General features: G+C 59.7%; 54 protein-coding genes and 5 tRNA genes (2 of these 59 only partly in view). 43 read left to right on the top strand and 16 right to left on the bottom strand.

Annotated features, from left to right (window positions below; translation table 11 throughout):
- From pyrG to CPH57_RS00270, 5 genes are all read left to right on the top strand, one after another.
- Positions 1-1018: the 3' portion of a glutamine hydrolyzing CTP synthase gene (gene pyrG, locus CPH57_RS00250; RefSeq protein ID WP_004932674.1), read on the top strand. The gene continues 620 nt to the left of window position 1, outside the view; only the last 1018 of its 1638 coding nucleotides appear in the window; its start codon lies off the left edge, out of view; the stop codon is at positions 1016-1018.
- Between the two features lie 81 nt (positions 1019-1099).
- Complete coding sequence (gene eno, locus CPH57_RS00255) at positions 1100-2395, top strand: phosphopyruvate hydratase (protein WP_004932670.1); 1296 nt, start codon at positions 1100-1102, stop codon at positions 2393-2395.
- Positions 2396-2679: 284 nt separating this feature from the next.
- Positions 2680-3870, top strand: a complete 1191-nt coding sequence (locus CPH57_RS00260; protein ID WP_096241898.1) for an FAD/NAD(P)-binding oxidoreductase — start codon at positions 2680-2682, stop codon at positions 3868-3870.
- Positions 3867-4271, top strand: a complete 405-nt coding sequence (locus CPH57_RS00265) for a hypothetical protein (protein ID WP_080376448.1) — start codon at positions 3867-3869, stop codon at positions 4269-4271. The genes CPH57_RS00260 and CPH57_RS00265 overlap by 4 nt, the downstream gene beginning before the upstream one ends.
- 30 nt (positions 4272-4301) lie before the next feature.
- Positions 4302-5498, top strand: a complete 1197-nt coding sequence (locus CPH57_RS00270) for a methionine gamma-lyase (RefSeq protein WP_096241899.1) — start codon at positions 4302-4304, stop codon at positions 5496-5498.
- 36 nt (positions 5499-5534) lie between these two features.
- Here the strand turns inward: CPH57_RS00270 and CPH57_RS00275 are convergent, their stop codons facing one another.
- From CPH57_RS00275 to CPH57_RS00290, 4 genes are all read right to left on the bottom strand, one after another.
- Positions 5535-6929, bottom strand: coding sequence for an amino acid permease (locus CPH57_RS00275; protein WP_033651653.1), 1395 nt, complete (start codon positions 6927-6929; stop codon positions 5535-5537).
- A 102-nt stretch (positions 6930-7031) separates the two neighbouring features.
- Positions 7032-8567, bottom strand: a complete 1536-nt coding sequence (gene hutH / locus CPH57_RS00280; RefSeq protein WP_025301604.1) for a histidine ammonia-lyase — start codon at positions 8565-8567, stop codon at positions 7032-7034.
- Complete coding sequence (gene hutU, locus CPH57_RS00285; protein ID WP_025159649.1) at positions 8564-10255, bottom strand: urocanate hydratase; 1692 nt, start codon at positions 10253-10255, stop codon at positions 8564-8566. The genes hutH and hutU overlap by 4 nt, the downstream gene beginning before the upstream one ends.
- Before the next feature lie 375 nt (positions 10256-10630).
- Complete coding sequence (locus CPH57_RS00290; protein WP_089191193.1) at positions 10631-11971, bottom strand: aromatic acid/H+ symport family MFS transporter; 1341 nt, start codon at positions 11969-11971, stop codon at positions 10631-10633.
- A gap of 327 nt (positions 11972-12298) precedes the next feature.
- Between CPH57_RS00290 and queE the strand changes: the two genes are divergently transcribed.
- Together queE and CPH57_RS00300 are read left to right on the top strand one after the other, a co-directional pair.
- Positions 12299-12970, top strand: coding sequence for a 7-carboxy-7-deazaguanine synthase QueE (gene queE, locus CPH57_RS00295; protein ID WP_033641878.1), 672 nt, complete (start codon positions 12299-12301; stop codon positions 12968-12970).
- Between the two features lie 43 nt (positions 12971-13013).
- The gene (locus CPH57_RS00300) at positions 13014-13523 is read left to right on the top strand and encodes a GNAT family N-acetyltransferase (protein ID WP_049866645.1); all 510 of its coding nucleotides are present in this window, start codon (positions 13014-13016) and stop codon (positions 13521-13523) included.
- 26 nt (positions 13524-13549) lie between these two features.
- Here CPH57_RS00300 and queD read toward each other — a convergent pair whose 3' ends face one another.
- The gene (gene queD / locus CPH57_RS00305) at positions 13550-13909 is read right to left on the bottom strand and encodes a 6-carboxytetrahydropterin synthase QueD (RefSeq protein ID WP_004932638.1); all 360 of its coding nucleotides are present in this window, start codon (positions 13907-13909) and stop codon (positions 13550-13552) included.
- Between the two features lie 436 nt (positions 13910-14345).
- Between queD and cysJ the strand changes: the two genes are divergently transcribed.
- From cysJ to CPH57_RS00320, 3 genes are all read left to right on the top strand, one after another.
- Positions 14346-16145 (top strand): NADPH-dependent assimilatory sulfite reductase flavoprotein subunit, encoded by a 1800-nt coding sequence (gene cysJ, locus CPH57_RS00310; RefSeq protein WP_033651649.1) that lies wholly within the window; start codon positions 14346-14348, stop codon positions 16143-16145.
- A complete protein-coding gene (gene cysI, locus CPH57_RS00315; protein ID WP_033641880.1) occupies positions 16145-17860 on the top strand; it encodes an assimilatory sulfite reductase (NADPH) hemoprotein subunit in 1716 nt (571 codons plus the stop codon). Before cysJ ends, cysI begins: the two co-directional genes overlap by 1 nt.
- A gap of 61 nt (positions 17861-17921) precedes the next feature.
- On the top strand, positions 17922-18656 hold the full coding sequence (locus CPH57_RS00320) for a phosphoadenylyl-sulfate reductase (RefSeq protein ID WP_033641881.1): 735 nt from the start codon (positions 17922-17924) through the stop codon (positions 18654-18656).
- Positions 18657-18711: 55 nt separating this feature from the next.
- On the opposite strand, the gene CPH57_RS00325 is transcribed toward CPH57_RS00320, so the two are convergent.
- Positions 18712-19782: an aminopeptidase gene (locus CPH57_RS00325; protein ID WP_042785639.1), complete on the bottom strand. Its 1071-nt coding sequence runs from the start codon at positions 19780-19782 to the stop codon at positions 18712-18714.
- Positions 19783-20043: 261 nt separating this feature from the next.
- Here CPH57_RS00325 and cysG point away from each other — a divergent pair, with 261 nt between their 5' ends.
- The 5 genes from cysG to CPH57_RS00350 all read left to right on the top strand — a co-directional run bounded on the left by cysG (position 20044) and on the right by CPH57_RS00350 (position 24883).
- Positions 20044-21474, top strand: a complete 1431-nt coding sequence (gene cysG, locus CPH57_RS00330; protein ID WP_096241900.1) for a siroheme synthase CysG — start codon at positions 20044-20046, stop codon at positions 21472-21474.
- 22 nt (positions 21475-21496) lie between these two features.
- Entirely contained in the window at positions 21497-22405 is a 909-nt protein-coding gene (gene cysD / locus CPH57_RS00335) for a sulfate adenylyltransferase subunit CysD (protein WP_033641883.1), read from the top strand.
- Between the two features lie 11 nt (positions 22406-22416).
- The gene (cysN, locus tag CPH57_RS00340) at positions 22417-23844 is read left to right on the top strand and encodes a sulfate adenylyltransferase subunit CysN (protein ID WP_033641884.1); all 1428 of its coding nucleotides are present in this window, start codon (positions 22417-22419) and stop codon (positions 23842-23844) included.
- Complete coding sequence (gene cysC / locus CPH57_RS00345; RefSeq protein ID WP_079656228.1) at positions 23783-24472, top strand: adenylyl-sulfate kinase; 690 nt, start codon at positions 23783-23785, stop codon at positions 24470-24472. Before cysN ends, cysC begins: the two co-directional genes overlap by 62 nt.
- An 84-nt stretch (positions 24473-24556) precedes the next feature.
- On the top strand, positions 24557-24883 hold the full coding sequence (locus CPH57_RS00350) for a DUF3561 family protein (protein ID WP_016929047.1): 327 nt from the start codon (positions 24557-24559) through the stop codon (positions 24881-24883).
- 52 nt (positions 24884-24935) lie between these two features.
- Here CPH57_RS00350 and CPH57_RS00355 read toward each other — a convergent pair whose 3' ends face one another.
- From CPH57_RS00355 to CPH57_RS00365, 3 genes are all read right to left on the bottom strand, one after another.
- A complete protein-coding gene (locus CPH57_RS00355; RefSeq protein WP_089196591.1) occupies positions 24936-25658 on the bottom strand; it encodes an amino acid ABC transporter ATP-binding protein in 723 nt (240 codons plus the stop codon).
- Positions 25642-26361 (bottom strand): amino acid ABC transporter permease, encoded by a 720-nt coding sequence (locus CPH57_RS00360; RefSeq protein ID WP_042706788.1) that lies wholly within the window; start codon positions 26359-26361, stop codon positions 25642-25644. Before CPH57_RS00360 ends, CPH57_RS00355 begins: the two co-directional genes overlap by 17 nt.
- Positions 26362-26475: 114 nt before the next feature.
- Entirely contained in the window at positions 26476-27246 is a 771-nt protein-coding gene (locus tag CPH57_RS00365) for a basic amino acid ABC transporter substrate-binding protein (protein WP_033651644.1), read from the bottom strand.
- 403 nt (positions 27247-27649) lie between these two features.
- On the opposite strand from CPH57_RS00365, the gene ftsB reads away from it, so the two are divergent.
- The 8 genes from ftsB (at position 27650) to rpoS (ending at position 33955) form a co-directional block, all read left to right on the top strand.
- Positions 27650-27970 (top strand): cell division protein FtsB, encoded by a 321-nt coding sequence (gene ftsB / locus CPH57_RS00370; RefSeq protein ID WP_016929043.1) that lies wholly within the window; start codon positions 27650-27652, stop codon positions 27968-27970.
- A 3-nt stretch (positions 27971-27973) separates the two neighbouring features.
- Entirely contained in the window at positions 27974-28681 is a 708-nt protein-coding gene (gene ispD, locus CPH57_RS00375; RefSeq protein ID WP_004932598.1) for a 2-C-methyl-D-erythritol 4-phosphate cytidylyltransferase, read from the top strand.
- Between the two features lie 10 nt (positions 28682-28691).
- Positions 28692-29165 (top strand): 2-C-methyl-D-erythritol 2,4-cyclodiphosphate synthase, encoded by a 474-nt coding sequence (ispF, locus tag CPH57_RS00380; RefSeq protein ID WP_004932594.1) that lies wholly within the window; start codon positions 28692-28694, stop codon positions 29163-29165.
- Between the two features lie 4 nt (positions 29166-29169).
- Positions 29170-30216 carry a tRNA pseudouridine(13) synthase TruD gene (gene truD, locus CPH57_RS00385; RefSeq protein ID WP_089196592.1) on the top strand — a complete coding sequence of 349 codons (1047 nt, stop codon included), beginning with the start codon at positions 29170-29172 and terminating at the stop codon, positions 30214-30216.
- Positions 30197-30958, top strand: a complete 762-nt coding sequence (surE, locus tag CPH57_RS00390; protein ID WP_033641889.1) for a 5'/3'-nucleotidase SurE — start codon at positions 30197-30199, stop codon at positions 30956-30958. The genes truD and surE overlap by 20 nt, the downstream gene beginning before the upstream one ends.
- The gene (locus CPH57_RS00395; RefSeq protein ID WP_033641890.1) at positions 30952-31578 is read left to right on the top strand and encodes a protein-L-isoaspartate(D-aspartate) O-methyltransferase; all 627 of its coding nucleotides are present in this window, start codon (positions 30952-30954) and stop codon (positions 31576-31578) included. The genes surE and CPH57_RS00395 overlap by 7 nt, the downstream gene beginning before the upstream one ends.
- Before the next feature lie 325 nt (positions 31579-31903).
- Positions 31904-32902, top strand: a complete 999-nt coding sequence (gene nlpD, locus CPH57_RS00400; RefSeq protein WP_170853020.1) for a murein hydrolase activator NlpD — start codon at positions 31904-31906, stop codon at positions 32900-32902.
- Between the two features lie 54 nt (positions 32903-32956).
- Positions 32957-33955, top strand: a complete 999-nt coding sequence (gene rpoS, locus CPH57_RS00405) for an RNA polymerase sigma factor RpoS (RefSeq protein WP_019455119.1) — start codon at positions 32957-32959, stop codon at positions 33953-33955.
- Positions 33956-34034: 79 nt separating this feature from the next.
- Here the strand turns inward: rpoS and mutS are convergent, their stop codons facing one another.
- Positions 34035-36590, bottom strand: a complete 2556-nt coding sequence (gene mutS / locus CPH57_RS00410; protein WP_033644194.1) for a DNA mismatch repair protein MutS — start codon at positions 36588-36590, stop codon at positions 34035-34037.
- A gap of 394 nt (positions 36591-36984) precedes the next feature.
- On the opposite strand from mutS, the gene CPH57_RS24510 reads away from it, so the two are divergent.
- On the top strand, positions 36985-37152 hold the full coding sequence (locus tag CPH57_RS24510; RefSeq protein ID WP_162882342.1) for a hypothetical protein: 168 nt from the start codon (positions 36985-36987) through the stop codon (positions 37150-37152).
- Here CPH57_RS24510 and CPH57_RS00420 read toward each other — a convergent pair.
- The 4 genes from CPH57_RS00420 to CPH57_RS00435 form a co-directional block, all read right to left on the bottom strand.
- Positions 37149-37766 carry a Fic family protein gene (locus CPH57_RS00420; RefSeq protein WP_089191196.1) on the bottom strand — a complete coding sequence of 206 codons (618 nt, stop codon included), beginning with the start codon at positions 37764-37766 and terminating at the stop codon, positions 37149-37151. The genes CPH57_RS24510 and CPH57_RS00420 overlap by 4 nt on opposite strands.
- Positions 37767-37960: 194 nt before the next feature.
- Positions 37961-38953 (bottom strand): hypothetical protein, encoded by a 993-nt coding sequence (locus CPH57_RS00425; RefSeq protein WP_230079616.1) that lies wholly within the window; start codon positions 38951-38953, stop codon positions 37961-37963.
- A 30-nt stretch (positions 38954-38983) separates the two neighbouring features.
- Positions 38984-39955: an aldo/keto reductase gene (locus tag CPH57_RS00430; RefSeq protein WP_033641894.1), complete on the bottom strand. Its 972-nt coding sequence runs from the start codon at positions 39953-39955 to the stop codon at positions 38984-38986.
- A gap of 12 nt (positions 39956-39967) precedes the next feature.
- A complete protein-coding gene (locus tag CPH57_RS00435) occupies positions 39968-40705 on the bottom strand; it encodes an SDR family oxidoreductase (RefSeq protein ID WP_308346994.1) in 738 nt (245 codons plus the stop codon).
- A 169-nt stretch (positions 40706-40874) separates the two neighbouring features.
- Here CPH57_RS00435 and CPH57_RS00440 point away from each other — a divergent pair, with 169 nt between their 5' ends.
- The 6 genes from CPH57_RS00440 to chbG all read left to right on the top strand — a co-directional run bounded on the left by CPH57_RS00440 (position 40875) and on the right by chbG (position 47080).
- Entirely contained in the window at positions 40875-41768 is an 894-nt protein-coding gene (locus CPH57_RS00440) for a LysR family transcriptional regulator (RefSeq protein WP_033641897.1), read from the top strand.
- A gap of 417 nt (positions 41769-42185) precedes the next feature.
- Entirely contained in the window at positions 42186-42503 is a 318-nt protein-coding gene (locus tag CPH57_RS00445; protein WP_004932561.1) for a PTS sugar transporter subunit IIB, read from the top strand.
- A gap of 12 nt (positions 42504-42515) precedes the next feature.
- On the top strand, positions 42516-43877 hold the full coding sequence (gene chbC / locus CPH57_RS00450; RefSeq protein ID WP_033641899.1) for a PTS N,N'-diacetylchitobiose transporter subunit IIC: 1362 nt from the start codon (positions 42516-42518) through the stop codon (positions 43875-43877).
- 43 nt (positions 43878-43920) lie between these two features.
- Positions 43921-45306, top strand: a complete 1386-nt coding sequence (locus CPH57_RS00455; protein WP_089196595.1) for a glycoside hydrolase family 1 protein — start codon at positions 43921-43923, stop codon at positions 45304-45306.
- Positions 45307-45321: 15 nt separating this feature from the next.
- Complete coding sequence (gene chbR / locus CPH57_RS00460) at positions 45322-46170, top strand: transcriptional regulator ChbR (protein ID WP_004932550.1); 849 nt, start codon at positions 45322-45324, stop codon at positions 46168-46170.
- 148 nt (positions 46171-46318) lie between these two features.
- The gene (chbG, locus tag CPH57_RS00465; protein WP_096241901.1) at positions 46319-47080 is read left to right on the top strand and encodes a chitin disaccharide deacetylase; all 762 of its coding nucleotides are present in this window, start codon (positions 46319-46321) and stop codon (positions 47078-47080) included.
- 9 nt (positions 47081-47089) lie between these two features.
- Here the strand turns inward: chbG and CPH57_RS00470 are convergent, their stop codons facing one another.
- Entirely contained in the window at positions 47090-48469 is a 1380-nt protein-coding gene (locus tag CPH57_RS00470) for an MFS transporter (protein WP_033641904.1), read from the bottom strand.
- A 243-nt stretch (positions 48470-48712) separates the two neighbouring features.
- Here CPH57_RS00470 and pncC point away from each other — a divergent pair, with 243 nt between their 5' ends.
- From pncC to recX, 3 genes are all read left to right on the top strand, one after another.
- A complete protein-coding gene (gene pncC / locus CPH57_RS00475) occupies positions 48713-49201 on the top strand; it encodes a nicotinamide-nucleotide amidase (protein WP_033641905.1) in 489 nt (162 codons plus the stop codon).
- Between the two features lie 111 nt (positions 49202-49312).
- A complete protein-coding gene (gene recA, locus CPH57_RS00480) occupies positions 49313-50377 on the top strand; it encodes a recombinase RecA (protein WP_004932541.1) in 1065 nt (354 codons plus the stop codon).
- Between the two features lie 60 nt (positions 50378-50437).
- Positions 50438-50953: a recombination regulator RecX gene (gene recX / locus CPH57_RS00485; RefSeq protein WP_096241902.1), complete on the top strand. Its 516-nt coding sequence runs from the start codon at positions 50438-50440 to the stop codon at positions 50951-50953.
- Positions 50954-50993: 40 nt separating this feature from the next.
- Here the strand turns inward: recX and CPH57_RS24515 are convergent, their stop codons facing one another.
- Positions 50994-51137 (bottom strand): hypothetical protein, encoded by a 144-nt coding sequence (locus tag CPH57_RS24515; RefSeq protein WP_162180460.1) that lies wholly within the window; start codon positions 51135-51137, stop codon positions 50994-50996.
- Here CPH57_RS24515 and alaS point away from each other — a divergent pair.
- The 10 genes from alaS to gshA all read left to right on the top strand — a co-directional run.
- Positions 51087-53714, top strand: a complete 2628-nt coding sequence (alaS, locus tag CPH57_RS00490; protein WP_033641907.1) for an alanine--tRNA ligase — start codon at positions 51087-51089, stop codon at positions 53712-53714. The two genes, CPH57_RS24515 and alaS, sit on opposite strands and share 51 nt — an antisense overlap.
- A gap of 252 nt (positions 53715-53966) precedes the next feature.
- Positions 53967-54152, top strand: coding sequence for a carbon storage regulator CsrA (gene csrA, locus CPH57_RS00495; protein ID WP_004091602.1), 186 nt, complete (start codon positions 53967-53969; stop codon positions 54150-54152).
- Positions 54153-54462: 310 nt separating this feature from the next.
- Positions 54463-54555: transfer RNA gene (locus CPH57_RS00505), tRNA-Ser, on the top strand.
- 3 nt (positions 54556-54558) lie between these two features.
- Positions 54559-54635: transfer RNA gene (locus tag CPH57_RS00510), tRNA-Arg, on the top strand.
- A gap of 61 nt (positions 54636-54696) precedes the next feature.
- Positions 54697-54773 (top strand) — tRNA-Arg (locus CPH57_RS00515).
- 190 nt (positions 54774-54963) lie between these two features.
- Positions 54964-55040 (top strand) — tRNA-Arg (locus CPH57_RS00520).
- 75 nt (positions 55041-55115) lie between these two features.
- Positions 55116-55192 (top strand) — tRNA-Arg (locus tag CPH57_RS00525).
- Between the two features lie 315 nt (positions 55193-55507).
- Positions 55508-56074 (top strand): fructose-1-phosphate/6-phosphogluconate phosphatase, encoded by a 567-nt coding sequence (gene yqaB, locus CPH57_RS00530; RefSeq protein WP_033641908.1) that lies wholly within the window; start codon positions 55508-55510, stop codon positions 56072-56074.
- Entirely contained in the window at positions 56071-56499 is a 429-nt protein-coding gene (locus CPH57_RS00535; protein WP_096241903.1) for a YqaA family protein, read from the top strand. The genes yqaB and CPH57_RS00535 overlap by 4 nt, the downstream gene beginning before the upstream one ends.
- Positions 56500-56581: 82 nt before the next feature.
- Positions 56582-56653, top strand: the 5' portion of a protein-coding gene (gene gshA / locus CPH57_RS00540; protein ID WP_046688257.1) for a glutamate--cysteine ligase. The gene runs 1491 nt beyond the window's last position; the window shows 72 of its 1563 coding nt (coding positions 1-72); it begins with the start codon at positions 56582-56584; its stop codon lies beyond the right edge, outside the window.

The raw sequence follows: 56653 nt of genomic DNA on the forward strand, positions 1-56653 counted from the left end.
GCTGATTTGCCGTTCCGACCGCGCGGTTCCTGCTAACGAACGCGCGAAAATCGCGCTTTTCTGCAACGTGCCGGAAAAAGCGGTTATCTCTCTGAAAGACGTTGATTCTATTTATAAAATCCCAGGCCTATTGAAATCTCAGGGGCTGGACGATTATATTTGTAAACGATTCAGCCTGAACGCGCCGGAAGCCAACCTGGCCGAATGGGAACAGGTGATCTACGAAGAAGCCAATCCGGGCGGCGAAGTGACCATCGGTATGGTCGGCAAATACGTTGAGTTGCCGGACGCCTACAAGTCGGTGATCGAAGCGCTGAAGCACGGCGGGCTGAAAAACCGTCTGACCGTGAACATCAAGCTGATCGACTCGCAGGACGTGGAAACCCGCGGCGTGGAAGTGCTGAAAGGGCTGGACGCGATCCTGATCCCGGGCGGCTTCGGCTACCGCGGCGTGGAAGGCAAAGTGATGACCGCACGCTATGCGCGCGAGAATAACATTCCTTACCTGGGCATTTGCCTGGGCATGCAGGTGGCGTTGATGGAGTTCGCTCGCAACGTGGCGGGGATGGAGAACGCCAACTCCACCGAGTTTATGCCAGACTGTAAGTACCCGGTGGTGGCGTTGATCACCGAATGGCGCGATGAAGACGGCAACGTCGAAGTGCGCAGCGAAGAAAGCGATTTGGGCGGCACGATGCGCGTAGGTGGCCAACAGTGCAACCTGAGCGACAACAGCCTGGTGCGTCAGCTGTATGGCGAACCGACCATTGTCGAGCGTCATCGTCACCGTTACGAAGTTAACAACATGCTGTTGAAGCAGATCGAAGCCGCAGGGCTGCGTGTCGCCGGTCGTTCCGCCGACAACAAGCTGGTCGAGATCATTGAACTGCCGAATCACCCGTGGTTTGTGGCCTGTCAATTCCACCCGGAATTTACATCGACGCCGCGTGATGGGCATCCGCTGTTCGCCGGCTTCGTGAAAGCCGCAGGCGAGCATCAGAAGCGCCAGGTGAAATAAAATATTTGGTAGGCGGCGCGCGGTGAAAACCGCGCGCTGTTTGTCTGGAGTTTTAGTTTAACTTGTACTGAGGAAAACCTAATGTCCAAAATCGTTAAAGTCATCGGTCGTGAAATCATCGACTCCCGCGGTAACCCGACTGTTGAAGCCGAAGTTCATCTGGAAGGCGGTTTCGTCGGCCTGGCTGCTGCGCCGTCAGGTGCTTCTACCGGTTCCCGCGAAGCGCTGGAACTGCGTGACGGTGACAAGTCTCGTTTCCTGGGTAAAGGCGTACTGAAAGCCGTTGCTGCAGTAAACGGTCCGATTGCTCAGGCAGTACTGGGTAAAGATGCCAAAGACCAGGCGAACATCGACAAGATCATGATCGAGCTGGACGGCACCGAAAACAAATCCAACTTCGGCGCCAACGCCATTCTGGCGGTTTCCCTGGCAGCAGCGAAAGCGGCCGCAGCCTCTAAAGGCATGCCGCTGTACGAGCACATCGCTGAACTGAACGGCACCCCAGGCAAATTCTCCATGCCACTGCCGATGATGAACATCATCAACGGCGGCGAGCACGCTGACAACAACGTCGACATTCAGGAATTCATGATTCAGCCGGTTGGCGCGAAGACCCTGAAAGAAGCGGTGCGCATCGGTTCCGAAGTGTTCCACCACCTGGCGAAAGTTCTGAAAGCCAAAGGCATGAACACCGCCGTGGGCGACGAAGGCGGCTATGCGCCAAACCTGGGCTCCAACGCCGAAGCGCTGGCGGTTATCGCTGAAGCGGTAAAAGCGGCGGGCTACGAGCTGGGCAAAGACGTCACTCTGGCGATGGACTGCGCGGCTTCCGAATTCTACAAAGACGGTAAATACGTGCTGGCCGGCGAAGGCAACAAAGCCTTCACTTCCGAAGAGTTCACTCACTTCCTGGAAGAGCTGACCAAACAGTACCCAATCGTGTCTATCGAAGACGGCCTGGATGAATCTGACTGGGCGGGCTTCGCTTACCAGACCAAAGTGCTGGGCGACAAAATTCAGCTGGTGGGCGACGACCTGTTCGTGACCAACACCAAGATCCTGAAAGAAGGCATCGAGAAAGGCATCGCTAACTCCATCCTGATCAAGTTCAACCAGATCGGTTCTCTGACCGAAACGCTGGCGGCTATCAAGATGGCGAAAGACGCCGGCTACACTGCGGTGATCTCTCACCGTTCCGGTGAAACCGAAGACGCAACCATCGCCGACCTGGCGGTAGGGACTGCAGCTGGCCAGATCAAAACCGGTTCCATGAGCCGTTCTGACCGCGTTGCCAAGTACAACCAACTGATCCGCATCGAAGAAGCGCTGGGTGACCGTGCGCCGTTCAACGGCCTGAAAGAAGTTAAAGGCCAGTAAGTTCGACCGATTCGGTTGCTAAATAAAAACCCGCCGCGGCGGGTTTTTTTATGGCTGACGTCCCGATGTTAACCCTGTTTTATTTATTAATAATCGCTGCGTTTAACCTAATAATTTTATTGTGCAGTTTTCTTGCCGGTTTTTATATTCCGTTTTTATTTGCTTTATAATTATTCGTTACTAGAATGCCAATAAGGCGGCGTTATTTTTTTCTTGCCGTTAAATATCGCCATCATCGTAATGCGTTCTTTCATACTGCCGGGTTTCGGCTGGGGGAGGGCCAGATGCGACAGCGAGTCGTCATTGTCGGCGGTGGAACCGGCGGCACCATGCTAGCCAATCTGCTGGCCGTGAAATTGCACAGGGAAATTCTCAATAATAAAGTTGAGTTATTAATGATTTCGGATTCGCCGCTGCATTATTACAAGCCGGCGTTTATGTATGTTGCATTCAATAATTTTTTCAAGCAGGAGCTCACGCGTTCACAGCGGAGTTTATTGCGGCCGGAAATACAGTTTGTCGTCGATAAAGCGGAATCTTTTGATTTAAAACAGCGGTATATCATTACGCAAAGCGGCAAGCATTATCCGTATGACTTCCTGGTTTTCGCCACCGGCTGCGTGCCCTGGCCGGAGCGCATCGAAGGGTTGGCGCAGGCGGGCGATCATTTCTACCAGTATCAGGCCGCGCGGCGGTTGGCGCATAAGCTGGCGACGATCGAGAAAGGCCGCATTTTCATCACCGTGTCCTTCCCTGAAACGCCTAATGTGCCCCATCAGTGCGGCATCGCGCCGATCGAAACCACCCTGATGCTGGACGACTACCTGCGGCGGCGCGGCGTGCGCAAGGCGGTGGAGATCGTTTATACCTATCCAACCATTTCTCAACTGCTGCGCAACTGTCTGTTTTTACAGCGCCCGACCGGCGAGGCGCTACCCGCCATTTTTGCCGCGCGCGACATTCGCCACCAGCGTGGGTTTACCCTCAGCCGGGTGGACGCTCAGCGCAACATCGCCTATTCCGCCGAGGGGGAAGAACAGCCGTTCGACATTCTGATGGCGACGCCGCCCATCCGTGCAGTGGAGGCGGTGCGCAATACCGGGTTGAGCGAGAGCCAAAACGGCGAAGGCTGGCTGCCGACCGATCATCAAACGCTGCAGGTCTACGGACAGCAGGGGGTGTATGTCATAGGCGATACCGTGGATTTGCCGGTCAGCAAGGCCGGCGGCTCTTGCCATAATCAGGCGCCGGTCATTGCCGACAACATCGTGGCGGAAATGCGGCTGGGCCAAACCGTGAGCCATTATGACGGCAAGGTGCAGGCGGTCGCGCAAATGGGGCTGAATGCCGGCATGCCGCTGGTGTACGACTACCGTCACGACGTGCTGCCGACGCCCGCCACCAAGGCGGGCGGCATGCTGCGCAACGGGTTCAACCGCGGCCTTTACTGGGCCACGGTAAGGGGGCTGATATGACGGAAAGCACGGTGCACGCGGCTGACCTGCAATCATTGGCGGCGTTGCTCGAGAAACTGCAGCCGCTGCTGGCGGGCGGCCGTTTGGATAACGTGATCGATCTGTTGTCGCTGCTGTCGGACGCGGTGGACATCGCCGACAACGCGCTGGTAGAGAAACTGGCCGGCGTCTTTGAAGGTTTGGTGACCATCGGTTGGGAAGGCGGAACGGCGCTGCAGATGGCGCACAGCGAGCTGCAATTGAATCCTCCGCCGGCCAGTTTTCGCGCGCTGTATGCCTTGCTGAAGCAGCCGGATACTCTGCTGGGGTTGACGCTGCTGCTGCGTACTTTACAAATCATCGGCCAGCGCACGCGAGACAGCGCATTGCCGCCGGCCCTTTCGGATGAATCAAAAAATTAAGCTTCACCCACTCAGGTAAGGAGTTGTGTTATGTCCGCTACAGCAGTTGGCCACGACTTTGCCACCCGGGCTATTCATTACGGCTACGATCCGCAGCGGTATCAGGGGGCACTGTCTCCGCCGGTGTTTATGAGCTCTACGTTTGCTTTTCCCACTGCAGAATACGGCGGCGCCTGCTTTGCCGGCACCGAGCCGGGGTACTTTTACTCGCGCATCGTCAATCCGACGTTAAACCTGCTCGAGCAACGCATCGCCAACCTGGAGGAGGGGGAGGCGGCGGTGGCGTTCGCTTCCGGCATGGGGGCGATCACCGCCTGTTGCTGGACGCTGCTCAGACCGGGCGATGAGCTGATTGTCGACGAAACCGTGTATGGCTGCACCTTCAGCTACTTTCATCATGGCCTGGCGCGCTTTGGCGTCAAGATAACCCACGTTGATCTGACCCGGCCGGAGCGGCTGGCGGCGGCCATTGGACCGCGTACCCGCCTGGTGTATTGCGAAACGCCGGCCAATCCCAATATGCGTTTGATCGATATCGCCGCCGTGGCGGAGATTGCCCATCGGCATCAGGCGCTGTTGCTGGTGGACAACACCTATTGCACGCCCTATCTGCAGCGGCCTTTGGCGCTAGGCGCCGATATCGTGGTGCACTCGGCGACCAAGTACCTCGGCGGACACGGCGATCTCCTGGCCGGAATAGCGGTGACGCGTCAGGCGTTGGCCGAGGCGATCCGTCTGGAGGGGCTAAAGGACATGACCGGGGCGGTACTGTCGGCGCAGGATGCCGCGCTGGTGCTGCGCGGGATGAAAACCCTGCCGCTGCGCATGGATCGTCATTGCGATAACGCGCAGCGCCTGGCGGAGATGTTGGCGGAGCATCCGGCGGTCGAGCGGGTATATTACCCCGGCCTGGCGAACTTCCCGCAGCATGCGTTGGCGCAGCGGCAAATGGCGCGCCCCGGCGGCATGCTGGCGTTTGAGCTGCGGGGCAGCCTGCGTGCGGGCATTCGTTTCCTCAACGCGCTGCAGCTCATCTTGCGCGCGGTCAGCCTGGGCGATTGCGAAAGCCTGGCGCAGCACCCGGCCAGCATGACGCACTCGGCCTACACGCCGGAAGAGCGGAAACGGCACCACATCAGCGAGGGGCTGGTGCGGTTGTCCGCCGGGCTGGAGGCGTTTGACGATCTGCAGGCGGATATCCTGCAGGCGTTGGCGCAGGCGCAATAAAAAACCCGCCGCAGCGGGTTTTAGCAGAAGCGAGCGTTACATCTGTTGCGTCGCCGCGGTCACCGGCGAACCGCCGCCTTTCTTGCGCACCCACAGCCAGTAAGCCACGGTGAGTAAAGCGATCCACACCAGCCCGACGTACAGCGCGATGCGGCTCTCTTCGAAATAGCCGAGCAGGCCGATGACGAACGCCATAAAGGCGGTCGCCAATGCCGGCGCCACCGGCCACCACGGCACCGGGAAGCTCAACTGACGCGTTTCTTCCGGCGACAGCGTGCGGCGCATGACGATCTGCGACAGCAGGATCATCAGCCACACCCAGACGGTGGCGAAGGTGGCGATCGAAGCGATGATCATGAAGACCTTCTCCGGGATCAGGTAGTTGAGCACCACCGCCAACAGCAGGGCGACTGACATCACCAGCACCGTCATCCACGGCACGCCGCTGGCGGTCAGTTTGGTGAAGCTGCGCGGCGCCTGGCCGTCCTGCGCCATGCCGTACATCATGCGGCCGGCGCCGAAGATATCGCTGTTGATGGCCGAAATGGCGGCGGTGATTACTACCACGTTCAGCACGTTGGCGGCGGAGCTGATGCCGAGGTTGCTGAAGATCTCAACGAACGGGCTGCCGTTCTGGCCGATGCTGTTCCACGGATAGATAGCCATCAGCACCGTCAGCGTCAGCACGTAAAACAGCAGGATGCGCACCGGCACGGCGTTGATCGCCTTCGGCAGCACTTTGGCAGGGTCTTTCGCCTCGCTGGCGGTAATGCCGATGATCTCGATGCCGCCGAAGGCGAACATCACCACCGCCAATGACGCGACCACGCCGCCGATGCCGTTAGGCATAAAGCCGCCGTGTTGCCACAGGTTGCTGATACCGGTGGCGTGCTGGGTTTGCCCGAAACCGAACAGCATCACCGCTGCACCGCCGACGATCATCGCCACGATGGCGGCGACCTTGACCAGCGACAGCCAGAACTCCAGCTCGCCGAAGACCTTGACGCTGCACAGGTTGAGCGCGCCGATAAACAGGATGATGCTGAGCACCCAAACCCACTGAGCGACGTCGGGGAACCACAGCCCCATATAGATACCGAAGGCGGTGACGTCCGCCAGGGCGACGATCACCATTTCGAAGGTGTAGGTCCAGCCGGTGAGGAACCCGGCCAGCGGGCCGAGATAGTGGCTGGCGTAGTGGCCGAACGAGCCGGAAACCGGCTGATGCACCGCCATTTCACCCAGCGCGCGCATCACCATGAATACCGCCGCGCCGCCCACCAGATAGGCCAGCAGCACGGCCGGACCGGCCAGTTGGATGGCGCCGGCGGAGCCGTAGAACAGGCCGGTGCCGATCGCCGAGCCGAGAGCCATGAAACGGATATGCCGCGCGTTTAGTCCGCGTCTGAGTTGTGTCGTTTCGTTACGCATGTTGTTTCCCGTTAAGTGTTTGCCGAACAGGCACGCGCTGCCCGCACCGGGTGGAACGCACCCGGCGGGGCAGAACAAACTGCGTGATTCAGTGTGTGATGATTATGCCTGGCTAGGCAGCAGCGCCGCAGGCAGCAGCGATGTCAGGTGACCGGCCGCCAAGAGTTGGCTGGCGGCTTCAATGTCGGGGGCGAAGAAACGATCCTTGTCGTAGAAACTGACATGCTCGCGCAGCAGACGGCGCGCCTGCTCCAGACCTTCCGAGGTCTTCAGGCCGTTGCGGAAATCCAGGCCCTGGCAGGCGGCCAGCCATTCGACCGCCAGAATGCCGCGCACGTTGTCCGCCATGCTCCACAGGCGGCGACCGGCGGCCGGCGCCATGGAGACGTGGTCTTCCTGGTTGGCGGAGGTCGGGATGCTGTCGACGCTCGACGGATGCGCCAGCGCTTTGTTTTCGCTGGCCAGCGCCGCGGCGGTGACCTGAGCGATCATGAAGCCGGAGTTCACGCCGCCGTTTTCCACCAGGAACGGCGGTAGTTGCGACATGTGTTTGTCCATCATCAGCGAGATGCGGCGCTCGGACAGCGAACCGATTTCGGCGAACGCCAGCGCCAGGTTATCGGCGGCCATCGCCACCGGTTCGGCATGGAAGTTGCCGCCGGACAGCACGTCACCCTGTTCGGCGAACACCAGCGGGTTATCGGAGACGGCGTTGGCTTCTATCTCCAGCACCTCGGCGGCCTGGCGGATCTGCGTCAGGCAGGCGCCCATCACCTGCGGCTGGCAGCGCAGGGAGTAAGGATCCTGCACTTTTTCGCAGTTGCGGTGCGAGTCGGAGACTTCGCTGCGCGCGCCGAGCAGGTGGCGGTAGGCGAGGGCGGCGTCGATCTGGCCGCGCTGGCCGCGCACCTCATGGATACGCGCATCGAACGGGCTGCGGGAGCCCAGCGCCGCTTCCACCGTCAGGCTGCCCGCCACGGTCGCGGCGGCGAACAGGTCTTCCGCGTCGAACAGGCCGCGCAGCGCGAAGGCGGCGGAGACCTGGGTGCCGTTCAGCAGCGCCAGGCCCTCTTTCGCCGCCAGCGTCAGCGGTTTCAGACCGGCCTTGGCCAGCGCTTCGGTCGCCGGCAGCCATTGGCCCTGATGACGCGCCTGGCCTTCGCCCAGCAGCACCAGGCTCATGTGCGCCAGCGGCGCCAGGTCGCCGGAGGCGCCGACCGAGCCCTTCAGCGGGATATGCGGATAAACTTCGGCGTTGACCAGCGCGATCAGCGCCTGGATGACTTCCAGACGAATGCCGGAGAAGCCGCGCGACAGGCTGTTGATTTTCAGCACCATGATCAGGCGCACCAGATTGTCGTCGGTAGGCTCGCCCACGCCGGCGGCGTGTGACAGCACGATCGAACGCTGCAGGTTTTCCAAATCGTCGCGGGCGATGCGGGTCGAAGCCAGCAGGCCAAACCCGGTGTTGATGCCGTAAGTGGTGCGGTTTTCTTCAACGATGCGTTCCACGCAGGCCACGCTCTGCTGGATAGGGCCGTAGGCGTTGTCGTCCAGCGTCAGCGTCACCGGGTGTTGATACACGTCGCGTAGCTGGGCCAGCGTCAGTTTGCCTGGGCGAATAGTCAGCGCTTTCATGCTTTTTCTCCTTGGGTCGCGGCAACCATCGGCAGGTTCAGGCCTTGCTCACGGGCGCAGTCGATAGCGATATCGTAACCGGCGTCGGCGTGACGCATGACCCCGGTAGCCGGGTCATTGTGCAGGACGCGGGCAATGCGCTCGGCGGCTTCGTCGGTGCCGTCGCAGACGATCACCATGCCGGAGTGTTGGGAGAAGCCCATGCCGACGCCGCCGCCGTGGTGCAGGGAAACCCAGGTGGCGCCGCTGGCGGTATTCAGCAGCGCGTTCAGCAGCGGCCAGTCGGAAACGGCATCGGAGCCGTCTTTCATCGCTTCGGTTTCACGGTTCGGGCTGGAAACGGAGCCGGAATCCAGATGGTCGCGGCCGATGACGATCGGGGCGGACAGTTCGCCGCGGCGCACCATCTCGTTGAACGCCAGGCCCAGCTTGGCGCGCTGGCCGAGGCCAACCCAGCAGATGCGCGCCGGCAGGCCCTGGAAGCTGATGCGCTCGCGCGCCATGTCCAGCCAGCGGTGCAGGTGCTCGTCATCCGGGATCAGCTCTTTCACCATGGCGTCGGTTTTGTAGATGTCCTGCGGATCGCCGGACAGCGCCGCCCAGCGGAACGGCCCGATGCCGCGGCAGAACAGCGGACGGATGTAGGCCGGCACGAAGCCCGGGAAGTCGAAGGCGTTGTCGACGCCGGTTTCTTTCGCCATCTGGCGAATATTGTTGCCGTAGTCGAAGGTCGGCACGCCCATCTGCTGGAACGCCAGCATGGCTTTGACGTGATCGGCCATCGATTGCTTGGCGGCGGCGACCACTTTGGCCGGCTCGGTTTGAGCGCGCTGGCGATACTCTTCCCAGCTCCAGCCCTTCGGCAGGTAGCCGTTCAGCGGATCGTGGGCGCTGGTCTGGTCGGTGACCATGTCCGGGCGCACGCCGCGGCGCACCAGCTCAGGCAGGATTTCCGCCGCGTTGCCGCACAGAGCGATGGAGATGGCTTTGCCTTCTGAGGTGTATTTCTTGATGCGGGCCAGCGCGTCGTCCAGATCTTTGGCCTGCTCATCGACGTAGCGGGTTTTCAGACGGAAATCGATGCGGCTCTGCTGACATTCGATGTTCAGCGAGCAGGCGCCCGCCAGCGTCGCGGCCAGCGGCTGCGCGCCGCCCATGCCGCCCAGACCGGCGGTCAGCACCCAGCGCCCCTGCAGGCTGCCGTCGTAGTGCTGGCGGCCCGCTTCGACGAAGGTTTCATAGGTGCCCTGAACGATGCCCTGGCTGCCGATGTAGATCCAGCTGCCGGCGGTCATCTGGCCGTACATCGCCAGGCCTTTGGCGTCCAGCTCGTTGAAGTGTTCCCAGGTTGCCCAGTGCGGCACCAGGTTGGAGTTGGCGATCAGCACGCGCGGCGCGTTGCTGTGGGTTTTGAAGACGCCGACCGGTTTGCCGGACTGCACCAGCAGGGTTTCGTCTTCTTCCAGCGTTTTCAGGGTTTCGACGATCTTGTCGTAGCAATCCCAGTCGCGCGCGGCGCGGCCGATGCCGCCGTACACCACCAGCTCGTGTGGGTTCTCCGCAACTTCAGGATCGAGGTTGTTCATCAGCATGCGTAACGGCGCTTCGGTCAGCCAGCTTTTTGCGTTTAATTGTGTGCCGCGTGGCGCGCGTACATCGACATTGCGAACTTTGTTATTTGTAGTCACAGCATTTTCCTCAAACAGTATCGGTGCAGATTCCATGCCGCGGTGGGGATGAGTACCACGGCATAACAATGCGTAGGGCTTATTAACATATACTTGTATGTACAAGCATATGCAACACTGACCAGTTGCCGCTGAAAAGTGGCATAAGAAAAAGTTATTTTCTTTTTATATCAGGTTGATATGCGATTTTTTATCGCCGGCCTCAGGTACGGAAAGCCGGAGAAAAGTGAGCTGTTCGGCAAAAATGAATTAAAATTGACTCATTTTTGGGCGGCTAGTCACAATATTTTTACAGTCTGATTACAGTTGACGGCGGAGGATAAAAAAGCCCTATCACCGCAGGAAGAAAGCCCGCCGTGGGCGGGCTTGCAAGGGTCAGGCGGCCGGCTGCAGCGTCGGTTTGCGGCTCATCTTGCACACCGTGGCGATGGCGGCGATCAGCGCCGGCACGCACAGGAACATCAGGATGCTCTGCACTTCCCACTGCATAGCCAGCAGTTGGGCGCCCATCATGGTGCCGGCGACGCCGCCGAAGCGGCCGATGCCCTGCATCCAGGCGATGCCGGTGGCGCGGCTGTGGGTCGGGTAGAAGGTCGCCGCCAGCGTTTGCAGCCCGGACTGCGCGCCGTTCATGGTGACGCCCATCAGGAAGATGAAGGCGCCCAGCAGTACGATCTGTTTATCCTCGGTGGCCATCGCCACGATCAGCAGGGCGGTGACGACAAAGCCGCTCGAGACTACTTTGTGCGCATTCCAGCGGTCCATCAACCAGCCGGCCACCAGGATGCCCAGCGTGCCGCCGAAGGTGAACAGCGAGGTGAGCATCGCCGATTGCTCCAACTGATAGCCCAATCCCTGCATCAGGATTGGCATCCAGCTCAGCAACACGTAGTAGATCACCAGCCCCATAAAGTAGGTCAGCCACAGCATCAGCGTGCCGAGCAGGTAAGGGCGGCTGAACAGCAGGCCGACGCTGGTCTTGGTCTGCGCCAGCTTCTCTTCGTACAGGTAAAAACGCGTCACGCCGTCGAGGCTCCGGCTGACGAAGCGCTGCGCGATGCGCTTGATCTTCGCCGCATCCTGGCCGCGGTTAACCATATATTTAACCGACTCCGGCAGCAGCAGGATCAGCAGGACAGTCAAGACCAGCGGCGCGATGGCACCGAGCAGCAGCACGCTGTGCCAGCCGTAGGTCGGGATCAGCCACGATGAAATGGCGCCGCCGCCGGCCGCGCCCAGCGGAAAACCGCAGTACATGGTGTTGATCGCCAGCGAACGGCAGCGCTGCGGCGCGTATTCGGAGATCAAGGTAATGGCGTTGGGCATCGCCGCCCCCAGCCCGAGACCGGTGAGGAAGCGCCACAGCGTCAGGCTGTTGAGCGAACCGGCGTAGGCGGTGGCCAGGCTCGACAGGCCGAAGAACAGGCAGGAAAACACCAGCACGCGCTTGCGGCCGATGCGGTCGGAGATCGGCCCGGCGATCAGCGCGCCGAGCGACAGCCCCAGCAGCGCAGCGCTCAGCACCGGCCCCAGATCCTGCTTCACGATGCCCCAGTCTTTGGCGACCGAGGGGGCGATATAGCCCATGGCGGCGGTATCGAAGCCGTCGATGGCGAGGATCAGAAATCCGAGAATGATCAGTGTCCAGTGAAACAGCGAAAACTTGCTGTCGTCGATGGCCTGTTGAATGTTTAACTCGCTGGTGGAATGAGTCATGGCACCCTCTAAACGCAGATGTAGTCGTGATGGATGGAACGTGGCCGAAACTGGCGCTCGGCTTGTGTTTGCTTGTATATACATCTGCGCGTCGGCGCTTTATGTCAAATATAATTATCTTATTTGTTAACTTTGTGTTGTTTTCTGTGGAGCAGGTTGCACCGCCGATGAAAGGCCAAAGACCGGTTAACAAATTAAATGAACGCCATTGGCGGTGAGATATGCTGACGGCGGCGCGGAGGATAAAATTTAATACAATTTTGGCCGTTTGGTCGCCGGGCCGGAATCTGCGATAATCGCTTTTTACTTTTCCAGATTGAGAAACCGATGCAGTACCCGATCAACGAGATGTTCCAAACCTTGCAGGGCGAAGGCTTTTTCACCGGCGTTCCGGCCATTTTCATCCGCCTGCAGGGCTGCCCGGTAGGGTGCAGCTGGTGCGACACCAAACATACCTGGGAAAAGGAAGCCCATCGGGAAGTCGACCTGCAACGGATCCTGGTCAAAACAGAAGAGAGCGACGCCTGGGGCAATGCCGGCGCCGAGCAGCTGTTGGCGGTGATGCGCCAACAAGGTTACACCGCGCGCCATGTGGTGATCACCGGCGGTGAACCCTGCATCTACGATCTGGCGCCGTTGACCGAGCTGTTCGAGCAGCACGGCTACCGTTGCCAGATTGAAACCAGCGGCACCCACGAAATTCGCTGCTCCGCCAACACCTGGGTGACGGTTTCGCCCAAGGTGAATATGCGCGGCGGCATGAAGGTGCTGGATCAGGCGCTGCGGCGCGCCGACGAGGTGAAGCATCCGGTGGCGCGCGAGCGCGATATCGAGGCGCTGGATGCGCTGCTGGCGACGCTGCAGGACGATAAGGCGCGCATTATCGCGCTGCAGCCGATCAGCCAGAAAGAAGAGGCGACCCGCCTGTGCATCGAAACCTGCATTGCGCGCAATTGGCGGTTGTCGATGCAGACCCACAAATATCTGAATATCGCCTGAGTTTTTTATTGGCCGCAGGCCTTCGAACGGGACGGGAGTTACGGTGAAAATTGTATCGCGTGCATTCGAGGCGGTGACGGAAGCGGAATTGCGGTCGATTCGCTCGCTGTTGTCCGACGCTTTCCCCGAGATAACCGACGGATTTTATCGGCGGCAGGTGCCGGCTTGCCTGGTGACCGCCACGGAAGGCGAGGCGATCGTTGGCCAACTGGCGGTGCATGAGCGGCCGGTGTTGATTGACGGTGAGGCCGAGGTGATCGGCATCATCGGGCTGGTGGCCGTGGCACACACGCATCGGCGCCGCGGCGTGGCCGCAAACATGCTGGTGAAGGCGCATGACTATTTGCGCAGTAAAGGGATCGCGTATTCCATACTGTTTGCGGTAAGCGAAAAGTACTATACCGGCGCCGGCTATCGGGCGATGGAAAACGAGACGGCGTTCATTGAGGATGGCGAGAGCAAAACGTTTGTCTATCGAGGGGGAATGGCGCTGAGCCTGTCGGAAAGGCCCTGGACGGCGCGGCGCTTGGATCTGCAAGGCGAGGTAGTGTGAGGGTATCTGCACATACCCTCACGGCATCAACCTTTATATACGCATCCCGCTGTACAGGTCTCTTTCACCATCACCGCAGTCAGTTCCGGTAACTGGGGCTTGAGCTGCTGCCAAATCCAGGCGGCGAGCACTTCGCTGGTGGGATTTTCCAATCCTGGAATATCGTTCAGATAATGGTGATCCAGCCGCTCCCAGATCGGGGAAAACACAGCCTTGAGCTCGGCGAAATCCATCACCCAACCGGTGTGGGGATCCACTTCACCGGTCACTTCCAGACGCACCATAAACGAATGCCCATGCAGACGGCCGCATTTGTGGCCCTCCGGCACATGCGGCAAACGGTGTGCGGCTTCAAACTGAAAATCTTTAAACAGCGTGGTTGCCATTATTACGGCCTCATTGACTCAAAAACCGCCGCATAGTACCGGAAAGCGCGTCTGCTTGCCATTTATACCGTTATGGTCTACCGCCACGGCAAACGCATCCGGTTAACACTTTTTTTGTTTGGTGTCTGCGGCACCTATCGGCTGGGGTTATGAGCCGAAATGTTGAACGGTGAAAAAATGATGAAAAAAAGTGCTTTATTTTCATCTGGATAAAAAACTTTGTTTAACGGTTTAAGCGTTATCCCTTACCAGAAAAACAGCTTAGTCATTTTGGTTATGATTTATTGCTATCCCTTATTTAATCGTTGCTATTCTGCTCGGTAACCTTACAAACTCTCCTGATCTTTTCCGCACGCCCGACGCAGCGAAGAGACAGCGACTGACACTGGCGCGCGCCTGGCAGGAAAGGCGCTAAGTATAGGAAATAAGTACAGCAATGACGACTCAGGCTCCTCCAACATCTTTGCTCCCGCTGACGCCCGAACAGCTGGCACGCCTGCAGGCGACGATCGGCGACTATTCGCCGACGCAGCTGGCGTGGCTGTCCGGTTATTTTTGGGGCATGGTCAATCAACAGCCAGGAGCCGTGGCCATTGCGCCCGCCGCCCCTGCCGCCGCCGGCATCACCATCATTTCCGCTTCGCAGACCGGCAATGCGCGCCGCCTGGCGGAGCAGCTGCGCGACGATTTGCTGGCCGCCAATCTGAACGCCACGCTGATCAGCGCCGGCGATTACAAGTTCAAGCAGATAGCGCAAGAGCGCCTGCTGGTGATCGTCGCCTCCACGCAAGGGGAAGGCGAGCCGGCGGAAGAAGCGGTGGCGCTGCATAAATACCTGTTCTCGAAAAAGGCGCCGAAGCTGAGTGACACCGCGTTTGCGGTGTTCGGGCTGGGCGACACCTCTTATGAGAATTTCTGTCAGTCCGGTAAAGATTTCGACGCCAAGTTGGCCGAACTGGGCGCCGAGCGCCTGGTGGAGCGCGTGGATGCCGACGTGGAGTATCAGGAACTGGCCGCCGCCTGGCGCAAACAGGTGGTGTCGGTGCTGAAGGCGCGCGCGCCGGCGGAAAGCGCCGCGCCGGGCGCGTTGGCCAGCGGCGCGGTCGACCTGATCGACAGCAGCCCGTACAGCAAGGAACAACCGCTCACCGCCCAACTGGCGGTCAAGCAGAAAATTACCGGCCGCGCGTCCGATAAAGACGTGCGCCATATCGAGATCGATTTGGGCGATTCGGGCCTGCGCTACCAGCCTGGCGATGCGCTCGGCGTATGGTTCGACAACGATCCGGCGCTGGTGGACGAATTGGTGCAGCTATTGTGGCTGAAAGGCGACGAACCGGTCGAGGTGGAAGGGCAAACCCTGCCGCTGGCGCAGGCGCTGCGCAGCCATTTCGAACTGACGCAGAACACCACGCCGATCGTCGATAAATACGCCGCGCTGTCGCGCGACGAAAAGCTGATCGGTCTGTTGGCGGATAAAGCCGCGCTGCAGCAGTATGCGCACAACACGCCGATCGTCGACATGGTGCGCCAGGCGCCGGCGGATCTGAGCGCCGAACAGCTGGTCGGGCTGCTGCGTCCGCTGACGCCGCGCCTGTACTCCATCGCCTCTTCACAGGCGGAAAATGAGAACGAAGTGCACATCACCGTGGGCGTCGTGCGTTACGACATCGACGGGCGCGCTCGCAGCGGCGGCGCCTCCGGTTTCCTGGCGGATCGCCTGGAGGAGGACGGCGACGTGCGGGTGTTTATCGAGCACAACGACAACTTCCGTCTGCCGGCCAACCCGGAAACGCCGGTGATCATGATCGGCCCGGGCACCGGCATCGCGCCGTTCCGCGCCTTTATGCAGCAGCGCGACGCCGACGGCGCCGGCGGCAAAAACTGGCTGTTCTTCGGCAACCCGCACTTTACCGAAGATTTCCTGTACCAGGTTGAATGGCAGCGCTACGTGAAAGACGGCCTGCTGACCCGCATCGATCTGGCCTGGTCCCGCGACCAGCAACATAAAATATACGTACAAGACAAACTGCGCGAACAGGGCGCGGAAGTGTGGCGCTGGATTCAGGAAGGCGCGCACATTTACGTCTGCGGCGATGCCAATCGCATGGCGAAAGACGTGGAACACACATTACTGGAACTGGTGGCCGAGCACGGTGGCATGGATACCGAGCAGGCGGATGAATTTTTAAGTGAGCTGCGCCTTGAGCGCCGTTATCAGCGAGATGTTTACTGATGAGTGATAAACACCCCGGGCCTTTGGTGGTCGAAGGCAAACTGGCCGATGCGGAGCGCATGAAGAAGGAGAGCAACTTCCTGCGCGGCACCATCGCCGAAGATTTGAACGACGGCCTGACCGGCGGCTTCAACGGCGACAACTTCCTGCTGATCCGTTTTCACGGCATGTACCAGCAGGATGATCGTGACATTCGCGCCGAACGCGCCGAGCAGAAGCTGGAGCCGCGCCACGCCATGATGCTACGTTGCCGCCTGCCGGGCGGCGTCATCAGCCCGCAGCAGTGGCTGGGCATCGACAAGTTCGCGCAGGAGAGCACGCTGTACGGCAGCATTCGCATCACCAACCGCCAAACGTTCCAGTTTCACGGCATCCTGAAAGGCAACGTCAAACCGGTGCACCAGTTGCTGAATCGCCTGGGGCTGGACGCGCTGGCGACCGCCAACGACGTGAACCGCAACGTGCTGTGCACCTCCAACCCGGTGGAGTCCGAGCTGCATCAGGAAGCCTACGAGTGGGCGAAGAAGATCTCTGAACACCTGCTGCCGCGCACCCGCGCCTACGCAGAGGTGTGGCTGGATCAGGAGAAGGTGGCCACTACCGACGAAGAGCCGATTCTGGGGCCGACCTACCTGCCGCGCAAATTCAAAACCACGGTGGTGATCCCGCCGCAGAACGACGTCGATCTGCACGCCAACGACATGAACTTCGTGGCGATCGCCGAAAACGGCAAGCTGGTGGGCTTCAACCTGCTGGTGGGCGGCGGGCTGTCCATTGAGCACGGCAACAAGAAAACCTACGCGCGGCAGGCCAGCGAGTTCGGCTACATTCCGCTCGAGCATACGCTGGCGGTGGCGGAAGCGGTGGTCACCACGCAGCGCGACTGGGGCAACCGCACCGATCGCAAGAACGCCAAGACCAAATACACGCTGGAGCGCGTCGGGGTGGACGTTTTCCGCGCCGAAGTGGAAAAGCGCGCCGGCATCACCTTCGCGCCGATCCGCCCATATGAATTCACCGGCCGCGGCGATCGCATCGGTTGGGTGAAGGGCATCGACGATCAGTGGCATCTGACGCTGTTTATCGAGAACGGCCGCCTGCTGGACTATCCGGGGCGCCCGCTGAAGACCGGCATGGCGGAGATCGCCAAGATCCATAAAGGCGACTTCCGTCTGACGGCGAACCAAAACGTGATCATCGCCGGCGTGCCGGAAAGCGAGAAGGCCAAGATCGACGCCTTGGCGCGCGATCATGGCCTGATCGACGACCAGATCAGCGAGCAACGCAAGAACTCGATGGCCTGTGTGTCGTTCCCGACCTGCCCGCTGGCGATGGCGGAGGCCGAGCGCTTCCTGCCGCAGTTCGTCACCAAGGTTGAGGAGATCATGCATCGGCACGGGATGGGCGACGAGCATATCGTGCTGCGCATCACCGGCTGCCCGAACGGCTGCGGCCGCGCGCTGCTGGCGGAGCTGGGGCTGGTGGGCAAGGCGGTCGGCCGCTATAACCTGCATTTGGGCGGCAACCGCGAAGGCACGCGCATTCCGCGCATGTACCGCGAAAACATCAACGAAGACGAGATCCTGAGCGAGATCGACCTGTTGGTGGGGCGCTGGGCGAAGGAGCGTAACGCCGGCGAGGGTTTCGGCGACTTCACCGTGCGCGCGGGCATCGTCAAACCGGTGCTGGATCCGGCGCGAGATTTCTGGGAGTGAGGCCGGGCGGCCCCTGGGCAGAGGGGCCGCACAGGTAATTTCAAGTATCAGGAGAGACAACATGGCTGAATTCGATCTGGCGGCGCTGAACGCGTTGCCCAAATCCGGGCAGGCGCTGGCATTGGCGGTGGTCAACGGCCAGCTGGAGAGCCTCAGCGCCGAACAGCGCGTCGAATGGGCGCTGGAGCATCTGCCCGGCGAGTTCGTACTCTCGTCCAGTTTCGGCATTCAGGCGGCGGTATGTCTGCACCTGGTGACGCGCATCCGGCCGGATATCCCGGTGATCCTGACCGACACCGGTTACCTGTTCCCGGAAACCTACCGCTTTATCGATCAACTGACCGACCAGCTGAAGCTGAATCTGCAGGTGTTCCGCGCCGAACAGTCTCCCGCCTGGCAAGAGGCGCGCTACGGCAAACTGTGGGAGCAGGGCGTGGAAGGGATTGAAAAATACAACCAGATCAACAAGGTCGAGCCGATGAACCGCGCGCTGGAGACGCTGGGCGCGCAGAGCTGGTTCGCCGGCCTGCGGCGCGAACAGTCCGGCAGCCGCGCCAATCTGCCGGTGCTGGCGGTGCAGCGTGGGGTGTTCAAGATCCTGCCGATCATCGACTGGGACAACCGCAAGATTTACCAGTATCTGACCGAACACGGGCTGAGCTACCACCCGTTGTGGGAGCAGGGCTACCTGTCGGTAGGCGATACCCACACCACCCAAAAGTGGGAGCCGGGCATGAGCGAGGAAGAGACGCGCTTCTTTGGCCTGAAGCGCGAGTGCGGTCTGCACGAAGGCTAAACGACGCGAATGACATCACAGGGCTCAGCAATGCTGGGCCCTGTTTTTTTACGGGCTACTTTTTCTTTTGCGCTTTCGGCGGGTGCGCCTGCGCCAGCTCTTTGATCAAGGGCAGCAGGATCTGCACGCTGTCGCGGCTGCGTTTGTCTATCCGCCCCGGCAGGTAGCGATCCAGATATTGCAGGTTGTCGTACTGCGGGCGGTGCCAGGTGATTCCCTGCGGGAAGTGCGGGCTGACGGCGCGCTGCTGGTAACCGTCCTTGTCGCCCAGCGACCAGTTGGTGGCCTCCACTGACAATACCGGGATGCCTGCGGCGTCGAACACCTCTTGATCGGAACAGCAGCCGGTGCCTTGCGGATGCTGCGCGTTGCCTGGGTTGGTGGCGGCGGCGATGCCGTAGCGGTGGGCGATATCCAGCGCGCGATCGCGGGAGCGCTTCGCCATCTGCGGCGGCGTGTTGCGCCCGGCGTTGAAGTACAGACGATCGCCGGTGATCAGGCTGTCGAGGTTGATCACCAGCACGGTGTTGCTTTTCTCTTCCGCGCTCATGCGCTGCAGGTAGTTCTGCGCGCCCAGCGAACCGATCTCTTCAGCGCTGGTGGCGACGAAGCGCAGGCCGTAGGCGGTGGGGATATCCTTCAGGCGTTCCGCCAGCTCCAGCATCACGCCGATGCCGGAAGCGTTGTCGTCGACGCCCTGCAGCGTCAGGCCGCCGAGATTGTTATCCAGATCCTCGTCGCTCTGCGGCGTATAGGTGTCGAAGTGGGCGACGATCACGACCTGTTTCGGGCTGTCGCCGTTGCGGGCGGCGATCACCGAGCTGGCGGTGACGTTATTCCAGTTCTTCTTGCCGTCTTTGCTGGTGTAGAGATAACGCGTGTTGACGCTGCGAATATCGCTTTGGTAACCCATCTTGCCGAACTGCTGCTTGAGATAGTCGGCGGTGAGCAATTCTGCCGGGCTGCCCGCCATGCGGCCGGGGAAGTAAGTGGCGATGTGGCGGGTCTGTTCGGCGGCGAAACGGCCCATTGGCGCGTCTTTTACGGGCTGTGCGGCACAAACGCTGAAGACGCCGCCGAGTGCGAGGGCCAGCAGGCTGGTCTTCAGGTAAAAACGGGAAAACATACCGAAAAATCCTTCTTTGCTATCGGCGCTGCCGATCATTTTTCTTCGGCGCCCAGTATGAGACGACGGGCGGCATTACACAATTTCCCTGTCTCTTAATTTTCGCGCGAACGCGCAAATCGCCGTCGCGATGAGCATGGTTTGCCTCCTGCGTTGCGGCCTATATTCCATAAAGGAACTAATCATTCCTTTTCGTCATTTCAGAGGCTAAATCTCAGCCCGTATAGTCACACTATCTTTCTGTTATATGAAAAGGCTGTTGTGGACTATCTACCAATATTCGCCGACCTGAAACAACGTCCGGTGCTGGTCGTTGGCGGTGGGGACGTGGCGGCGCGCAAAGTCTCCCTGCTTCAGCGCGCCGGGGCTGAAATACGGATAGTTGCGCAGTCGCTCTCACCGGAACTGGAACAACAACGTCAGCAAGGGCGGGTGCTCTGGCTGGGGAAAACCTTTGATCCGCAGCAGCTGGACGACGTGTTTCTGGCGATCGCCGCCACGGACGACAATGCGCTGAACGCCGCGGTGTTCGCCGAGGCGGATAAACGCCGGGTGCTGGCCAACGTGGTGGACGATCAGCCGCGCTGTTCGTTCATCTTCCCGTCGATCATCGATCGCTCGCCGCTGGTGGTGGCCGTATCGTCCAGCGGCCAGGCGCCGGTGCTGGCGCGGTTGCTGCGCGAAAAGCTGGAGGCGTTGTTGCCCGCCAGTTTGGGGCAGATGGCGCAGGTGGCGGGCCGCTGGCGCGGCCAGGTCAAACAGCGGTTGGCTTCGATCGGCGAACGTCGCCGTTTCTGGGAAAACACCTTCGGCGGCCGTTTCGCCACGCTGGTGGCCAACGGCCAGACGGCGCAGGCGGAACGCCAGCTGGAGCAGGATTTACACCGCTTCGCCACAGGCGATGAGGGCACCCAGGGCGAGATAGCGTTGGTGGGCGCCGGGCCGGGCGACGTGGGGCTGTTGACCCTGCGCGGGCTGCAGGTGATGCAGCAGGCGGACGTGGTGCTGTATGACCATCTGGTCAGCGGCGAAATCCTCGATCTGGTGCGCCGCGACGCCGAGCGCATCTGCGTGGGCAAGCGCGCCGGCGCGCACTCGGTGATCCAGGAAGAGACCAATAGGCTGCTGGTGGAACTGGCGCAGCAGGGCAAGCGCGTGGTGCGCCTCAAGGGGGGCGATCCGTTCATCTTCGGCCGCGGCGGCGAAGAGCTGCAGGTGGCCGCCGCCGCCGGCATTCCGTTCCAGGTGGTGCCGGGCGTCACGGCCGCCGCGGGGGCGACCGCCTACGCAGGCATTCCGCTGACGCACCGCGACCACGCGCAGAGCGTGACCTTTATCACCGGCCACTGCCGCCCCGACGGCGATGGCCTGGACTGGGCCGATCTGGCCCGGGCGCGGCAGACGCTGGCTATCTACATGGGCACCATGAAGGCGGCGGACATCAGCCAGCGCCTGATCGCCCACGGTCGCGACGCCTCGACGCCGGTGGCGGTGATCAGCCGCGGCACGCGCGCCGATCAGCAGGTGCAGATCGGCACGCTGGAACAACTGGAATATCTGGCCCAACGGGCGCCGTTGCCGGCGCTGCTGGTGATCGGCGAAGTGGTGGAACTGCACCACCAAATCGCCTGGTTCGGGCATCAATCGCAGACGGAAGGGGCCGCGCGCCCGGCCGTCGTGAATTTGGCATAGGCAAGGCTTTTAAGGACCTGTTATGGACGAAAAACGACTCACTCATTTGCGGCAATTGGAGGCGGAGAGTATCCATATCATCCGTGAAGTCGCCGCTGAATTCGCCAACCCGGTGATGCTGTATTCCATCGGCAAAGACTCTTCCGTGATGCTGCATTTGGCGCGCAAGGCGTTCTTCCCCGGCACGCTGCCGTTCCCGCTGCTGCACGTCGATACCGGCTGGAAATTCCGCGAAATGTACGAATTCCGCGATCGCACCGCGAAAGAGTACGGCTTCGAGCTGCTGGTGCATAAAAATCCGGAAGGGGTGGCGATGGGCATCAACCCGTTCGTGCACGGCAGCGCCAAGCATACCGACATCATGAAAACCGAGGGCCTGAAGCAGGCGTTGAACAAGTACGGTTTCGACGCCGCCTTCGGCGGTGCGCGGCGCGACGAGGAGAAATCGCGCGCCAAAGAGCGCATCTATTCGTTCCGCGATCGCTTCCACCGCTGGGATCCGAAAAACCAGCGGCCGGAGCTGTGGCACAACTACAACGGCCAGATCAACAAAGGGGAGAGCATCCGCGTCTTCCCGCTGTCGAACTGGACCGAGCTGGATATCTGGCAGTACATCTTCCTGGAAAACATCGACATCGTGCCGCTGTATCTGGCGAAACCGCGCCCGGTGGTGGAGCGAGACGGCATGCTGATGATGGTGGACGACGATCGCATCGATCTGCAGCCGGGTGAAGTGATCAGCCAGCGCATGGTGCGTTTCCGCACCCTCGGGTGCTGGCCGCTGACCGGCGCGGTGGACTCGCAGGCGCAAACCCTGCCGGAGATCATCGAAGAAATGTTGGTCTCCACCACCAGTGAACGCCAGGGGCGGATGATCGATCGCGATCAGTCCGGCTCGATGGAGCTGAAAAAGCGTCAAGGGTATTTCTAAGGAGCCGCCGGATGAACAACGCAATTGCACAACAAATCGCTGACCAGGGCGGCGTCGAGTCCTACCTGCACGCGCAGCAGCACAAGAGCCTGCTGCGCTTTCTGACCTGCGGCAGCGTCGACGACGGCAAAAGCACCCTGATTGGCCGCCTGCTGCACGATACCCGCCAGATCTACGAGGATCAGCTGTCGACGCTGCACAGCGACAGCAAACGCATCGGTACTCAGGGCGAAAAGCTCGACCTGGCGCTGCTGGTGGACGGCCTGCAGGCCGAGCGCGAGCAGGGCATCACCATCGACGTGGCCTATCGCTATTTCTCGACCGAAAAACGTAAATTTATCATCGCCGATACCCCGGGGCATGAGCAGTACACCCGCAACATGGCCACCGGCGCCTCGACCTGCGATCTGGCGATCTTGTTGATCGACGCGCGCAAAGGGGTGCTGGATCAGACTCGCCGCCACAGCTTTATCGCGACCCTGCTGGGCATTCGCCATCTGGTGGTCGCGGTAAACAAAATGGATCTGGTGGACTATCAGGAAGCGGTGTTCGAGCAGTTCAAACAGGATTACCTGACCTTCGCCCAGCAGCTGCCAGGCGATCTGGACATCAAGTTTGTGCCGCTGTCGGCGCTGGACGGCGACAACGTGGCGAGCGAAAGCGCCCATATGCCGTGGTACAGCGGCCCGACGCTGCTGGAAGTGCTGGAGAGCGTTGACGTGGTCAGCGAGCGAGAAAACCAGCCGCTGCGCTTCCCGGTGCAGTACGTCAACCGCCCGAACCTCGATTTTCGCGGCTATGCCGGCACGCTGTCCGCCGGCGTGGTGCGTGTGGGGCAACGCATCAAAGTGCTGCCTTCCGGCGTGGAGTCCAGCGTGGCGCGCATCGTGACCTTCGACGGCGATCTGCCAGAGGCGGTGCCGGGCGAAGCGATTACGCTGGTGCTGAAGGATGAAGTGGACATCAGCCGGGGGGATCTGCTGGTCGACGCCGGCGAAAGTCTGCAGGCGGCGCAGAGCGCGCTGGTAGACGTGGTATGGATGGCCGAGCAGCCGCTGGTGCCGGGCCAGAGCTACGACATCAAGATCGCCGGTAAAAAGACCCGCGCGCGCGTGGAGAGCATCCGTCATCAGGTGGAGATCAATACGCTGGCGCAGCATCCGGCCGACACGTTGCCGCTCAACGGCATCGGATTGGTGGAGCTGACCTTCGACGAACCGCTGGTGCTGGACAGCTACCAGAGCAATCACGACACCGGCGGGCTGATCTTCATCGATCGCATGAGCAACGTCACGGTGGGCGCCGGGCTGGTGCGTGAAACGCTGCAGGCCGCATCGGCGGCGCGCGGCGAATTCAGCGCCTTCGAGCTGGAGCTGAATGCGCTGGTGCGCAAGCACTTCCCGCACTGGGGCGCGCGCGATCTGCTCGGTGGCCGATAAGGTGGCCGCTGAACTGAGGGCGACCGGGCCGGACGATGAGAACGTGGTTTGGCATCCGCACGCGGTGACGCGCGCGGATCGCGAAGCGCGCAACGGCCATCGCGGCGCGGTGCTGTGGTTTACCGGGCTGTCCGGTTCGGGCAAATCCACCGTCGCCGGCGCGCTGGAGCAGGCGCTGCATGGGCTCGGCGTCAGCACCTACCTGCTGGACGGCGATAACGTGCGCCACGGCCTGTGCCGCGATCTCGGCTTCTCCGACGAGGATCGGCGCGAGAACATTCGCCGGGTGGGGGAAGTGGCCAAGCTGATGGTGGACGCCGGGCTGGTGGTGCTGACCGCATTCATTTCGCCGCACCGCGCCGAACGGCAGATGGTGCGTGAGATGCTCGGCGACGATCGCTTTATCGAGGTGTTTGTCGATACGCCGTTGGCGATCTGCGAGGCGCGCGATCCGAAGGGATTGTATAAGAAAGCGCGCGCCGGCGAGCTGCGCAATTTCACCGGTATCGACGCGGTTTACGAGGCGCCGCAGCAGCCGGAAATCCACCTTGATGGCCAACAATTGGTAACAAATTTGATTGCGCAATTGTTAGACGTGTTGCGTGGTCAGGCTATTATCAAACCCTGAATTCAAAAAAAGCGTGTGGCGTTTTTCGCCATGCGCTTTTTACTCTAAGCCGCCGCAGAGCGAGCCGAATAACCAGGGATCACTATGCAAAATGTCACGCCTATCTTGATCGACTCCAAGCAGTCAAAACAGGAGAGAGAGGAGCCTTCTTATTCTTTCCTGGGCGGCGTCAGCGGCTTTGTTTTCTACTGGCTGGCGTTCGCGTTGCCGTTTTTGGTTTACGGTTCCAATACGCTGTTTTTCCTGCTTTATACCTGGCCATTCTTCCTGGCGCTAATGCCGCTGTCGGTGCTGATCGGCATCACTCTCAGCATGCTGCTGCGCGGCCGTTTGATCTTGACGCTGCTGCTGACCGGCGCCGTTGTGCTGTGCCTGTTCTGGCTGGTGTTCAGCTTCCTGACCGGGTGGTGAGAGAGTGGGCGCCGAGGCCGGCGCCCGCAGGATTGCAAAGCCGTGCCGAAGGTTACAAAACTTTGCTCAAAAATGCCTGAGTGCGCGGATTGGACGGGTGACTGAAGATCTGCTGCGGCTGCCCCTCTTCCTGAATGATCCCCTGATCGATAAACAGTACCCGGTCGGCCACCTCGCGGGCAAAGCCCATCTCATGCGTGACGACCACCATGGTCATGCCCTCATGGGCCAGCGATTTCATCACCGCCAACACTTCGCCCACCAGCTCCGGATCGAGCGCTGAGGTCGGTTCGTCGAACAGCATGATTTTCGGCTCCATCGCCAGCGCGCGGGCGATCGCTACCCGCTGCTGCTGGCCGCCGGACAGGCTGTTGGGATAGGTGTCGATTTTGTCGAGCAGGCCGACCTTGCGCAGCAGCTGTTCCGCTTGCGCGATGGCTTCGGCGCGCGGCAGTTTTTTCACGCTGACCGGCGCCATGATGATGTTTTCCAACACCGTCATGTGCGGGAACAGGTTAAAGCGCTGGAACACCATGCCCACGCTTTCACGCATCTTGTTCAGGTCGGTTTTCTGATCGTGGACGGCGAAGCCATTCACCTCTATCTCGCCGCCGGAGAGCGTTTCCAGCGCGTTGATGCAGCGCAGGAAGGTGCTTTTACCGGAGCCGGAGGGGCCGATGACGCACACCACTTCGTTGGCGGCGATCCGGCAGGAAATGCCGCGCAGCACGTGGCTTTCACCGAACTGTTTTTGCAGGTTATGTACGCGAATCACTTTTACCGAACCTCTTTTCCATGTGTTGCACCAGCAGCGATAGCAGGAAGGTGATGACCCAATAGACCAGCGAAATGGTCAGGTAGGGCTCCCAATAGGTGGCGTAGGCGCCGGAGACGGTGCGGGCGGCATAGGCCAGATCCGCCAGGCCGATGGCGGAGGCCAGCGACGAATCCTTGACGATGGCGATGGCGTTGTTGCCCAGCGGCGGCAGCATGCGCCGGAAGGCTTGCGGCAAGATAACCTGTCGCATGGTCTTGCCGTAGCTCATGCCCAACGAGCGGGATGCTTCCATCTGGCCGCGGTCGATCGATTGGATCCCGGCGCGGAAGATCTCCGACACATAGGCGCCGGCGTTGAGTGTGATCGCCACCACGCAGGAGAGAAAGGCGCCGTAGTCGGCGCGCAGCGCGCGGGCGAAGTCGACGCTCATCAGGCCGCTGGTGACCAGCAGGCCGTCGCGCGGGTTGATGAACAGCGGCACCAGCGCAAAGTGCACCACCATGATCTGCACGAACAGCGGGGTGCCGCGAAAGGCGCTGATGTAGATACGTACCGGCCACTGAACGCCGTAATGCAGGATGGGTTTCCAGATGCCGTGCGGCGCCTGCGCCAAGCGCCCCAGACCGAGGATCAATCCCCAGGTGGTGCCCAGCAGCACGCAGATAATGGTGCATTTGATGGTCATCCAGGCGCCTTCCATAAACAGCGGCGCGTATTCCTGGATGATCTCCCAGCGGAAGTTCAAAGGGTATTCCTTCTTGGTATGCTGAAACGGTGGCGCGCCGACGGCCTTGCGGGCGCCGGCGGCAGGGCATTATTCCGCCGGCAGCGTCGGTACGTTGCTGTCGAACCAGGCTTGGTAGATCTTGGCGTAGGTGCCGTCGGCGATGATTTTCTTCAGGCCGGCGTTGATTTTGTTGCGCAGCTCATCGTTGCCTTTGGCGACGGCGATGCCGAAATACTGACGTTCGAACTTGGCGTCGGGCACCAGCTTGAAGGCTTTCTCAGGGTGGGTTTTGATATAGAACTTGGCCACGCCGACGTCGCCGACCGCCGCGCCGATACCGTCTTCATACAGCTCTTGCAGCATCAGCGGGGTATTGTCGAAGCGTTTGATGGCGGTGCTGTTTTTGCCCAGCGCGTCGGACACCACGATGTCGCCGGTGCTGGAGTTCACCACGCCGACCTTCAGCGCTTTCAACGCGGCAATGGAGTCTACCTTCGAGTCTTGCGGCACCACGATGGCCTGCTCTGCCGGGAAGTAAGGCGCAGAAAAATCAACCATTTGTTTGCGTTTATCGGTGATGGTGATGCCGGAGATGATGATATCGCGATCGCCGGAATTCAGCGTGGCGAAGATCCCTTCCCACGGCGTATTGATCAGTTTTATCTGGAAACCTTCGGCCTTGGCTACCGCTTTGATAATGTCGATGTCGAAACCTTCCAGCTGCTTTTGGCTGTTTTCAAACTCGAACGGCCGATAGGTGCCGCCGGAGCCGACGACGTAGGTAGGTTCAGCCGCCAACGCGGCGGTGGAGAAGGTGGCGGCCAGGCAGGCGCCGATCAGAACTAAACGTTTTAACATCGCGATCCCCGATAATGAATGGTTATATATTGGAATTATTTATGCACTATGAGTGCATAAAAATAAGCTTCAATGAATGAAAGTGCAACCACTGCATGAGGATTATTCTTTCTATGGTGTTAAATATTCACTTCTTGCTTTGCCTTGGCGTAAGCGACGGGTCAGGATGCGATGGTGCAGTGATTCTTGCTGCATAATGGGGGAAGGGCAGTGTGTGTGTCAGCGGAAAACGCGGCGCGCGCGCCGGACTAAAGCGGCTTTTTTTGCCGCTTTCGCAGCGGAATTAGGCGCTGAACACGGGAATCCTTCATCCGTATTCTGAATTTGGCGTTGAAATGCCGCTCTCAGTGTGGAGTCCAACGAGAAGTTGTGGGATGATTGGTCGGTTTTTCAGGGGGCGGAGATGGGAAAACTTACGCTGCTATTGCTGGCATTGCTCGGTTGGTTACAGTATTCACTGTGGCTGGGCAAAAATGGTATTCACGATTACGTGCGGGTCAATGAAGACGTTGCGGTCCAACAGGGCAACAACGCGAAGTTGAAAGCGCGTAACGATCAGCTGTTTGCCGAAATCGATGATTTGAACGGCGGTCAGGAAGCGATCGAAGAGCGAGCGCGTAATGAGCTGGGCATGATCAAGCCCGGTGAGACTTTCTATCGTCTGGTTCCTGACCAATCCAGACGCAACGCGGCGTCTTCCTCGCAAAATAACGCACAAAAATAACGCATGAATCACTCCGCAGGCACCTTTCCCTCGGTGATTGCCGTCCTGCCCGCTGCCGGTATCGGCAGCCGCATGCAGGCGGAATGCCCGAAGCAATATTTAACCATCGGCCGGCACAGCATCGTCGAACACGCTATCCATGCTCTGTTGCGCCACCCGCGCATTGAACGGGTGATCGTGGCGATCGGCCCGGAAGATCGTCAGTTCGAACGGCTGCCCATCGCTCAGGATCCGCGGGTGACCGTCACCGAGGGCGGCAAACAGCGCGCCGATTCGGTGATGGCCGGGCTGAAGCTCGCGGGTGATGCGGACTGGGTGCTGGTGCACGACGCTGCGCGCCCCTGCCTGCATGCCGACGATCTCGAGCGCCTGTTGGCGATCACCGCACACAGCAAGGTGGGCGGCATTCTCGCCGCGCCGGTGCGCGACACCATGAAGCGCGCCGAACCTGGCCGCGACACCATCGCCCACACCGTTGAACGACAGGATCTGTGGCATGCGCTGACGCCGCAGTTGTTTCCGCTGCCGCTGCTCAAGCAGTGCCTGCAGCGCGCGCTGGATGAAGGCGCAAACGTCACCGACGAAGCCTCGGCGCTGGAGCATTGCGGTTATCATCCGCTGCTGATCGCCGGCCGGGCGGATAACATTAAAGTAACGCGGCCGGAGGATTTGGCGCTGGCGGCGTTCTATTTGACTCAGTTGGACAATTAAGGAGCGCACCATGCGTATCGGTCACGGTTTTGACGTACATAAATTCGGCGGCGAAGGCCCGTTGGTGATCGGCGGTGTTCGCATCCCTTACGACAAAGGCTTGTTGGCCCACTCCGACGGCGACGTTGCGCTGCACGCCGCGACCGACGCCTTGCTGGGCGCGGCGGCGCTGGGCGATATCGGCAAGCTGTTCCCCGATACTGATCCGGCCTTCAAGGGCGCGGACAGCCGCGAGCTGCTGCGCGAAGCCTGGAAGCGCATCCGCGCCAAAGGGTACCGCCTCGGCAACCTCGACATCACGATTATTGCCCAGGCGCCGAAAATGGCGCCGCACATCCCGCAGATGCGCGTCTTCCTGGCGGAAGATCTGCAGTGCCATATGGATGACGTCAACGTGAAGGCCACGACCACCGAGCAGCTCGGCTTCACCGGGCGCGGCGAGGGCATCGCCTGCGAAGCGGTCGCCTTGCTGATCAAGGAATAACCGCATGGATATGGCGAATCTGACCTGGCTGCATGGCCAGCCGCAGAGCACCGGGGTGTTGAAAGCCAATCCGGAAGACTTCGTGGTGGTGGAAGACCTGGGCTTTGCGCCGGACGGCGAAGGCGAGCATGTGCTGGTGAACATCCGTAAAAACGGCTGCAATACCCAGTTCGTGGCCGACTATCTGGCGCGCTTCGCCGGTATTCACGCCCGTTCCGTCAGCTATGCGGGCTTGAAGGATCGCCACGCGGTGACCGAACAGTGGTTCTGCCTGCATATGCCGGGCAAAGACACGCCGGATTTCTCACAGTTTGCGCTGGAAGGCTGCGAGGTGCTCTCGTTCGCCCGCCACCTGCGCAAAATGCGCATCGGCAATCTGAAGGGCAACCACTTTACGCTGGTGCTGCGCCAGATTTCCGATCGTCAGGACGTTGAGCGCCGCCTGCAGGCTATCGCCGCGCAGGGCGTGCCAAACTATTTCGGCAGCCAACGCTTCGGCCGCGGCGGCAACAATCTGGTGATGGCGCGCCGCTGGGCGAACGACGAAATCCGCGTTAAAGAGCGCAGCAAGCGCAGCTTCTACCTTTCCGCCAGCCGCAGTGCGCTGTTCAATCTGATAGCCGGCCGGCGCCTGGCCGACGGCCTGCAGCGCACCGTGCTGGAGGGGGATGCCCTGCAGTTGAGCGGCCGCGGTAGCTGGTTCGTCGCCAAAGCCGATGAGCTGGAGACGTTGCAACAGCGGCTGGATGCCGGCGAGCTGGCGATCACGGCTTCCTTGCCGGGCGACGGAGAGCCAGGCACCGCCGGCCAAGCCTTGGCTTTTGAACAACAATGCTTGGCGAAACAACCGGAATTGCTTACGCTTTTAAAGCGCGAGCGTGTCGAACCCGCTCGCCGGGCCCTGCTGTTGCAGCCGCAAAATTTGCAGTGGAACTGGTGGGATGACGTTACCGTGGAACTGCGCTTCTGGTTGCCGGCAGGCAGCTTTGCTACCAGCGTGGTTCGCGAAATCATGCAGCAGGATAACAGTGATGCGGATATTGCTGAGTAACGATGACGGCGTCAGCGCCCCAGGCATTCAGGTGCTGGCAGCGGCGCTGCGGGAGTTTGCCGAGGTGCAGGTCGTGGCGCCGGATCGTAACCGCAGCGGTTCTTCCAATGCCCTGACGCTGGAGTCGCCGCTGCGCACGCAGACGCTGGCCAACGGCGATATCGCGGTGCTGCAGGGGACGCCGACCGACTGCGTTTATCTTGGCGTCAACGCATTGATGCGCCCTGCGCCGGATATCGTGGTCTCCGGCATTAACGCCGGACCGAATTTAGGCGATGACGTCATCTATTCCGGCACCGTCGCGGCGGCGATGGAGGGCCGGCACCTGGGGCTGCCCGCGCTGGCGGTGTCGCTGAACGGTCACCAACACTACGCGACTGCTGCGGCCATTACCTGCCGCATCTTGCGTGCGCTGCAGCGTGAACCGTTACGCACCGGAAAAATCCTGAATATTAACGTGCCGGATTTGCCGCTGGCGGAGATCAAAGGCCTGCGCGTCACTCGCTGTGGCAGCCGCCATCCCGCCGATAAGGTCTTCTGCCAGCAGGATCCGCGTGGACAAAATCTCTACTGGATCGGGCCGCCTGGTGATAAATTTGATGTCGGGCCGGATACCGACTTTGCGGCGGTGGAACAAGGCTATGTGGCGATCACGCCGCTACAGGTGGATCTGACCGCCTACGCGGCGCAGGAAGTCGTGAAAACATGGTTAACCAAGGCAGAGGTTAGCGGGGAATGGTGAACAAGCGTATGCAAACATTGCTGACGCAGCTGCGTCAGCAAGGGATCCGGGACGAAAAGCTGCTGCGAGCGATCGAAGCGGTGCCGCGCGAGCGTTTTGTCGACGAAGCGCTGGATCACAAAGCCTACGAAAACACTGCATTACCGATCGGTTCCGGTCAGACCATTTCTCAGCCCTATATGGTGGCGCGGATGACCGAGCTGCTGAATCTGAAGCCTACTTCACGGGTGCTTGAGATCGGCACCGGTTCCGGTTATCAAACCGCCATTCTGGCGCATCTGGTGCAACACGTTTGTTCCGTCGAGCGCATCAAGGGGCTGCAGTGGCAGGCCAAGCGCCGCCTGAAGCAGCTCGACCTTCATAATGTTTCCACTCGCCACGGCGACGGCTGGCAGGGCTGGGCGTCGCGCGGCCCGTTCGATGCGATCATCGTCACTGCCGCGCCGCCGGAGATCCCGCAGGCGCTGGTTGAGCAGTTGGACGACGGCGGCATTTTGGTGTTGCCGGTGGGCGAGCATGCCCAAACCCTCAAACGCATTCAGCGCCATGGCAACGATTTCGTGGTCGACGCGGTAGAGGCGGTGCGCTTTGTGCCGCTGGTGAAAGGCGAATTGGCCTAGCGATTGTCTGATTTTTCGACCGTCTGAAAAATCTGTTGCACTTTCATCACGTGCGGATAAGGTTTTCTCGTTCCAATCAGGCTAATTTTCACTAGAATTGGCCTTTCTACGTAGTTGTCTTATGGTGCGGTGACGCCAATGTGGTTAGCATTGGCGCGCGTTTTGATGCTCCGGCGGGAGATGACCTGGCGTTCAGGGATCGGCCGGCGGCGCCTTTACATCGCAGAAACTGGGAAGTGGCAAAAGCTCGGCTACGATGTAAAGGGTATTTTGGATATATCACTGATATTGCTGTCATGGGGGAAGCATGAGCACGGGAAGCCCAATGATTACGTTACGCCGGGTTGCGGTGTGTACGATGGTAAGTTTGTGGTTGGCGGGTTGTACAAACACGGCCTCGACGTCAGCCCCTATCAGCAGCGTGGGCGGCGGCGGCGCCGTTCCATCCGGCAATAATAATGGCGGAGCGCAGCAGGCCAGCCCAGAGGGCCGCATTGTCTATAACCGCAGTTATAACGCTATCCCTAAAGGGAGCTACAGCGGCGGCGACACCTATACGGTCAAGCGCGGTGATACGCTGTTTTACATCGCCTGGATCACCGGCAACGATTTCCGCGACCTGGCGCAGCGCAACAATATTCCCGAGCCTTACAGCCTGAATGTTGGCCAAACCATTCAACTTGGTAATGGTTCTGCCAATGGCGGCGGCGGTATGCTGGCGACGACTGACGCGACCAAAAGCGGTGTTCCGAAGCCACCTTCCAGCACCCAGATCCAGACGGCAACGGTTGATTCTCAATCAACTAACGCGTATTCTGAAAACTCGGGTAAACAGAATGTAGGTAAGATGTTACCTGCAGCGGGCGCCGCAGCGGTTGGGACCGCGACTGCGCCTGTTACCGCACCGGAAGCCGCTCCACCAGTGAGCAGCACCGTCAGCAACAGCGCTCCGGTCAGTACCTGGAGATGGCCGACTGACGGCAAGATTATTGATAACTTTTCCTCATCAGAAGGTGGGAATAAGGGCGTCGATATCGCCGGTTCCCGTGGGCAGCCTATCTTCGCTACCGCCGATGGTCGCGTAGTGTATGCAGGCAACGCTTTACGGGGTTACGGTAATCTAATCATCATCAAACATAATGATGATTACCTGAGCGCCTACGCTCATAACGACACAATGCTGGTCCGGGAACAACAAGAAGTGAAGGCGGGTCAAAAAATAGCCACCATGGGTAGCTCCGGTACCAGTTCAGTACGTTTGCATTTTGAAATTCGTTACAAGGGGAAATCCGTAAACCCGCTGCGTTATCTTCCGCAGCGATAGATTGGGCAGAATACGCTGAGATTCTGCTCGCGGTATCACGGGTAGGAGCAGCATATGAGCCAAAATACGCTGAAAGTTAACGAGTTACATGATGATGCGGATTTCGACGAGAATGGAGCTGAGGCTGAGTCGTTTGATGAAAAAGCGCTGGTAGAAGAAGAGGCCAGCGAGAACGATTTAGCGGAAGAAGAGCTGTTGTCTCAAGGCGTTACGCAACGCGTATTGGATGCGACGCAGCTCTATCTGGGTGAGATCGGTTATTCACCTCTGTTGACCGCAGAGGAAGAGGTCTATTTTGCGCGGCGTGCTCTGCGCGGTGACGTGCCGTCCCGCCGTCGCATGATTGAAAGCAACCTGCGGCTGGTGGTGAAAATCGCCCGCCGCTACAGCAACCGCGGTCTGGCGCTGCTGGATCTGATCGAAGAGGGTAACCTCGGTCTGATCCGCGCGGTGGAAAAATTCGACCCGGAACGCGGTTTCCGTTTCTCCACTTACGCAACCTGGTGGATCCGTCAGACGATTGAACGGGCGATCATGAACCAAACCCGCACCATTCGTTTGCCTATCCATATCGTCAAAGAACTGAATGTTTATCTGCGCACCGCGCGCGAGCTTTCCCATAAACTGGATCATGAACCGAGCGCTGAAGAGATTGCCGAGCAACTCGACAAGCCGGTGGATGACGTCAGCCGCATGCTGCGCCTGAATGAGCGCATCACCTCGGTGGATACGCCGTTGGGCGGGGATTCGGAGAAAGCGCTGCTGGACATTTTGGCCGACGAGAAGGACAACGGGCCTGAAGACACCACGCAAGACGACGATATGAAGCAAAGCATCGTCAAATGGCTGTTCGAACTGAACGCCAAACAGCGTGAAGTGTTGGCGCGTCGTTTCGGCCTGCTGGGCTATGAAGCGGCGACGCTGGAAGACGTGGGCCGGGAGATTGGCCTGACGCGTGAACGCGTCCGTCAGATTCAGGTTGAAGGTCTGCGTCGCCTGCGTGAGATTCTGCAGATGCAGGGCCTGAGCATTGAGGCGCTGTTCCGCGAATAACGCCGGTTGTTGAACCGCATCAAATAAAAACGGTGAGCATGATGCTCACCGTTTTTTTATGCCCGCGTTTGGCGTCTGACTACACCATATTTTTCAGCCGGTAGATCCATTCCAGCGCCTGGCGCGGCGACAGGGAATCCGGATCCAGCGCCTCCAGGGCTTCTACCGCCGGCGAAGTCTCTTCCTGCAACAGCGTCATCTGGGTGGCATCAACGCTGCCCGACGCGGTGTGGCTGGAGATGGATTCCAGCTCGCGAAGCTTTTGGCGGGCGCGCTTGATGACGTCGCGCGGCACGCCGGCCAGCGCGGCGACCGCCAGGCCATAGCTTTTGCTGGCGGCACCGTCCTGCACGCTGTGCATAAAAGCGATGGTGTCGCCGTGCTCAAGCGCGTCCAGATGCACATTGACCACGCCTTCCATTTTTTCCGGCAGCGTCGTCAGCTCGAAGTAGTGGGTGGCGAACAGCGTCATCGCTTTGATGCGGTTGGCCAGGTTCTCGGCGCAGGCCCAGGCCAGCGACAGGCCGTCGTAGGTGGAGGTGCCACGGCCGATCTCATCCATCAACACCAGGCTGTGCTCGGTGGCGTTGTGAAGAATATTGGCGGTTTCGGTCATCTCCACCATGAAGGTGGAACGGCCGGAAGCCAGATCGTCCGCCGCGCCGACGCGGGTGAAGATGCGATCCACCGGGCCGATGGTGGCTTTGGCAGCCGGAACGTAGCTGCCGATGTGCGCCATCAGCACAATCAGCGCCGTTTGCCGCATATAGGTACTTTTACCGCCCATGTTCGGACCGGTGATGATCAGCATGCGGCGCTGTGGCGACAGGGAGAGCGGGTTGGAGATAAACGGTTCGCTCAGCACCTGCTCCACCACCGGGTGGCGGCCTTCGGTAATGCGGATCCCCGGTTGTTCGCTCATGACCGGGCAGGCGTAGTTCAGGGTGTCGGCGCGCTCGGCCAGGTTGGCCAGCACGTCCAGCTCGGCCAGCGCGGCGGCGCTTTGTTGCAGTTCCGCCAGGTGCGGCAGCAGCAGATCGAACAGCTCGTCGTACAGGCTTTTCTCGATCGCCAGCGCTTTGCCCTTGGAGGTGAGTACCTTGTCTTCGTACTCTTTCAATTCCGGGATGATGTAGCGCTCGGCGTTTTTCAGCGTCTGGCGACGTACATAGTGGATCGGCACCAGGTGGCTCTGGCCGCGGCTCACCTGGATGTAGTAGCCGTGTACGCCGTTGAAGCCGACTTTGAGCGTATCCAGCCCCAGCTTTTCACGTTCGCGGATCTCCAGCCGATCGAGGTAGTCGCTGGCGCCGTCGGCCAGCGCGCGCCACTCGTCCAGCTCGCTGTTGTAACCGGGGGCGATCACGCCGCCATCGCGCACCAGCACCGGCGGCGATTCAACGATCGCGCGTTCCAGCAGTTCGCGCAGCTCGTCGAACTGGCCTACCTGAGATAGCAGTTGCTGCACATGCGGCGTATCCACATCTTGCAGCAGCGCGCGGATGTCCGGCAGTTGCTGGAAAGCATGACGCATGCGGGCCAGATCGCGTGGCCGCGCGGTGCGCAGCGCCAGGCGCGCCAAAATTCGCTCCTGATCGCCCACCTGGCGCAGCGAAGGCTGCAGATCGGCGAACCGTTCCTGCAATGCGCCGATCGCCTGCTGGCGGGCGGTCAGCACCTTGATGTCTCGGGTCGGCATGTGCAGCCAGCGTTTCAGCATGCGGCTGCCCATCGGCGTGACTGTGCGATCGAGGATCGCCGCCAGCGTGTTGTCGCTGCCGCCGGACAGGCTCTGCGTCAGCTCCAGGTTGCGGCGGGTGGCGGCGTCCATGATGATGCCGTCCTGCTGACGCTCCATGGTGATGCCGCGAATGTGCGGCAGCGAAGTGCGCTGGGTATCTTTCACGTACTGCAACAGACAGCCGGCGGCGCGCAGCGCCTGATGCGCCTGCTCGACGCCGAAGCCGGTCAAATCGCGGGTGCCGAACTGCAGGTTGAGTTGTTGGCGTGCGGTCTCCAGTTCGAATTCCCACAGCGGACGGCGGCGCAGGCCGTGGCGTTGTTCGATCAGCGCCATTTGTTCGAAGGTTTCCGGGTAGAGCAGCTCGGCCGGATTGGTGCGCTGCAGCTCGGCGGCCATGGTCTCTAGATCCTGCGGCTCGGCGACGCGGAAGCGGCCGGAGCTCACGTCCAGCGTGGCGTAACCGAAGCCGCGCGCATCCTGCCAGATCGCCGCCAGCAGGTTGTCCTGGCGCTCTTGCAGCAGCGCTTCGTCGGTGATGGTGCCGGGGGTGACGATGCGTACCACTTTGCGCTCGACCGGCCCTTTACTGGTGGCCGGATCGCCGATCTGTTCACAGATGGCGACGGATTCGCCGAGTTGAACCAGCTTGGCCAGGTAGTTCTCCACCGCGTGGTGCGGCACGCCGGCCATCGGGATCGGCTCGCCCGCCGAGGCGCCGCGTTTGGTCAACGAGATATCCAGCAGTTGGGAAGCGCGCTTGGCGTCGTCGTAAAACAGCTCGTAGAAGTCACCCATGCGGTAGAACAGCAGGATTTCAGGATGCTGGGCCTTGAGGCGCAGGTACTGCTGCATCATCGGCGTGTGCGAATCGAGTTTATCGGTGCTATTCATGCGATTATTTTTCCAATCCATTGAATGTAAAGGGAACTGTGATTTTCATTGTCGTCATTCGCTATCACATTGTTTCAGCAGGCGTCGCCCCACTCAGCGCTTGGCGGGCGGCGCAAATCAAATCATCAAAACGCCAAACGGCGCACTCAAACCTGAGGTTTGCACAGACGCTTATACTAGCCCAGCGGGCAATCGGCTGTCACAGGTAAAAATGGGAAGCGCTGCGCAAGGCGGGTTTGTAACGCGGTGAGATTGTTGTTCGCCTGCGGGCAACAACGCAAGTGGCCGCCCGGAGTGGTGGTGAAGCTATTGCTCGGGAGTGAGAGGCAAGGGAATGAAGTCCTGTACATTCCTTGATATAATGTCTTCAGCAAATTTGCGAACAGAGGTTGTCATGAGTAACAGCAAAAAAGTGCAGGTGGGTTATGCTAAGCCGTCCCGTACGGACATTGCGCGTTCCGTGGCGACATCAACGGCGGTTGAAACAGGTCAACCCTCAGCCAGAGTTGAAGCTTCTTTAGAAGAAGCGCGTAAAAAATTTGCTCATTTACGCCTTGCCTAATACCTTCTTAGTGCTTGACTGACCCAGTGTTTCATCGGTTCGTAGTTCATGTTCATACCTGAGTGAATCGCTGAGATATATTGGGCTCTGTTTTGTTCCCAGCTTTGATAATCCAACGGTTTATGCCCGCCCTGAACCGCCATCACATCGGCCAACAGCCGTGACAAACGGCCATTCCCTTCTCTGAAGGGATGTATGAGTATCAGTTCAACATGGATTATTGCAATCGCTTCTATCAGCTGTTCTTCGCTCATGGCTGAGCAAGGTGTGTAACGAGCCAGGTATTCCACCTCGAAATCGTCCAGTAGTTTGGGCAATCGCGTCGAAGGGGCAAACATAAAGCCCCCTTTGCTGATATTGACAGTTCTTGCTTGTCCAGCCCATGCATAGATATTGCCTAACCAGCGGCGATGCCAGCCCTTGATCATCTCGACGGTGATTTTCCCTAACGGAAAATGCTGTTCGAAAACGGAATGGTAGAGCTGTTCCAGCAATACCAATTCGGCATCGTCGAGTTCATTGCTATCGGCAATACCCAGCTTGTTGGCTAGAACTTGCTCGCCGGATTCTTTCTCATATTGGCCTTCGCTGCTGGAAACATGGTATCGGCTCATGCTTACGCTCGGTAAATGAGGCGGGAGATAAGGCAAGTATAATCAGCGATACGCGGCGGAACAATTTAATTAAAATCAGGTTGTTAAGTTAGGATTAATCATAAGTATGATTAATGGCATCGAAGTAAATAGTTTCAATTTATTGGATGTTAACGATACAACGCGAGTGGCCGCCCGCTGAGGCGGCGTAGAGGTTATTGCGCGGCGGTGAGAGGCAAGGGCAGTTGATAGATGCGGAAGCTGTCGGGCACTTCGGTTTCATGGCCGGGCAGCAGGCGGTGGCGGATGCGCGACTCGCTGACGAAGGCGCAGCCTTGTGGGGTGATAGTCAGGTTGACCGGCGACTCCATGCCTTCGCGCAAAACCTCAATCCGATGCATGCCGGTCGCTTTTGGCAACGCGATCCGCAGGATCCGCCCTTGGCCGCTCTGGATCCCGTTCTCCAGCACGATCAATGCGCCGTCCGGCGCCAATCCCATTCCGTCCGGGTTTTCAATCAGGCGCGGCAGCTGCATTTCCGTCAGCTGCGGCTTTGGATCGTGATAGCTGAGAGTGTAAAGCTTACCGGTGCCGAAATTGGCGACAGCCATCAGCCGATCGTCGAGCAGCACGATCCCGGCGGCGCCCAGCCCGCTCGGAGCCGCCAACCGCGCATCCTGAAACAGCGTACTGAATGCCGCTTCGCCCGGCCGCAGGCGCAGGATGCCGCCGCCTCGGGTTTCTGTCACGTACACCGTACCGTCTGCGCCGAGCACGATATCGTTGCCCATTTCCCCCGTCGGCAGCGCCAGGCTGCGGTTGAGCGTGCCATCGGCGACGTTCAGCGCATAGATGCGGTTGGCGCGCGATTTGCCGCCGGAAAGGAAGTCCGGCGAATTGCCCCACAGCAACCCGCGCCGTTCGTCCAGCCGCAGCGCGTTTGAGGCGAACACCGTGTCAGCGCCAGGGAAAAAGGTTTCCCACGCTTTACCCGGCCGCTTGCGCAGCACGTTGCCGCTGGTGATCAGGCCGACATACAGCGTGCCGTCCGCCGCGCGGGCGATGCCGTTGGGATAAAGCGCGCCGGGCGGCAGCGTCATGCTGCTTTCGGCGCAGTGGGTATTGGCGGCGGCCTGCGCCGGAGTGGTCAGGGGGAGTGCGGCGGCGAGGGTGAACAACGCTGCTCGCGCGGTAAGCGCATATGACATGTCTTCTCTCCTGGAATGACGGAAAAGGGGCTACCAGCGATCGGGGCGGGCAGCGTGCGCCATCGGCGCCTCCAGCGCGGCCACGTCTTGCGGCGATAAGCTGAGATTAAGCGCCGCTAGCGCATCCTGCAGATGGTGCGGCTTGGACATGCCCACCAGCGGTGACGCCACGCCGGGTTTGGCCAGCAGCCAGGCCAGCGCGATCTGCGCCGGTGGAACGCCGCGCGTGGCCGCCACCTCCGCTACCGCTGCGACGGTGCGTTCTACTTCGTTTCTGCCGCCGTACCAACGGGGCGCCTGTTCGTCGGTGGCGGCGCGCAGCGTGCCGGCGTTGCCGGAACCGGCCAGCACGCCGCGGGCCAGCGGCGACCAGGGCGTCAGGCTGAGCCCCTCCTCCAGACACAGGGGGATCAGCTCCTCTTCATCTTCACGCGTCACCAGGTTGTATTGGCCTTGCAGCGAAATAAACGGCGCCAGGCGGTGCTGACGCTGAAAGGCCAGCATTTTCATCAGGCGCCAGGCGTGCAGCGAGGAGGCGCCGAGATAGCGGATCTTGCCCGCCCGTACCAGGCCGTCGAGGGTGTCGGCGGTTTCTTCGATCGGCGTTTCGGTGTCGAAGCGGTGCAGCACAAACAGATCGAGGTAATCCGTCCCCAACCGCTGCAAAGAGGCGTCGACGCTGTGCAGCAGGTGCTTGCGCGACAGCCCTCGGCTGTTCGGCTGCGCGTCCATCGGAAAGTAGGCCTTGGTGGCGATCACCACGTCTTCGCGGCGTGCGAACGCCTTCAGGGCGCGGCCGAGAATGCGCTCGCTTTCTCCGCCGGAGTAAATGTTGGCGGTATCGAAAAAATTGATGCCCGCTTCCAGCGCTTCGCGGATAAAGGGGCGCGCTTCATCTTCCTTCAGCACCCAGGGGCGCCAGGCCGGATCGCCATAGGTCATGCAGCCCAGGCAGAGACGAGACACTTTCAGGCCGCTGTCGCCAAGCCGAACGTAGTTCATGGCATCGTCTCCTCAGCGCATGCCGGCGATGGTGTAACCGCCGTCCACCAGCAGGCTTTGGCCGGTGATGAAGCGGGCCTCGTCCGTCGCCAACCACAGCGCCACATCGCCGATGTCTTCCGATTCGCCCAGGCGGCCGGCGGGCGTATGGGCGATAAAGGGCGCGAACGCCGCGCTGTCGGCTACGCTGCCGCGCGCCATCGGCGTGTCGATGATGCCGGGGTTGATGTTGTTGACGCGGATGCCCTGGCCGCTGTATTCGAGCGCCACCGCGCGGATCATCGCATCGAGCGCCCCTTTGCTGGCGGAGTAGCTGGATGAGCCGGCCAGCGCGCCGTGGGTCAGCCAGGAGGAGGTGTTGATGATCACGCCGCCCGACCGCTGAGCCAGGAAGGTTTCAATCTCGTATTTCATCGCCAGCCAGACGCCTCTGAGGTTAATGGCAATCACCCGGTCAAAATCCTCGCTGCTCTGTTCGGTGATGGGGGCGAAGTTGCCGATGATGCCGGCGTTGTTGAAAGCGACGTCGAGCCGGCCGTAGTGGGCGGTCACCGCGGCGAGTAGCCGGCGGATATCGTCTTCTTGGGAGACGTCGGTCACGATGGGCAGGGCATCGCCGCCAGCCAGCGCGATATCGCGCGCCGTGGCTTCGATCTCCGCCGCGCGCCGGCCGGCCAGCGCCACGTTGGCGCCTTCGCGGGCATAGGCCAGCGCGGCGGCGCGGCCGATGCCGGTGCCGCCGCCGCTCACCAGTACGACTTTGCCCGCCAGACGGCGCGGCGTTTCATGGGTTGGAGCTGTAGCATTAATCATCGCATCGATACCTGGTAATGGGTTCGATCGCAATGCTATGTTGTTAGATGACGGATAACTATCCGCTAAAAATTCATCTCACTATTAGATAATTTATATCAATAGCATGAAGAAACCCGAACTGTCCGGCCTGGCGGCCTTCGTGGCTATCGCCAGTGAACGCAGCTTCCGCCGCGCCGCCGCCCGATTGGGCGTGACGCCGCCGACGCTGACCCACACCCTGCGCGAACTTGAAGCGCAGGTGGGCATTCGCCTGCTGAACCGCACCACCCGTAACGTCTCGCCGACGGAGGCCGGAGAGCATCTGCTGGCGCAGCTGGTGCCGGCTTTTACCGACATCGACGCCGCGCTGGAGAGCCTGAATGCGTTTCGCGAAGGGCCACGCGGCCTGGTGCGTATCAACGCGCCGCGTTCGGCGATCGATCTCGCCATCGTGCCGCATCTGGGACGGCTGGCCAGCGAATACCCCGGCATTACGCTGGAAGTGGTGGCGGACGAGGGGTTCGCCAACATCGTCGAGCAAGGCTTTGACGCTGGCATCCGGCTCGGCGAGGATCTGCACAACGATATGCGCGCGGTGCGCCTGACGCCGGATCTGCGTTTTGCCATCGTCGCCACGCCGGATTACTTTCAACGGCACGGTGAACCGACGCACCCGCAGGATTTACTGCAGCATCGCTGCATCGGTTGGCGCAAAGCTTCTTCAGGCGAGCGCTACAAATGGGCCTTTCAGCAGGGGGAGCAGCGGTTTTCCGTGGCGGTCAACAGCCCGTTGATACTCGATGACGGCAGGATGATGGTGCAGGCGGCGCTGGCGAACGTCGGCATCGCTTTTGCCATCGAGCAGGAGGCAGAGGAATACCTGGCGAGCGGGCGGCTGCGGCGGGTGCTGGCCGATTGGTGCGCGCCGTTTCCCGGTTTTTACCTCTATTACCCCAACCGCAGAAACCATTCCGTGGCGCTGGCCACGGTGATTGAGTTGCTGCGTCTGCCCACGTAATCCTCTTCGCCTGCCATCGCGTTCGGATGGCAGCAGGCGAATCAAGCTTGAACTATTTTTATTCCCTCGCCGTTTGTTCAGACGTAAATAAACCCTTAAATTCTCAGCGAGTTTATAACTTGCTGTTTATAATTGTTATTTGATTATTTATTACGAATATTCTGAGTTTTTATCGGTTATTTGAGAGCCCGGTCACACTATTTTTTTGTGCGAAATGTGAAGAGGGTCAATCCATCAGGTCAATGAGAGACGGTTCTGTCTCCTTCTGGCTTACCGATCCTTTTTTCATGCTCCGTATACTGTCTGTAACCAGGGCAACGTGACGGAAATTTTCATAAGGAATATGCGTGAAGCAATCGTGATTGCATCTGGCATACAAATAACACCGGGTTTTTTTGATTATCTGAGGTGCTTGGTATGGAAAAGAAAAAAATCTATCTGTTTTGTTCTGCCGGTATGTCCACTTCCCTGTTGGTATCAAAAATGAAGGCGCAGGCCGAAAAATATGAAGTACCGGTGATCATCGCCGCCTATCCGGAAGCGCTGGCCGCGGAGAAGGGGGTTGAAGCGGATCTGATCCTGCTGGGGCCGCAGATCGCCTACACCCTGCCGGAAGTGCAGAAACAGTTGCCCAATAAACCTGTTGAAGTCATCGATCCGCTGCTGTACGGCAAGGTCGATGGGCTGGGCGTGCTGAAGGCCGCGGTGGCCGCCATCAAGAAAGCCAACCAATAACAGGAGGCCGCCGTGAATACCCTCATTGCCTCGCTCGAGAAGGTTATCCTGCCTTTCGCCGTAAAAATCGGTAAGCAGCCCCACGTCAACGCCATCAAAAACGGCTTTATCCGCCTGATGCCGCTGACCTTGACCGGGGCGATGTTCGTGTTGATCAACAACGTGTTCCTGAGCTTTGGCGAGGGATCGTTCTTCTATTCGCTGGGCGTGCGATTGGACGCCTCCACCATCGAGACGCTCAATAGCCTGAAGAGTATTGGCGGCAGCGTTTACAACGGTACGTTGGGGATCATGTCCCTGATGACGCCGTTCTTTATCAGCATGGCGCTGGCCGAAGAGCGCAAGGTCGATCCCCTGGCCTCGGCGTTGCTGGCGGTGGCGGCCTTCATGACCGTCACGCCGTTCAACGTCGGCGAGGCCTATGCGGTGGGCGCCAATTGGCTGGGCGGCGCCAACATCATTTCCGGTATGGTGATCGGGCTGGCGGTGGCTGAGATGTTTGCCTTCATCGTGCGGCGCAACTGGGTGATCAGCCTGCCGGACAGCGTGCCGGCTTCGGTGTCGCGCTCCTTCTCGGCGCTGATCCCCGGCTTCATCATCCTCTCCATCATGGGGCTGGTGGCGTTCGCGCTGGCGCACTGGGGCACCAACTTCCACCAGATCATCATGGACGGCATTTCGGCGCCGCTGGCCAAGATGGGCAGCGTAGTGGGCTGGGTATACGTGCTTTTCTCTTCGCTGCTGTGGTTCTTTGGGGTACACGGTTCCATGGCGCTGGCGGCGCTGGACAGCGGCATCATGACGCCTTTCGCGCTGGAAAACGTGGAGCTGTACAATAAATACGGTTCGGTCGAGGCGGCGGTGGCCGCCGGCAAAGAGTTCCACATGTGGGCGAAACCGTTCGTCGACTCTTATATTTACCTCGGCGGCACCGGTTCGACGCTGGGCCTGATCATCGCCATCTTCATCGCCTCGCGCCGCGAAGATTACCGCCAGGTCGCCAAACTGGCGACGCCATCCGGCATTTTCCAGATCAACGAACCTATCCTGTTCGGTTTGCCGGTGATCATGAACCCGGTGATGTTTATTCCGTTCATCCTGGTGCAGCCGGTGCTGACCCTCATCACCTCGCTGGCTTACTACTCCGGGCTGATCCCGCCGATCACTAACATCGCGCCCTGGACCATGCCGGTCGGCCTGGGAGCGTTCTTCAACACCAACGGCAGCATCATGGCCCTGTTGCTGAGCTTGTTCAACCTGGCGGTCGCCACCGTGATTTATCTGCCGTTCGTGGCGATTTCCAACAAGGCGCAAAGCCAGATCGATGCGGCGACGGAAAGCGAAGAAGACATCGCCAAGGCGCTGAAATTCTAACTGTGGAACGGGGCGGCGCGGTCGCCCCGCGAGGGACGCAAATATGGAATATCAATTTGCCGACGGGTTTTGGTGGGGCAGCGCCACCTCCGCGCCGCAGTCTGAAGGGGCGGCCGCGCGCGATGGCAAGAGCCGCAACATCTTCGACTATTGGTACGAGATCGCGCCCGAGCGCTTTCACGATCGGGTGGGGCCGACCGAGGCCTCGACCTTTTATGACCATTTCCGCACCGATATCGGGCTGCTCAAAACGCTGGGCCACAATACCTTCAGAACCTCGATCTCGTGGTCACGGCTGATCCCGGACGGGGACGGCGAGGTGAACCCGCAGGCGGCGGCATTCTACAACGCGATGATCGACGAGCTGTTGGCGCAGGGCATCACCCCGTTTATCAATCTCTACCACTTCGATATGCCGCTGTGCATGCAGCAGCGCGGCGGCTGGGAAAGCCGGGCGGTGATCGACGCCTATGCGCGTTACGCCGACATCTGCTTCGGCCTGTTTGGCGATCGGGTTACCCACTGGTTCACCTTCAACGAGCCGATCGTGCCGGTAGAGGCCGGTTACCTGAATGACTTGCATTACCCTTGCGTGGTGGACTTCAAACGGGCGGTCACCGTGGCGTATCACAGCGTGCTGGCGCACGCCATGGCGGTGCAACGTTTCAGAGCGCGGGGGCTGCCGGGGAGCATCGGCATCATTTTGAACCTGAGCCCAACCTATCCGCGCTCCGACGCGCCGGAGGATCTGCAGGCCGCACACGACGCCGATCTGTTGCTCAATCGCAGCTTTCTCGACCCGGTCGCCAAAGGGCGTTATCCGGCGGCGTTGCTGCATCTGTTGGCGCAGCATGGGCTGATGCCTTACTGCGAACCGCAGGACGCGCAACTGCTCGAAGGCGGCGTGGTGGATATCCTCGGCGTCAACTACTACCAGCCGCGAAGGGTGCAGGCGAAAGCGGGGCGCCGCGCCGGGGAGCCGATCGCGCTGCCGGAGGACTTGTTCAGTTACTATGCAATGCCGGGCCGCAAAATCAATCCGCATCGCGGCTGGGAGATCTATGAGAAGGGGTTGTACGACATTCTGATGGATCTAAAAGAGAACTACGGCAATCTGCCTTGTTATATTTCCGAAAACGGCATGGGCGTTGAGGGCGAAGAGGCGTTTATCGGCGCCGATGGGCGGGTGGAGGACGATTACCGCATCGAGTTTATTCGCGATCACCTGAAGTGGCTGCACCGCGCGCTGGCGGAAGGCTCGCAGTGCAAGGGCTATCATCTGTGGACCTTTATCGACTGCTGGTCCTGGCTGAACGCCTACAAGAATCGTTATGGGCTGGTGCGGCTGGATCGGGCGGAGCAGCGGCGCACCATCAAAAAAAGCGGCTACTGGTTTGCCGAGGCGGCCAGACGCAACGGATTTGACTAACGGGAGGCCGGGGCCGTGTCCGATAACCGAATTTCGCTGAGTGCGAACGACGTGAAGCTGATTCGCGAGCAGGATTTCTTTAACTGCAAAGACTTTCACCTGTTTATCTATAACAAGGTGGAAAGCGCCACCGGGCTGCATCAGCACGACTATTACGAATTCACCATCGTGCTGAGCGGCAAATGCTATCAGGAGATCAACGGCAAGCGGGTGCTGCTGGAACGCGGGGATTTCGTCTTTATCCCTATCGGCTCCTACCACCAGAGCTTTTACGAGTTCGGCGCGACGAAAATCTTCAACGTGGCGGTCAGCAAAGCGTTCTTTGAAGAGCACTATTTGCAGCAACTGCCGCGCTGCTTTGTCGCCTCGCAGGCCTACAGCCTGAGAAGCGAGTTTTTGGCCTATATCGAATCGGTGGTGAGTTCGCCGCAGTTTCGCGAGGACGATTTCGCCGAATTTCTCGAAACGCTGACCTTCTACGTGATCAGCCGCATTCGTCACTATAAAGAAGACACCGACGGCGGCGATGATATCCCGCAGTGGCTGAAAAACACCCTGGCCGGCATGCATGACAAGGCGATGTTCGGCGAGCGGGCGTTGGCGAACATGGTGGCGCTGTCGGGGAAAACTCAGGAGTACCTGACCCGGGCGATGCGGCGTTATTACCAGAAGACGCCGATGCAGGTGATCAATGAGATCCGCATCAACTTCGCCAAGACGCAGCTGGAGGTCACCAACTATTCGGTCTCCGACATCGCCTTTGATTCCGGCTATGGCGACGTCAGCCTGTTCATTAAAAACTTCAAGCGGCTCACCGACGTGACCCCAGGCAACTACCGAAAAAAGTGTTACGGCCCTCTTTAGGGCCGCTCCCGATCAGTATCAACGCCGATATGCCGATGAGCTTCAGGGCGCCGGTCGGTTAATCATTTGATTTATATCTTAGCGAAGGGGAATGCCGCACCGGTCGGTCGGCCCTCCCTTGCCAAAAATTCATCCCGCGGGAGCCACTATGGAAAAACTACTGATCGTGAATGCCGACGATTTCGGTCTGAGCAAAGGGCAGAACTATGGCGTTATCGAGGCGTATCAGCATGGCGTCGTTTCCTCCACCACGGCGATGGTGAACGGCGGTGGCGCGGAGCATGCTGCAGCGCTCAGCCGACAATATCCCGGATTGCCGATCGGGCTGCACTTCGTTTTGACCCATGGCAGGCCGCTGGGCGCCATGCCTTCGCTGGCCAACGAGCGCGGCGAATTGGGCAAATGGCTGTGGCGCCGCGCCGAGGCCGGCGAGCTGCCGCTGGACGAGATTCAGGAAGAGCTGCAGCGCCAGTTCGCGCGGTTCGTGACGTTGTTCGGCAGGCCGCCGACGCACATAGACAGCCACCACCATGTGCATATGCAGCCGCAGATTTACCCGCTGGTGGAGGCGTTCGCGCTGGCGCATGATCTGCCGCTGCGCATCGATCGCGAAGAGGCGAAACGGCGCGACATTGCGTTGCAGACTCCCTGCAGCACCGACGCGTTTGACGCGGGATTCTACGGTGAAATGATTTCCGAAGCCTTGTTCTTGCAGCGGTTGGCACGCGCCGACGAGCAGGGCGCCGAGTCATTGGAAATGATGTGCCACCCGGCCTTCCTCGACGCGACGATCCTGCAGAGCCAATACTGCCATCCGCGCCTCGCCGAGCTGGATGTGTTGACCGCGCCAACGCTGAAAGCGGCGATCGCCGAACGCGGTTTTCTGCTGGGCTCTTTCCGGGATCTGTAACGCAGTCATTTACAGCATGGCGTGCGCCTTTTTCAGACCGGTGTCTTCTTCCGGATCCGCCCCCTGAGCTGAGGGTTCCGCTTCCTGTTCTTCGGGCTGCGGCTCCTCGACATCGGGCGCCGCTTCCGGCGGCGGCATGGTGTCGTGAATGATCTGCTCATCGAAGGTTGGATTGAGCGCCGGCGACAGCGGCGAGCTGGCGAGGCTGTCCGGCAGCGCAATATGCGGCACCGGCGCGTCCTGCGCCAGCTGCGGTTCCTCTGCTTTGGCCGTCCGGCTCAGGGCTGCCAGCAGCACGCCGCACAGGGCGAAGAAGGCGTACAGAATATTGCCGCCAAGCGGCTCGATCAGCGCGCCGACCGCCAACGGCCCGATGCTGGCACCGACGCCGAACGCCATCAGCAGACAGGCGGCCAGCGAGACGCGGCGCTCCGGCTCGATCAGATCGTTGGCCAGCGCCACCGCCAGCGGGTAGAGCGTAAACTGCAGCATGCTGACGACGAATCCTACCGCCAGCAGCAGCGGAAAATCGATGTGCGGCAGCAGCGCCAGCGGCAGCGCCGCCACGATCAGCAGAATGGCGTTGAGGCGCATCAGCAAGGGGCGGTTATAGCGATCCGACAGCCAACTGAGCGGGAATTGCGCCACCAGCCCGGCGAAGATGGAGAGCGCCATGAACAGGCCGGTTTGCTGAGTGGTTAAGGACTGCAGGCTGGCGTAGACCGGCGCCAGCCCGTAAAACGAGCCCACGACCATGCCGATCACCAGCGTGGTGGCCAGCACCTTGGGAATGGCGCCGACAAAATAACGCAGTTCCATCGGCGCCGGCGACATGTGGCGCGCATTGGTGCGGGTAGTCAGAGCGATCGGCACCAGACAGAGCGCGAAGCACAGCGCGATCACCAGCAGCGTGGCGATGCCCAGATTGCTTTGCAGCATCAGCACGATCTGGCCCAGCGACATGCCGAGATAGGTCGCCGCCATATAGAAGCCGAACACCATGCCGCGCTGGTTGGATTCCGCCTGGTCGTTCAACCAGCTCTCCAGCACCATGTACTGACACATCATGCATAGGCCGATCACCAGGCGCAGCGCGACCCAGGCGGGAATGAACTCCGTCAGGCCGTGGCCCAGCACCGCGGCGGTGATGATGCCGGCGCAGGCCACGTAGGCGCGGATATGCCCGACGCGGGCGATGAGAAAGTGGCCGACCTTGCCGCCGATCACCAGCCCGATGTAGTTGGCGGCGATGATGGCGCCGATCAGCGCGCTGCTGACGTGAATGGAGGTCAGCCGCAGCGAGACGTAGGTAGTGAGCAGGCCTGAGCCCAACAGCAGCAGCAGGGTGGTGGTGTACAACGGCAAAAATACGCCCAACGTTTTTTTCACTCTATCATCCTAATCTCTTCTGGTGCGCCCTGAGGCCGCTGCCGCAGCATGCCGCCTCCGTGATGTTCCTTGTGCTGGTGCGCCGCCGCTCGATGGGGCGCTTCTTTTGATACTAGCAGCTTGGCCGGGCGCTTAAAACCGCACCTCCTGCGAGGCGCTGCGCATTTCTGCGCGCCAGCCGCCGCGCCGCCTTGATAAATGTTACTATCGGGCGCATATACCTGAATTCGCGAGGGAGGGGTTATGAGTCAAAACCAATTGCGCCGGCTCAGCGTGCTGGCAGGGGAAAAACTGAAGGCGCAGGGCCGCTGGATCACCTGCGCGGAATCCTGCACCGGCGGCGGCATCGCCAAGGCCATTACCGATGTCGCGGGCAGCTCCGCCTATTTCGATCGCGGATTCGTGACCTACAGCAATGCGGCGAAGCATGACCTGCTGGGAGTGAGTGAAGCGACGTTGGCGGCGCATGGCGCGGTCAGCGAAGAGGTGGTGCGCGAGATGGCCATAGGGGCGCTGCGGGCGGCGCAGGCCGATCTGGCGCTGTCGGTGAGCGGCATCGCCGGCCCGGACGGCGGCAGCGCGGAAAAGCCGGTCGGCACCGTGTGGTTCGGCTTCGCCAGCAGCGATGGCCGGGGGCTGTCGCGCAAGATGCAATTCGAGGGCGACCGCGATGCGGTACGGCTGCAGGCGACGATTTTCGCGCTGCAAACCGCCATCGACGAATTTTTGTAAATTAGGCTTGATACTGTATGACCATACAGTATAATTAGTGACATTTCCTGCACAACATACATTCAGTGGCAGTGTGGGGTAACACCGGCATTGCGAAACGAAGGAGCAAAAATGGCTATTGATGAGAACAAGCAAAAGGCGTTAGCTGCGGCACTGGGCCAGATTGAGAAACAGTTCGGCAAAGGCTCCATCATGCGCCTGGGTGAAGACCGCTCCATGGACGTGGAAACCATCTCCACCGGCTCACTGTCACTCGATATCGCTCTGGGCGCCGGCGGCCTGCCGATGGGCCGCATCGTCGAAATCTACGGCCCGGAATCGTCCGGTAAAACCACCCTGACGCTGCAGGTGATCGCCGCCGCGCAGCGCGAAGGCAAAACCTGTGCGTTCATCGATGCCGAGCACGCGCTGGATCCTATCTATGCGAAGAAGCTGGGCGTCGATATCGACAACCTGCTGTGCTCCCAGCCGGACACCGGCGAGCAGGCTCTGGAAATCTGTGATGCGCTGACCCGTTCCGGCGCGGTTGACGTCATCATCGTCGATTCCGTGGCGGCGTTGACGCCGAAGGCGGAAATCGAAGGTGAAATCGGCGATTCGCACATGGGGTTGGCGGCGCGCATGATGAGCCAGGCGATGCGTAAGCTGGCCGGCAACCTGAAAAATGCCAATACCCTGCTGATCTTCATCAACCAGATCCGTATGAAAATTGGTGTGATGTTCGGCAACCCGGAAACCACTACCGGTGGTAACGCTCTGAAGTTCTATGCTTCGGTGCGTCTGGATATCCGTCGTATCGGCGCCATCAAAGAGGGCGACGAAGTGGTGGGCAGCGAAACCCGCGTGAAAGTGGTGAAGAACAAAATCGCTGCGCCGTTCAAACAGGCTGAGTTCCAAATCATGTACGGCGAAGGCATCAACAGCCGTGGCGAGCTGGTCGATCTGGGCGTGAAGCACAAGATGATCGAAAAAGCCGGCGCCTGGTACAGCTATAACGGCGAGAAGATCGGTCAGGGCAAGGCGAACGCCTGTAACTTCCTGAAAGAAAACCCGGCTATCGCCGCCGAGCTGGATAAGAAACTGCGCGACCTGCTGCTGCACAGCGGCGGTGAGCTGGTGGCTGCCTCCGGTGACGACTTCGAAGATGACGAAGCGGAAACCAGCGAGCAGTTTTAATCGCTGAAGATGTGCGCCGCCGTTTATGTGGCGCACATCCCCTGAATTCAGGCTTGAATGATGAATGACTTGCTAAGCCGCGCCATGCGCCTGCTGTCGCAACGCGATCATAGTGAAGCTGAACTGCGCCGCAAACTTGCGGCGCAGCCGTTTGTGGCGAAAGCCCGGTTTGGCGGCAAGGGGCCGCATGCGCCGACATCGCCGCCGCCGGTAGCCGAAGAACCGGTAGATCCCGCGCTGATCGATCAGGTTATCGTCTACTGTTACCAGCACAACTGGCTGGACGATAAGCGTTTCGCCCACAGCTACATCGGCAGCCGCAGCCGCAAAGGTTATGGCGCGCAGCGCATCCGCAGCGAACTGATGCAAAAGGGCGTGGATAAAGCGCTGGTGCAGGACGCGTTGGTGGAATGCGATATCGACTGGTGCGAACAGGCGAAACAGGTGGCGCAGCGAAAATTTGGCGATACGTTGCCAACCGACTGGAAAGAGAAAGCCAAAGTGCAGCGTTATCTGCTCTATCGCGGCTTCTTCCAAGAAGAAATTCAGTCAATTTACCGTGATTTTGCGCAATGAGCGCACACGGGGTTTTACTTCCCTCTGAAGAAAATTTATCTTATCCCCACTTTTTGTTCGTGAGCTGGTTGTCATCGTCGGGATGACGCGCCACCGGCTCACGTGTCGTTATTCTAGCCTTTCCAGGAAAATTATGAGCAAGAGCACCGCTGAGATCCGTCAAGCGTTTCTCGATTTCTTTCATAGTAAGGGTCATCAGGTTGTAGCAAGCAGCTCCCTGGTGCCTAACAATGATCCGACATTGCTGTTTACCAATGCCGGCATGAACCAATTTAAGGATGTTTTCCTGGGGCTCGACAAACGCGCCTATTCCCGCGCCACCACCTCGCAGCGCTGCGTGCGCGCAGGCGGCAAGCATAACGACCTGGAAAACGTCGGTTATACCGCTCGTCACCACACCTTCTTTGAAATGCTGGGCAACTTCAGCTTCGGCGATTACTTCAAGCACGACGCTATCAGCTACGCGTGGGAATTGCTGACCGGTGAAAACTGGTTCAACCTGCCGAAAGAGAGACTGTGGGTCACCGTGTATGAAACCGATGACGAAGCATTCGACATCTGGCAGAAGCAAATCGGCGTACCGGCCGAGCGCATTATCCGCATCGGCGATAACAAGGGCGCGCCTTTCGCTTCAGATAACTTCTGGCAGATGGGTGATACCGGGCCATGCGGCCCGTGCACCGAGATTTTCTACGATCACGGCGATCACATCTGGGGCGGCCCTCCGGGCAGCCCGGAAGAAGACGGCGACCGCTACATCGAGATCTGGAACATCGTTTTCATGCAGTTCAACCGTCAGTCCGACGGCACCATGCTGCCGCTGCCGAAACCTTCGGTGGATACCGGTATGGGTCTGGAGCGTATTGCGGCGGTGTTGCAGCATGTGAACTCCAACTATGAGATCGATCTGTTCCGCACTCTGATCGCTGCCGTGGCGAAAGTGACCGGCGCGACCGATCTGGATAACAAATCCCTGCGCGTTATCGCCGACCACATTCGTTCCTGCGCCTTCCTGGTGTCGGACGGCGTGATCCCGTCTAACGAAAACCGCGGCTACGTGCTGCGCCGCATCATTCGTCGCGCGATCCGTCATGGCAACATGCTGGGCGCGAAAGACACCTTCTTCTACAAGCTGGTGGCGCCGCTGATCGAAGTGATGGGCCCGGCGGCCGACGAGCTGAAACGCCAGCAATCGCTGGTGGAGCAGGTGCTGAAAACCGAAGAAGAACAGTTTGCCCGCACGCTGGAGCGTGGCCTGGCGCTGTTGGACGAAGAGCTGGCCAAGCTGCAGGGCGATACCCTGGACGGCGAGACCGCTTTTCGTCTGTACGACACCTACGGCTTCCCGGTGGATCTGACCGCAGACGTCTGCCGCGAGCGCGGTCTGAAAGTCGACGAAGCGGGCTTTGAAGAAGCGATGGAAGCGCAGCGCCGCCGCGCGCGCGAATCCAGCGGTTTCGGCGCCGACTACAACAGCCTGATCCGTGTGGACGGCAGCAGCCAGTTCAGCGGCTATGATCATGACGAGCAGCAGGCGACGGTGATCGCGCTGTTCCGTGACGGCCAGCCGGTCGAGCAGATCAACGCCGGCGAAGAGGCGGTGGTGGTGCTGGACGAGACGCCGTTCTACGGTGAATCCGGCGGCCAGGTCGGCGATAAAGGCGTGCTGAAAGCCGCCGGCGCCGAGTTTGTGGTCAACGACACCCAGAAATACGGTCAGGCTATCGGCCATCAAGGCAAGCTGGCGCAAGGTTCGCTGAAGCTGAACGATCGCGTGGACGCGCAGATCGACACTGAGCGCCGCAACAGCATCCGTCTGAACCACTCCGCGACCCACCTGCTACACGCCGCGCTGCGCCAAACGTTGGGCGAGCACGTTGCGCAGAAAGGCTCTCTGGTTAACGACAAATACCTGCGCTTCGACTTCTCGCATTTTGAAGCGATGAAGCCGGAACAAATTCGTGCGGTGGAAGATCTGGTTAACCAGCAGGTGCGTCGTAACCTGCCGGTGCAGACCGAGCTGATGGCGTTGGAAGACGCGAAAGAGAAGGGCGCAATGGCGCTGTTCGGTGAGAAGTACGACGACAACGTGCGCGTGCTGACCATGGGCGACTTCTCCACCGAGCTGTGCGGCGGCACCCACGCCAGCCGCACCGGCGATATCGGCCTGTTCCGCATTCTGAGCGAATCGGGCACCGCGGCGGGCATCCGCCGTATTGAAGCGGTGACCGGCGCTGGCGCTATCGCTACGCTGCATCAGCAAAGCGATTTGTTGCAAGACGTTGCTCAATTGGTGAAGGGCGACAGCAACAACCTGACCGATAAAGTGCGCTCGGTGCTCGATCGCACGCGCGTGCTGGAAAAAGAACTGCAGCAACTGAAAGATCAGCAGGCGGCGCAGGAAAGCGCGTCGCTGTCCAGCCAGGCGAAAGTGGTTAACGGCGTGAAGCTGTTGGTCAGCCAGTTGGACAATGTCGAAGCCAAAATGCTGCGCACCATGGTGGATGACCTGAAAAATCAATTGGGTTCGGCCATTATCGTGTTGGCGACGACGGCCGATGACAAAGTCAGCCTGGTCGCAGGCGTGACCAAGGATCTGACTGACCGCGTGAAAGCCGGCGAGTTGATCGGCAACGTGGCGCAGCAGGTCGGCGGCAAGGGCGGTGGTCGCCCTGATATGGCGATGGCGGGGGGGACGGATATCAACGCCCTGCCAGCGGCGTTAAACAGCGTAGAAGCCTGGGTGGCCTCAAAGCTGTGAACATAAATAAATAGCACGGACAAACGCCATAATACTTTGTTGATTATGGCGTTTTCATACTGTGCTAACACAATTTAGTTACAATTGCGGGAACAAAGTTTTTCTGGTCGGCTAAACTTACCATTATCTGAGGTGGGACCAAGTCTGCTTACACTTATTGTGGATTGCGCGGCTTACGTTTTCACCACATATGATGGATAATGACGGGGAAACTGAGAGACCCGACTCTTTTAATCTTTCAAGGAGCAAAGAATGTTAATTCTGACTCGTCGAGTTGGTGAAACCCTCATGATTGGCGATGAGGTTACGGTCACTGTGCTAGGGGTAAAAGGCAACCAGGTGCGTATTGGTGTGAACGCCCCCAAAGAGGTTTCAGTTCACCGTGAAGAAATCTATCAGCGCATTCAGGCCGAGAAGTCTCAGCAGACGACTTACTGATTCCGAAGCAGCGTCTCGTTGCCAGACGAGACGCTACTGCATCGTTTTACCCACTTCTTTCGTTCTCCCCTCTCTTTTTCGTGATTATTTTCCCGGTTAGTTTCCTGCTTTATTGCTGCAGACGTTGCGGTTGCCTGTTGATAAAACGCCCTTTTTGCCGTGAAATCGCCCATGTTGGGTGCGAATTGTGCAAACGCGCATGAGTTGGGAAAAATTGTTTGACTTAAAAGTCGGAGAAAGTAATATGTGCGCCACGCAGTGCCGATGAGCTTCTCCAAAGCAAGTTAGGCACAATTCGAAAGAAGCGTATGGTGAGGTGGCCGAGAGGCTGAAGGCGCTCCCCTGCTAAGGGAGTATGCGGTCAAAAGCTGCATCCGGGGTTCGAATCCCCGCCTCACCGCCATTTGCATCCGTAGCTCAGCTGGATAGAGTACTCGGCTACGAACCGAGCGGTCGGAGGTTCGAATCCTCCCGGATGCACCATATTTTGCAGTATGGTGGGGTAGTAACAACGTACCATACGGTATCAAAAAAGAATTCCTGTGCATCCGTAGCTCAGCTGGATAGAGTACTCGGCTACGAACCGAGCGGTCGGAGGTTCGAATCCTCCCGGATGCACCATTCTTAATCTCACTCGTTGCGAAGAGAAATCTTCAAGCGGGTGGAAGAAAAGAAAGTGTTACCAGGGAGGATAACGTTGCTTAAGCAACGGCCCGCAGGGTAAGGCGCTAGCGCCGAATCATCCTCCCTGATGCACCATTCTTCAAGTCTGGCTTTATTAGCAAAGCCGGCACGCGGTAAAAATAGTAATGCATCCGTAGCTCAGCTGGATAGAGTACTCGGCTACGAACCGAGCGGTCGGAGGTTCGAATCCTCCCGGATGCACCATCTAAGAGAAGCCCGCCTTAGCGGGTTTTTGCTTTTCTGTTATTCGTGAAACAGGCAAGCGGCAAAAACAGTCATGCATCCGTAGCTCAGCTGGATAGAGTACTCGGCTACGAACCGAGCGGTCGGAGGTTCGAATCCTCCCGGATGCACCATGTTTAACCTCCCGTATCGCGAAGAGAAATCGTCATGCGGGTGGTAAAAAGAAAGTGTCCTTGGGGAGGATAACGTTGCTTTAGCAACGGCCCGCAGGGTGAGGCGTTGGCGCCGAATCATCCTCCCGGATGCACCATCTAAGAGAAACCCGCTTTGGCGGGTTTTTCGCTTTTCAGCATTTAGCCATTCTCTCTTCGCCCCTTTCCTTCTTTGCATCCGATCGATCACAGCACATTCCGCTATGACGCAGTCAGCGACAACCCAACGGCTTTACGCTAAAGTAGTTTTCTTTCCTCAACGATCATGGAGTAACGATGTACGACCGCTACCAGGGTCTTATTTTCGACATGGACGGCACGATTCTGGACACTGAGCCAACGCACCGTAAAGCGTGGCGCGAAGTGCTGTCCCGTTATGGCATGACGTTTGATGAAGCGGCCATGGTGGCGCTGAGCGGTTCACCGACCTGGCGCATCGCTCAGGCGATTATCGCCAGCCATCAGGCCGATCTCGATCCCCATCACCTGGCGGCGGAGAAAACGCGCGCGGTGGAAGCGATGCTGCTGGATAGCGTGCGTCCCTTGCCATTGATCGAAGTGGTGAAGTCCTATCACGGCCGCCGTCCGATGGCGGTCGGCACCGGCAGCGAGCACCGCATGGCGGAAATGCTGCTGCGTCATCTCGGCCTGTTCAACTGCTTCGACGCGATCGTCGGTGCGGACGACGTGCAGCGCCATAAACCGGAGCCGGATACCTTCCTGCGCTGTGCCGAACTGATCGGCGTGCCGCCGGAAAAATGCGTGGTGTTTGAAGACGCCGAGTTTGGCATTCAGGCGGCGAAAAATGCCGGCATGGCTGTGGTAGACGTTCGTACGCTGTGAGTAGTACGCTAGCCGTAATATCGTTATTTGGCAGCAGCTTCCTCAGTGCGACGCTGCTGCCGGGAAATTCAGAAATCGTTCTGGTCGCCTTGCTGACCCAGAGTCGCGTCTCGCCGGAGTTGCTGGTGCTGGCCGCGACCCTGGGCAACACTCTTGGCGGGTTGACCAATGTCATTATCGGGCGCCTGTTACCGGCGTTGAAATCACAGCGAGGGTTGGCAACGGCGCTCGGGTGGTTGCAGCGCTTTGGCCCGGCTGCGCTGTTGCTCAGCTGGGTGCCGGTGGTGGGCGATTTGTTGTGCGTGTTGGCAGGTTGGCTGCGCATGCCCTGGGGCTCTGTCGCGCTGTTTCTGTGTATCGGAAAGGCGCTGCGTTACATCGTTTTGGCTATGATAACGGTACAGGGCATCGCCTGGTGGCAGTAACCAAGTGAATATAACTCAATATTCTCTCGGGTGCGGATTCAGTATGCTTACGAGTTATTGTTTTTAGAAGCGGGAGGTCAATTTGATCCCGGACGTATCACAGGCGCTTTCTTGGTTGGAAGCCCATCCCCAGGCATTAAAAGGCATTCGTCGC

It is taken from the genome of Serratia sp. JKS000199, assembly GCF_900215455.1.
In the GTDB taxonomy this organism is placed as follows: domain Bacteria; phylum Pseudomonadota; class Gammaproteobacteria; order Enterobacterales; family Enterobacteriaceae; genus Serratia; species Serratia ureilytica.

Bases quoted from the DNA above. Each gene is read 5' to 3' on its own strand.
- CPH57_RS00455 (WP_089196595.1), top strand. From the start codon at position 43,921: ATGGAATATCAATTTGCCGACGGGTTTTGGTGGGGCAGCGCCACCTCC.
- CPH57_RS24515 (WP_162180460.1), bottom strand. From the start codon at position 51,137: ATGAAAGAAATCGAGAAACGCTTGACGGATCTCAGCGGTGCTCTTGCT.
- yqaB (WP_033641908.1), top strand. From the start codon at position 55,508: ATGTACGACCGCTACCAGGGTCTTATTTTCGACATGGACGGCACGATT.
- CPH57_RS00360 (WP_042706788.1), bottom strand. From the start codon at position 26,361: ATGGAAGGCGCCTGGATGACCATCAAATGCACCATTATCTGCGTGCTG.
- ftsB (WP_016929043.1), top strand. From the start codon at position 27,650: ATGGGAAAACTTACGCTGCTATTGCTGGCATTGCTCGGTTGGTTACAG.
- CPH57_RS00350 (WP_016929047.1), top strand. From the start codon at position 24,557: ATGCAAAATGTCACGCCTATCTTGATCGACTCCAAGCAGTCAAAACAG.
- recA (WP_004932541.1), top strand. From the start codon at position 49,313: ATGGCTATTGATGAGAACAAGCAAAAGGCGTTAGCTGCGGCACTGGGC.
- queE (WP_033641878.1), top strand. From the start codon at position 12,299: ATGCAGTACCCGATCAACGAGATGTTCCAAACCTTGCAGGGCGAAGGC.
- surE (WP_033641889.1), top strand. From the start codon at position 30,197: ATGCGGATATTGCTGAGTAACGATGACGGCGTCAGCGCCCCAGGCATT.
- cysJ (WP_033651649.1), top strand. From the start codon at position 14,346: ATGACGACTCAGGCTCCTCCAACATCTTTGCTCCCGCTGACGCCCGAA.
- CPH57_RS00395 (WP_033641890.1), top strand. From the start codon at position 30,952: ATGGTGAACAAGCGTATGCAAACATTGCTGACGCAGCTGCGTCAGCAA.
- csrA (WP_004091602.1), top strand. From the start codon at position 53,967: ATGTTAATTCTGACTCGTCGAGTTGGTGAAACCCTCATGATTGGCGAT.
- hutH (WP_025301604.1), bottom strand. From the start codon at position 8,567: ATGAAAGCGCTGACTATTCGCCCAGGCAAACTGACGCTGGCCCAGCTA.
- CPH57_RS00270 (WP_096241899.1), top strand. From the start codon at position 4,302: ATGTCCGCTACAGCAGTTGGCCACGACTTTGCCACCCGGGCTATTCAT.
- alaS (WP_033641907.1), top strand. From the start codon at position 51,087: ATGAGCAAGAGCACCGCTGAGATCCGTCAAGCGTTTCTCGATTTCTTT.
- cysN (WP_033641884.1), top strand. From the start codon at position 22,417: ATGAACAACGCAATTGCACAACAAATCGCTGACCAGGGCGGCGTCGAG.
- CPH57_RS00420 (WP_089191196.1), bottom strand. From the start codon at position 37,766: ATGAGCCGATACCATGTTTCCAGCAGCGAAGGCCAATATGAGAAAGAA.
- nlpD (WP_170853020.1), top strand. From the start codon at position 31,904: ATGATTACGTTACGCCGGGTTGCGGTGTGTACGATGGTAAGTTTGTGG.
- cysD (WP_033641883.1), top strand. From the start codon at position 21,497: ATGGACGAAAAACGACTCACTCATTTGCGGCAATTGGAGGCGGAGAGT.
- pncC (WP_033641905.1), top strand. From the start codon at position 48,713: ATGAGTCAAAACCAATTGCGCCGGCTCAGCGTGCTGGCAGGGGAAAAA.
- eno (WP_004932670.1), top strand. From the start codon at position 1,100: ATGTCCAAAATCGTTAAAGTCATCGGTCGTGAAATCATCGACTCCCGC.
- cysC (WP_079656228.1), top strand. From the start codon at position 23,783: ATGCGCTGGTGCGCAAGCACTTCCCGCACTGGGGCGCGCGCGATCTGC.
- rpoS (WP_019455119.1), top strand. From the start codon at position 32,957: ATGAGCCAAAATACGCTGAAAGTTAACGAGTTACATGATGATGCGGAT.
- CPH57_RS00430 (WP_033641894.1), bottom strand. From the start codon at position 39,955: ATGAACTACGTTCGGCTTGGCGACAGCGGCCTGAAAGTGTCTCGTCTC.
- ispD (WP_004932598.1), top strand. From the start codon at position 27,974: ATGAATCACTCCGCAGGCACCTTTCCCTCGGTGATTGCCGTCCTGCCC.
- CPH57_RS00265 (WP_080376448.1), top strand. From the start codon at position 3,867: ATGACGGAAAGCACGGTGCACGCGGCTGACCTGCAATCATTGGCGGCG.
- queD (WP_004932638.1), bottom strand. From the start codon at position 13,909: ATGGCAACCACGCTGTTTAAAGATTTTCAGTTTGAAGCCGCACACCGT.
- CPH57_RS00445 (WP_004932561.1), top strand. From the start codon at position 42,186: ATGGAAAAGAAAAAAATCTATCTGTTTTGTTCTGCCGGTATGTCCACT.
- CPH57_RS00260 (WP_096241898.1), top strand. From the start codon at position 2,680: ATGCGACAGCGAGTCGTCATTGTCGGCGGTGGAACCGGCGGCACCATG.
- CPH57_RS00425 (WP_230079616.1), bottom strand. From the start codon at position 38,953: ATGTCATATGCGCTTACCGCGCGAGCAGCGTTGTTCACCCTCGCCGCC.
- recX (WP_096241902.1), top strand. From the start codon at position 50,438: ATGAATGACTTGCTAAGCCGCGCCATGCGCCTGCTGTCGCAACGCGAT.
- CPH57_RS00320 (WP_033641881.1), top strand. From the start codon at position 17,922: ATGGCTGAATTCGATCTGGCGGCGCTGAACGCGTTGCCCAAATCCGGG.
- CPH57_RS00440 (WP_033641897.1), top strand. From the start codon at position 40,875: ATGAAGAAACCCGAACTGTCCGGCCTGGCGGCCTTCGTGGCTATCGCC.
- CPH57_RS24510 (WP_162882342.1), top strand. From the start codon at position 36,985: ATGAGTAACAGCAAAAAAGTGCAGGTGGGTTATGCTAAGCCGTCCCGT.
- cysI (WP_033641880.1), top strand. From the start codon at position 16,145: ATGAGTGATAAACACCCCGGGCCTTTGGTGGTCGAAGGCAAACTGGCC.
- mutS (WP_033644194.1), bottom strand. From the start codon at position 36,590: ATGAATAGCACCGATAAACTCGATTCGCACACGCCGATGATGCAGCAG.
- CPH57_RS00290 (WP_089191193.1), bottom strand. From the start codon at position 11,971: ATGACTCATTCCACCAGCGAGTTAAACATTCAACAGGCCATCGACGAC.
- truD (WP_089196592.1), top strand. From the start codon at position 29,170: ATGGATATGGCGAATCTGACCTGGCTGCATGGCCAGCCGCAGAGCACC.
- CPH57_RS00365 (WP_033651644.1), bottom strand. From the start codon at position 27,246: ATGTTAAAACGTTTAGTTCTGATCGGCGCCTGCCTGGCCGCCACCTTC.
- ispF (WP_004932594.1), top strand. From the start codon at position 28,692: ATGCGTATCGGTCACGGTTTTGACGTACATAAATTCGGCGGCGAAGGC.
- CPH57_RS00325 (WP_042785639.1), bottom strand. From the start codon at position 19,782: ATGTTTTCCCGTTTTTACCTGAAGACCAGCCTGCTGGCCCTCGCACTC.
- chbG (WP_096241901.1), top strand. From the start codon at position 46,319: ATGGAAAAACTACTGATCGTGAATGCCGACGATTTCGGTCTGAGCAAA.
- CPH57_RS00275 (WP_033651653.1), bottom strand. From the start codon at position 6,929: ATGCGTAACGAAACGACACAACTCAGACGCGGACTAAACGCGCGGCAT.